Source organism: Paenibacillus sp. GL_099_B, from assembly GCF_057835695.1.
Genome location: NZ_CM174430.1, coordinates 230,687 through 288,357, shown reverse-complemented (window position 1 = coordinate 288,357; position 57,671 = coordinate 230,687). Strand labels below are relative to the sequence as shown.

The following is a 57,671-nucleotide window of genomic DNA, read 5'->3' as shown; positions in this document are numbered from 1 at the left end:
CAGGCCATCGCGGACGCATAACCCATCTGGAAGAACGAGAACCCTTTTTTGTACAGGTATAAAGAGTACATTAATGTTGAATTGACTGGCCCCCCGCTGCCGTTACTGATGACAAAAGCCTGAGTAAATGACTGGAAGGAGGTAATCAGCTGCATCACGAGATTGAAAAAGATAACCGGCGACAGAATCGGCAGTGTGATATAAAAGAATCTCCGGAGTGGGCCTGCTCCATCAACGGCGGAAGCTTCGTCATACTCAGGTGGAATCTGTTTCAAGCCTGCCAGGAAAATAATCATCGACGATCCGAACTGCCATACGGACAGCAGTACGATCGAATACAGGGCATATTTCGGGTTGGCTACCCAATCGGGTGCCTTAATGCCGATCATGGCAAGCACCCCATTGAGCAGTCCGTCACCGCCCAGCATTTTGCGCCACAGCATCGCAATCGCCACACTTCCCCCAAGCAGGGTTGGGATGTAATACACCGTTCTGTAAATGCCAAGCCCACGAATGCCTTTGTTCAACAGCATCGCCACCAGCAGGGCAAAAATCAGCTTGATCGGTACGGAGACAGCGACATACGTAAATGTGACTTTGAGCGATTGGATAAACAGTTTATCCGATGTAAACATCGTGGTGTAGTTATCCAGACCGACCCAGGAAGGGGCGGCCAGGATACTGTAGTCTGTGAACGAAATGTATAAAGAAACGAGCATCGGCCCAAGTGTCAGAAATAATAAACCAACCAGCCATGGGGCCAGGAAAAGAAGCGCTGCTCCATTATGGGCATATCTCCGTTTCACCCGCCGGGCTGTCACACGCTCGGTTCGTGCTTGACTGACCTGTGTTGTACTCATCTTCGCAACCTCCCCGCGGAATATGAAGTCTGGAACCGTTCAAGTGTTATTGACTTGATGCAAGTGTCGCCTTGGCCCCTTCAATGAACTGGGCAATCACATCCGGTGTGTTGTCTTGACCAAAGGCAATCTGCTCGCTTGCACTCTTGAAGCTGGTATCCACTTCGGAAAATCCTTGCGGGTATGGCGGATCAATTTCACTGGAGTTTTTCGATACCACATCGATAAATTGGAAGATAGCTTGCTCCGCTTCTGGCAGTGTAGGCTGCATCTTCTCACGGATACTGGCATTGACGGGTACTCCGCGTTCCGAGCCGAGAATGGCGGTAGCTTCGGGATCATTTACCATGAAGTCGATAAACATTGCCACTTCCTTCGGATGTTTCGTTTTGGCATAACCGGACAGGAACTGGCCTGCTTTCAGGTATTCACCGATTTGCTTTTCACCCACACCGTGCGGAAGTACTTGTATTCCAAGCTTATGATCCTGGTTTTTGTTAACCTGCTGGAACGTCAGCAATTGGTTAGACCAGGCAAAGTCCATGGCAGCTGTACCAAGCGAGATCGGGCGTGTCTCCAGTGCATTCGTAGTGGAAGCCGTCACTTCTGCAGAGGTAGCACCCCCGTTCTCACGAAGCGCCCCCCACATGTCAAACCATTGCTGAAGCTCCTCGCTGGTCGCTGTCAATGTCCCGCCATCAAATAGTCCCTTGCCTGTTTGCCGGATAAATACCTCAAACATGTTGGTGGTTCCCGATACATCCGCCGAACCGTAGAAACCGTCACCCTTCTCTGCTGCAATCTTGGCAGCTACGTCACTAAAATCCTTCCACGTCCAGCTTTCCTGCGGCTCCTCGATCCCGAGCTCCTTGAATACGGTGGCATCATAGATGACACCTGGCGCATTTACACCCAATGTAATGGCGTATAATTTATCGTCAATCGATCCGGCTTTGAGCATACTCTTGTCATGGTCCTCTGTGCGCAGCTCTTTGCTCTCTGCGTATGGGGTCAGGTCAAGCAATGCACCACGTCGGGCAAAGTCGGTTAGAAAAGCGTAATCCATCTGTATGATATCCGGTGCATTTGAACCGGCTACCTGTGTGGTCAGCTTGTCAAAGTATCCGTCCCAACCGGAATATTCCGGCTTGATGGTAATGCCAGGGTGCTTCTCTTCAAATAGCTTAATCACTTTGGTCGTAAGATCGTGTCTAGTCTGTGATCCCCACCAGGTCATACGAAGTTCAATATTTCCAGAAGCGCCCTCTTCTTCCCCTTCATTGGTTGAAGCAGACGGTGCTGATGACCCTCCGGAACAGGCTGTAGCGAACATTAACAGGGATAGGCAGAACAGAGTTACCCACTTTTTGGTATTCAACATGAATGAATTTCCTCCCCTTTTGCTTTTATGGAATCGCTTACAAAAGCTATTGTAACGGCCTATGGCTGCTCATGACATAAACAAAAGTAAGCTTTCCTGTCAAAAAAGTAAGGGGTTGGGACAAATGTCCATTCATTTAAGATCGATATTCGTAGTGATTAAATAACCACCTGGAATGATGCTCCCGGTGGTTATTCATATATACAGCATTCTTTGTGCAGCGCACCATGCTTCGCTCCATCTCAACGTTGGTCACCCACATGTGATTAATGAAACGTTCAAGTAGATATGGATTGCGTCACAGCAGTTGATGACACCTTAGGCTGGGCCAGATGTTTCTTCATCTTCGCCACTTCAGTTCCTGCCAGCATCATAATGCCAATACCGTGATTGTCATTCGTTACCGTGAGCAGATCCTTATTATAATATTCTGCGGTAAAGGCATATCTCGAGCCACTGCATACACCCTGTACATTGCCCTGACGGTCAATCGCTTTACGAGTTAATCCGTTCCATGCCCGCTCAGCCGCTTCAATGTAACGGGCAGGTTGATATAACCAACCAAAACGTACTCCCCGTGCAAAACCATAAGCAAACATCGCTGTACAGGAGGCTTCCTGGTATGTTTCCGAATCATTCAATACCTGATGCCACAATCCGCCCTCTCCTTGCAGAGCTGCATATCCTTCACACAATTCATTGAAGAAGGCAATTAAAGCCGGGCGCTCCGGGTGCTCTGTCGGCAAAGCTTCCAATACCTCAGACAGCGAAAAGAGCGTCCATCCATTACCCCGTCCCCACGGAATCTGTGTCGCCTGTCCATATTTGAAATCGTATACGTGGGACATGATCTTGAATTCAGGCATATACAGATACTTCCGATACAATAAAAATTGTCTGGCGGCTTCGTCCAGTGCTGAATTATTCCCCGTCAGTCGGGAATACCGTACAAGAAACGGTGTGCTCATATAAAGGTCGTCTGCCCACATCGTATTCTCGGCAAATTCACCGATACACTCACGGTAAAATGCACCGTCCTCCTGTCGTTCCAACCGAGTCAGCATAAAATCTGCAATCCGTTCGGCAATCGGCAAGAACGTCGGCTCCTGACATTCGGAATAGGCCTCCAGCATCGCGGAGCCAAAGGAGCCGCAGTTATCCAGCATTTTCATCATAACCAGCTGCTGGTTAACCGCTGGGAAACCATACTGCTCCCGATCCCATAATGAGTACTCATCCATACGGGTACACGCCTGCACATGTTCTGACGCATAGCGCGTAATATCAGGCCGCTGCAAATAACGTCCAGTCTGCAACAGACCATACACGGTGACACCTAATGGATAATCCCAGCGACCATAGTTGGTCACACTGCCTACTGTCCATTTGTTACTGAGCATTGCATTTTCATAATAAGGACGTATCCACGCATCTGGTCTGTCCAGTCGCCAATATATGCGTTCCTTACGTGCCTGTTGGCTTCTCGTTTCCTCTGGGTTATCGTTCAATACATTTCCTTTAAACACCCGATCAGTGCGCATTAGATCCTGCAAATCAGGTTCTACGTCCTCCGATTCAAAAGGTCCTAGAAATAACCATGATCCTCCAGAAGCTCCGTGCACACGCTGGGGAAGCTCCAGTTCCAGTTGCTCTCCATTCACCGTTGCATTTATTACAAAATTCCATGGCTCAGCCGTATCGCTACATTCACTGCGAATCAACAGGTCATTCCGTCCAAAAGATGCGGGTATGTTCACCACGAACGGACCCGCTTCCTTCAATTGCACTGCCGATACACCGTTCAGCCATATATTCAGTGGTCCGGAAGATTGACCAGACAAACGGATCGGGCAATCAATTGAATCCCTGTTGATTAACCGTGTCCACGCATAGACTTGCTGACCAGGAAGATGTCCGTATATTCTCTCCAGGGATGGTTGCGTCTGTTTCTCCTCTGACCATTGTGCATCAGGCAACCAATCCAGTCTGTGATCCTCTTCTGACCCAAGCAGATTCCATTCCGGATGATTCTCCTCCGAACTTATCGGTTTGGAATACACCCATCCGGCCTGTCCCTGTCTCTCCTGGAAAGGAGCGAGCACATTCAGAATACGCACTTTCCCCTCGTCCGAGCCAAACTGGCATCCAAAGCCTGCAGGTGTATACTTCATCTCCAGCAACAACGTATTCCATCCCGGCTTAATGTCGATTCCCAGTTTCACAGTCGCGTCCAGGTTGACCTCATCCATGACCGTGGAGCGATATACCAATTGCTCGTTAAAATAGAAACGAACCGGTCCATAACAGCGGACCAGCACATCCAGATTTCGATCCTCATCCCCCCAGACCAGCGCTGCGGCATAGGAAATCTGACCTTTATGTGAATCAGGAAAACGTTTACTCAAATTCAGATCATACAGACCCTTCTCATTTTGCAAAATACCAGACTTCTGAAATACCCGATATACAAAATCACCCTGCGCGTTGGCGCCGATATACCTCTCTGCCAGCACCTTCAACACCATATCCTGATCTTCTCCGAATCGATAATACATGCTCTGCGGTTCACTGAAATATGTTGTCATTGAATGCCCACATTCCTCTCCCGATGGAATACATAGGTATAGCGCTTAACCTTTGTGAGAAAATCCCTTCTTACCGAAAGGTGATGATCTCGTTTATCTCTGGAACAGCCGAATAATAAACCAAGTATAACTGACCCGCTTCCCGGTGGCTACAGATTTTTGTTTACGCTTACAAATAAATAATTGTATTTTCAGTCTGACGATAAGACAAAACAACGAACTACATAGTTGTAGTCCGTCCCATGTATATTAAAATTATCCGAAGATGTCAAATTTAACGAATAGCTTCTCTGTTTCTTCATATACAGATTTGGCTAATCCTTCGCCGTCAGCATCTACGCGAATGATTAAATCATATTGACCTCTTGTCTCATTCATCTTATTTCCCAATTGCAAAATAATAGGTGTGCCGGGTTCTACATTTACTTTAAGCTTAAGCGTATGACCATCATTACTGATCTGACTGCTATCTATTGTATAATTCTCACCATCAATTTGGTAAAAATCATCTAATCTAAACTGGAACGCATCGGTCCAATACTCGATGGTGCCATCCACAAATTCTTCCCCTACATCGTAGTTTAGAGAAAATGGATTATTTCCATATTGAACTTGAAGATACTTTGTTTTAGAGTTGCTTGAGTCGAAGCCAAACTTACTGGAACCTATAGTCGGCACGTCTACTGGCATTTCTCCGTTTACAAGCGTAAAAGTAAATACATGCGCCGCATCTTTAGGAGACTCATTACCTGCTGAATCCTTGGCGGTAACCACAAATTTGTAGTCTCCCGGAATCAAATTTAGCAACTTTGTAAGTGCAAGAGAACCGTCAGCTTTACTTCTGGCAAGGGAAATCTCTCCACCCAGCTCTCCTTCATCCACGACTCCATTCGTATTCGCATCGGTCCATCTATAGAAAGTTACAACAGCTCCTTCTTCACTGACTGCTCCAGGATCCCCCTGAACTTGATCCCAGGTTCCGCTGTAATTATCAATAATACTAAATTTACTTATATCCACCGTTGGTGCTGTTGTATCCGCAGGCACAGATGGACTCGTACTTCCGCCACCACTTCCATTCGATGAGGACCCGCCATTATTCGAACTGGTAGATGGAGTCGGAGTAGGCACGGGCGTTGGTGTTACCTCTGGTGTTGGCGTCGGCACTGGTTCAGGTTGCGGATCTGGTTGCGGATCTGGTGTTTCCTTTATCGTTTGCAGCAATCGGGAAGCCGTCAGTGCCGCAGCTTGACGATCGGCTTGCAACACGGGTTTAAACATGTTGTTTTGATCACCGATAATGTATCCAGCTTCGAGCGCCGCTCCAACCGCATCTTTTGCATATTCCCAGATGGTTGCACTATCCTTGAACGTTAACGAAGCAGCTTTGCCCGTTACGTCTGTTCCCTTCGCTCTCATCAGGGTTACGACCATATCCTGTCTGGATAATGTCTGACCGCTCCCAAATTTCCCGCTTCCCATGCCTTTAAATATACCTGCTTGATATACCGCTTCAACAGAAGCATACGCATAGCTGGTCACAGGTATATCTATAAATGTCGGATTGGATGGGACGTTATTGGTTACATCCAGCTTTAACGTCTTGGCAATCAGGATGGCAAAATCCTGTCTGGTGATCATACCGGACGGATTAAATCGACCATCACTGAATCCGGCAATAATTCCTTCGTTTTGCAACTCTACAATGGCATTCTTGGCGTAAGATTTATCGATATCGGTAAATGATACTGCGGCGTTAGCCTGTGTCGTCCAAAAAGGTGTTGTCAACAAGGATGCCGCGAGAATCGAGCTGATGAAATGGTTTTTTTTCAAAAGAATGCTCCTCCAGTATGAAGTATATTCGTGTCATTCCAACGCAAAATCCAATGGAGGATCTTCCTTAAATAATATGGACATGTACGATATTCCCATTATATAGAGAGGCTCTGAACCGATTCTGAACAAATCGCCTTATCTCGACAAATTGTTGAGCAAAGGTTTAAAAATAAAAAACCTCCGACTGCACTTTCCTTATAAGGAAGTGAGCGGAGGCTTTCGTTTCATTTTGATAAAAATCGTGAACTAGGTTGACCTAATGTTAAATTTCCACAGCTACGCCGTAATGGTCAGAGACCACAGGGCCGTTCTTACCGTTGAGAACTACCGTCGAAGACTTCGCCTGTAACGGACGATTCGAGAAAATATAATCAATACGCAGATCGCGTTTGTTATCCGCCCAGCCGGCAATGGCTTTGACCACGGTTGCACCGTCATCCTTTTGCACAGCTGTCGTGTACAGGTCATTCCAGCCCTTGCTCATCATATAATCGTAGCCTTCCCCACGTACTTCTGCGACATTATTGAAATCCCCCATAATATACAGCGGCTGGTCCATATATGGAGCAAGCTTGCTCTCGGTCAGTTCCCACTGCCCCTTGAAAGGCTCTTGTTCATCATCCCACCAATTATAGTGTCCATTCACAAACCAGGTTGCTTCACCTTGTACTTCAGTCTGAACACCTACAATTTTGCGTGTCCGGTAGTTGTCGTAATCCCGCATGTGGGATACATATTCACCAAAAGCCTTAATGATCGGCGTCCGGCTCAGGATTGCCAGACCTTCATCGTATTTGCTGAAACCAACATGGGCCGGAATCCATGTCCAGTAATAGGTCTCGGTCAGTTGTGTAAGCAGAACGTAGGCGTAGTTATCTTTTTTGATCACAGCATCCGATTCCGTAGCAAAGTAATGTTTCAGTTCCTCCGCTGACAGCGCAGCTTCTTGCATCGATTGATTAACCTCTTGCATGGAGATCACATCAAATTGGTGTGTATTGATAAAATCAGCCAGCTGACTGATCTTGTTCAGTTGGTCTTCTTCTGCCCAAGCGTGCGTATTTAACGTAAGTATTTTCATATGCTCTCTCCTGTTGTTTGAAATTAAGCCGAATCCCGGCCTGCATCGTTCCTGAAAGGAATACATACGATAAGCATACACAAGACGAGCCTATTATGCATGGTTTATGGTAAAAAATAGAGATCGATACTCTTGGGTTTCACCTATCAAAAAGTCCCATCCAAGTTCTCAGAACCGATGCACGGAGCACACGATAACTGATATGATAGATACATGAAATGTACACCATTACGTCAAGACATGGTGATTACTGAACCTATGATTTCCCCAGGAGATGGAATGATGAACATACCTATTGACATGAACATGGATGATGCGCAGTGGCAACAGCTGATCAGGCAGGTCGCTGAACATTTTAACAACCTGACGATTATGCGCGGATTCCAATATTATAAACAGAAACGCGTCGGACCATTAACCTACACCGAACAAAACGGAATTTTGGCTGAAGTACAAGGCTCCGATGATTATAAGGTAACCCTGAGCTTGCAATCGTTGAACACCAGTCACTGCACCTGTCCGGTAGGATCTCATTGCAAACATATGATAGCCGTTCTAATGAGTTATGCGGAGCAACTGGGGCGACCCGTACATGGCATCGTCAATGCTCACTCCAGTACTGCACTGAAACAGGCTCCAAAACCTGCTGCTATGGCGACTTCAGGACGTTCGGATTACGCAGCGCACGAAGAGGATCTCACCATCCCTGATAACCAGTATAGCCAGATCAAGGAACGTGCAACGGAGCTTGTAGAACTTGAAATCACGGAATGGCATGAGCTGTTTCGGGCATGCCTGAAACGACTGGGGACAGGGACGCCAAGTACATCGTATGTGCAGGCCGCAGCGGACGAACTCTATTCCATCAAACCTAAGCTGTCCGCTGGCATGGACCAGTTATTTGAGCTGCATGTTCAGTTATACCTGATTCGCTTCTGTGTGCCTGGCCGCAATTCAATCACACATACACCTGTGTATCTGAGCTATCCTGCTCAACTTGCCGTGGATGCGCTCCAGAAAGGGTTGGAACAGATCCTTAGCCATCCGTTGGATCTCTCTGGTCTGAAGAGCGCGAAGCTTGAACAACTTTGGAAAAGGCTTGAAGAGACCTCGGCATATCTGCGTACGCAGATGATATCCGAGACAGCCAGCATGATGTTCTTCACCCCGATTTATCGACAGCTTTGGTTAAACTGGATCGTGCCCCATCTTCAGGAAAACCGAAAAACGCTGGAGTCAGAGCTGGCGTTTCTACAGGAAATGGAGAACGGACTGACTGCTGCTTCCAAACCCGTCAAACCTGGTGAGAGCGTGCTGAGCGTAGCGAATCTGACGGAAAACGGGAGCGGTGCGCCGATTAAGTCTGTCACTCTGCCCTTGCCGCTGGTATTGGCGCAGAGCTGGATGTATTTCCATTTGGGACAAGATGAACAGGCTTGGCAGCGATTGATTAGCGGAGGCTCGGCATATGGCATCCCGCCGGAGCATCTGCTGCATTTTCTTCACGTACTTGCAGATTCTTCGGATTGGAAACGGCTGGGCGAGTGGTTAGTACAGCTCGGACCTCTACTCGCGAACCGACGGAACTCCCCTCTGAATGATTACATGCAGTTGTGGGACACAGCCATTCATCATCTGCCTGATGTAGAGCACCGCATGTGGGATACACTGGTCAGCATGCTGCCTCATTCCCGTCCAGCTTATGAAGAAGCAATGCATTCCCGTGGACAGTGGCGGCGGTGGATTGATTTTCAACTGAGCACAGAGACGGAGCCGCTTGAATTCCGGGTAGCGGTGCTACAACCGATTGAAAAGGATGCACCTGAGTTGCTATTGCCTTTCTACCATCAGGCTGTGGATCGTTATATCGGACACAAAAACAGGGACGGATACAAAGCAGCAGTGAAACTGTTGAAGCGTCTGTCCAAAATTTATAAAAAATTGAAGCAGGAAGAGCACTGGGAGCAGTTTATCACCACATTGGCTGTTCGCAACAGCCGACTGCGCGCCCTGCAGGAAGAGCTTCGGAAAGGTAAGTTAATCTCATGAGCCTAATACACCCTTACACCGAAACGATTGAGGTCCATGTTGCATTGACAGGATACGGGGATGCCTTGTTTTATGGAGCGTTGAACACCCATCACTTTGTATCGGGACAATCACTCAAGCAGCGATTATTTGCTTGGCATTCCCCTTCTTTCTACGGAACAGAACTGGAAACAAGACAGATCGAAGAGATTGAACTGGTCGTCCTGCCTGCCGAAGAAGTTATTCCTTTCTTCAGCGAAATGAACACCCTTCTACACATTGAATGGAAATGGGACGAGCAGGCAGAGCATTTGATCCGGCTGGCTCCGGTACTCGCAGCATCGATTGAAAATCGTAAATACATCCCTAGCTTCACCGCATTTCGTACCGGACAACTGCAATGGACCTGGGACCCGGACAGCTTGAAAAAGCAGGATCGCACCGCTCTTGGCAAAGCTCTGGAACAAACGGATGAGAGCTACGCCGAAGGACTGAGTGCTGCCTATTCGGCTTCTGTGTTCCAACGATGGTACAGCACGGAAGAAGCGGCCACTGATCTGCGGCGAGAATTCCCGCAGTTGTTTCCACAAAGCGGAACAGCTCCGCAAACGGCCGGAATGGATGCCCATTCCTGGCTCATGTCCATCGGCTGGAAAGCAGACGCAGCCCCATTCCGTCCGCTCCTGCAATTGCTGGAACCGGAAGATGATGAACCGGCATGGCTGCTACGGCTGGTATTGCAGAACAAACTGGATGCGGCTGTTCTGGTTCCCGTGCGCCTAGATTCACGTGGCCGATTGGAAGGTGAATGGCCGGACGTATGGACGCCGTTCATCCTTGATCGTTCGGCAGGATGGTTGGAGCAACTGCGTGCACATCTGCCCCGAATTCGCCGCGCTATCAGCGGCACTCGGGATGTGCTCAGTGATCCATTGGGAGATCAGGATGCTTGGCTGTTCCTGACGCAAGACAGCGGACGACTGCTCGAAGCTGGCTGGCAAGTGCTGCTTCCGGGTTGGTGGGAAGCTGCACGCAAGAAGAAACCCAAGCTGCGTGCCAAGGTGAAACCGGAGGAAGGCAGTGAACGGGGACAGTCGTTCTTTGGACTGGACTCGATCATTCATTTTGACTGGCGTATTGCGATTGGGGATACGGATCTCAGCGAGGAAGAATTCGCTGATCTCGTGGCCCGTAATGAGCGGCTGGTCCGCTTCCGTGGAGAATGGGTTCCCCTTGATCCGGCCTTGCTTGAGCAGATTCGCCGGGCCATGGGCGGTGTGGATCAGGAACAGGGGCTGTCCTTTCAGGATATTCTGCACCTGCATCTGCTGCATAATGAGCAGCGAGAATATCGCAACCAGAAACGCAAGGAAGGACAGGAAGAGGAAGAAGAACCACAATCCAACGAGAACATTCGACTTGAGGTGGAACTGAACGAGCACCTGAACCGGGTAATTGCACAGCTTGGCGGTGGGCAAGGCGGCGCTCCTTCCCTGCCTATTCCGGAAGGATTGCATGCTGAGCTGCGTCCTTATCAAAAGGAAGGTTTCGCATGGCTTGGATTCCTGCGTAGATTCGGTCTGGGGGCTTGTCTTGCGGATGACATGGGACTTGGGAAAACGATTCAGTTCATCACGTATTTACTACATCTCAAAGAGCATGAGCAGCGCTTGCCTGGACAGGCCCCTGCCCTTCTCATCTGCCCCACTTCGGTATTGGGAAACTGGCAAAAGGAAATCAGCCGCTTCGCGCCTTCAATCAACGTCAGTTTGCATTACGGAGCAAGAAGACTGAGCGGAGAAGAGTTCCGGGAACAAGCTGAACAGGTGGATATCATCATTACATCCTATGCAACAGCTACTCTCGATCAGGAAATGCTGCAATCATATACCTGGGCATCGATCTGTCTGGATGAGGCGCAAAATATTAAGAATGCCCAAACAAAGCAGTCCATGGCGGTACGCAGTTTCCCGGCAAAACACCGTATTGCACTGACCGGTACGCCGATTGAAAATCGGTTATCTGAGCTGTGGTCGATCTATGATTTTATTAATCCCGGCTATCTGGGCAGCGCACGGGCATTCCAGACTCGCTTTATCAGTGCGATCGAGAAGGATAAGGACGAGCAACGCATGCAGGATTTGCAGCAGCTGGTGAAGCCATTCATGCTGCGCCGCAAGAAAAAAGATCCGAATATTCAACTCGATCTACCGGACAAAAATGAGATGAAAACCTACATTCACCTTACGGGTGAACAAAGTGCACTATATGACCAGTCCGTTCAGGAACTGATGGACAAAATGAAAGAGCTGGAAGGCATCAAGCGCAAAGGTGCGATTCTGTCTGCCTTAACCCAGCTCAAGCAGTTGTGTGATCATCCCCTGCTGCTGACCAAAGAAGCCTTGCCGGAAACGATCTCCTCGGAAGGCTCTGTAACAGAGTATGACCTGTACAGTCCGCAGGATATGGCCATGCTGATCAGTCGCTCCGCGAAGCTGGAACGACTGATGGAACTGGTCCGCGAACTACGGGATGAGGGCGAACGGTGCCTGATTTTCACACAATACATCGGCATGGGACAGATGCTGCAACAAGTATTGAGACAGGAGTTGCAGGAACCTGTGCTATATCTGCATGGGGGTACGTCCAAGACAGGAAGGGATCGCATGATTGATGAGTTCCAGTCCCGGACGTTGCCTGCGGCAGAGCAGCCGTCGGTCTTTATTCTGTCCATCAAAGCAGGCGGCGTGGGCTTGAACCTGACCGCAGCGAATCATGTATTCCACTTTGACCGCTGGTGGAACCCTGCCGTGGAAAATCAGGCTACAGACCGCGCCTATCGGATGGGACAGACGAAGGATGTTCAGGTACACAAGTTCATCTCGCTGGGCACACTCGAAGAACGCATTGACGAGATGCTGGAGAGTAAACAGCAGCTTAGCGACAATATTATTACTAGCTCTGAAAACTGGATTACCGAGCTGTCAACGGATGAGCTGAAGGATCTGTTCACCCGGCGCCGCGACTGGTCGGGTTAACTCCAGACTGGATTGATGCAACATACGTAACCTTGTAAACAGCAGAATACAAAAAGAGCGAAGTGTCGGAAATGCATTCCGTCTTCGCTCTTTTTTTTACATTCCTAGCGCATGTTTCCGATGATAGACGATCTTGAATCCTGCATTTTCTTGATGAAGTTGGTCATCACATCAAAGGCTTCATTGCGTTTGTTGGTCATAGATTGCAAACGCAGCATATCCATCTGTTGTGAATTACCTAACGCATCAATTTGGCCTTTCAGTTTTTGAGCTTGGGCAGTATCCCCGTTCTGATTAGCTACCTGCAATTGTGCGTTCAGCTCTGCAATCGCTTGATTGCGATTTTGAACTTCTTGAATTTGTGCCTGCAATTGGCTATCCAGCAATTTCGTGCGTTCTGACTGAACCATCATCAAAGCTGTTTCGATATCCGTGCTGCTCAGATCAATACTTGAGATAGAAGACGCGACCGGATTTACCACAGATGCACTTGCTGCAGAAGCAGAAGTTACAACGGATACAGCTGCGATGGCAGCAATAACTGTGGAAGAAATGACTTTGCTTGATTTTTTCATAACGTACACCTCCTTTTATATATGTAGATACCCCCCAGTAACTGGCATCTTTCGACATCATATATCGAAGGTCCTAGATCCTACAACCTATAATTGCGAAGTTGAGACTAAATTGATACAGATGGATGGTTAGTTCTACAGAAAAATGTGGTAATTCCCTAAGATGAAAAAAGTGAGTTGCTGTGCTACAATAGAGGAATTGTGCATTCACAGACAGACATGTGGGTAAAGATCTTGAATCTAGCCTGATTCATCCATATTTATCCATAACCATGCTGCCATTCTAGGGAGGTTTATGGAACAATCATGCTCATTATTGGTATCGCCGGAGGAACCGGCTCCGGTAAAACGACGGTAGCTCGCTCCGTCATAGACCGTCTTGGATCGGGCAAAGTGACTTTCATATCCCAGGACAACTATTACAAAGACCAGTCGCAGCTCACCCCTGAGCAACGTCGACTCACCAATTACGATCATCCGTTTGCATTCGATAATGATCTGTTAATTGAGCATCTTACTCTGTTAAAACAAGGACAAACGGCATATGCTCCTGTATATGACTTCACCATAGATAACCGTGCCGCCGATGAAACGGTTGAACTGGCACCGAACCATATCGTTATTGTGGAAGGGCTGCATGTCCTAATCGATGAACATCTGCGCACCCTTCTGGATATCAAGGTATTTGTTGATACGGATTCCGATGTACGTATTCTGCGCAGAGTACTGCGGGATATGGAAGAACGCGGCCGTACGATTCAATCCGTGTACAAACAATATCTCGAAACTGTCAAACCGATGCATGATGCTTTTATCGAGCCTTCCAAAAAGTATGCAGACATCATCATTCCCGAAGGTGGACATAATGAAGTCGGCATTCAGATGTTATCCATTCTGACTGAGAAATATCTGACCGGAGAAAAGTGGAATGGCGCATAATTTAACATGATGTTGCTGTATCAGGCGTTCTGCTCTGCTCACGTCTGAGTGAGACAAAAACGGGCATCGCTCATACAATATCACCACTAAAATCCAGGTTGCGATTAGCGCAATCTGGATTTTTTGGTTATTTCTATTTTATAATGAACTCCATAGCTGAAAGGAGACATCACAACATGGCTACTTTTGAAGAGTTTATACAGCATGACATCCGCGTTGGTACAGTGGTGGAAGCCGAACCTTTTCCAAAGGCACGCATCCCTGCCATTAAAATGACCATCGATTTCGGCCCACTTGGCCTTAAACGTTCGAGCGCCCAAATTACGAAACGTTATACCCCCGACATGATGATAGGCAAGCAGGTTATTGCTGTAGTCAATTTCCCACCGCGCCGAATTGCCGGTTTTGTATCAGAAGTACTGGTGCTTGGCGGCGTGCCTGGCGAAGGTGACGTTGTATTGTTAACTCCGGACCAGACATTACCGAACGGAACGCCGATTGCCTGATTTTTTATCATATCGCTATTCCTGTCTTTTCAAATGTTTGGAAATCGGTTATTCTTGAAGTACATTATTGAACTGAATAGGACTGACACCTTAAAGTATAAGGCTATGAATCTTCGGATTCGTGGCCTTTTTTTGCATTTTTCGAGGTTAAATGGGTCCTGAGGAGGATATCTGCACACCTGGAGTGGATGGAATTCATTGAAAAATAATGCCAAAAGCCTAGTTTTACATGGTAGAATATTGATGATTATGACAAATTTAGTATCTAGCAGTGTGAAGCAGTGGCGTACATACACAAAACAGGTAAACGAGAATCGAGAGGAGCAGTATTCATGAAAAAGATGATGATTTCCGGGGTAACCGCATTGGCATTGTTGACAGGGGGGATTGTAGGTTTGGGAGGAATCGGAAGTTCGGTAGAAGCCGCTCAGGCCACACTGAAATTCAAAGATGTCCCATCTACACACTGGGCCGCTGCGGCGATCAATTCGGCAGTCGAGCAAGGATATTTTAAAGGATATGCAGATGGAACATTCAAACCAAGCTCGCCTGTCACCAAGGCAGAAATGGCAAGTATTCTGGGGCGCCTTGCAGATCAGCCTGATGCCACCATTCAAGAACAAAACAACTTCACAGACGTACCGGACTGGGCAAAAAACGGCGTTTCCATCGCGATCCAAAAAGGATTCATAAGCCCTTCCAAATACAATGGGAAACTGGATGCGCAAGCGGCACTCCAACGTGGAGAAATGGCCTCATGGTTAACGCAAGGACTGACCGCAGTTGATCCTGAGTACAAACAAGCACTATCTGATGTAACTAACACGGTTGTGCCTGTGAAAGAGTACTTTACAGGTAAGCTGGCAAGCTCGCAAAAAAACGCGGTTGCCGTTGCCCTGGGTACGGGATTGATGAGCGTCGCAAACGATAAAACCTTCGGTACGGATCGCACGACAACACGAGCTGAGGTAGCTGTTCTCATTGCTCGTTATGCATCCGTTGCTAAAACTAAACCTGCTGATTTTCAAGGTTTGAATGAGTTGCGTGAAGTGGGGCTGACAGGAACGAATTTGGGTGTTATTGCGCCGAAATATAAGAAGGCTGGACAAGATAAGTTCTCTGAATCATATGACTATAGCAAGGTGACTGGTGACTTCGCAAAAGTTCGTAACCAAGAATTAGTTACGAAAACCAATTATGCCGATATCAAAGTGAAAAACTGGATTATTGTTAACCCTTATGTAGAAGGAGACGCAAGAAGTATTTACTATGGAGCCTTTGTTGATGAAAAAAACAAACCGTTAAGAGGAGCGTATTATTCTTTTGCTGAATTTGAGATGAATATCAAAAATTCGATGAATCAGTTACAGGGAGGAAGCCTCATTCAGGTAGTAGCTATGAATCCTGTTATACCACCTAGCAGTAAGGCTGTTTCAGATTATAGTGTACCTCATATTAATGATTTGCTCGGTGCAAAGGGAGTATTTAATGTGAAAAACCCAGTCTACTGGGGAAAAGGTTTGTTGCATTTCGACAAAGAATTAAATCCTGAAGTTTTCCTTACCTTGAAGGATGGAACTATTTACAGAGTAAGACCTATTTAATAACTAATGATAAGGGTGATACACCGTGCGTTTGTTTAAAGTATTGAAGAAACTACTTCTCTCGGCTCTCGCAATAAGCCTGATCTTTAATTCACCTCCTGCAGTTTTCGCAGGAGGTGGTCCCGGGCAAAAACCAGTTTTGCAAGCCGCTCGTATGGAACCTTCTACTGCCGCTAAATCTCAGAAAAAAGTTATTCCCCTGGAGGGTAAGGGAAATACGAATATCGGTATATATGTTTATCAACTAGATAATATGAGGTGGAGAGTAGATGGAGAATGTAATGGTCAAACCTTGAGTAATAACCCAACTACAAATAAGCCAAATTCTTCAACAGTATGTATTGATTTATCCTTAGAAGCTCCCAGCTATCAGCCCACAGTATATTTAGATAAACTTGGTGAAACACATCCTATAAGTGAAGTCACATCCACTTCAATCTCTCCAGAGTATATGGATAATACAGCATACTACGAGCCTGGCGAGCCTATCTTGCTCAGCGTAGAGTCTTTCACAGAAAAAAGAACCAAATTCACAATGCAAATCGGTGGAGCCATCGAGCCTAAAGCTTACAGACCCTATAATCCTCCTAAATACTCTGCGGACTACATATTTTTCACTGACTTATATTGGTATGCGAATGCAGAAATAACCAAAGAAATCAATCTCACCGATGGCGGTCGACTTAGCCTCAACCAATCGAAGCAATTAAATGCTACAGTAAAGACGAAAAATGGAGATGGGAACTTCGGAGCTGAAACCAATGTAAACACCGGCAGTGGTGGTACAACGACATGGAGGTCCTCCAATCCAGGTGTGGCTACCATCAGTAATTCCGGTTTGGTTCAAGCCGTCAGCAGGGGAACCACGACCATCACCGTATTATGGGAGAAAGATGGGTTCACCTTAACGACCACAACAACTATAGGTGTCGAAGAAGACCCTGGTCCTGGTGGAGGCAACGGTAGCGGTGGAGGCGCTTGTTCACCAACAATTGGACCACCTTCTGCGGGAACAACCATGAACCTGAGTGATCTGGATCCAAATGCCAACGGTGTGATAAACGCAGATAACAGAGGATCTGAGATATTCAATGTACTTAAGGGTATTCCGACTTCTGAATCTTTGTACACCAATGCATTTGCTGACAATTATCTTTTCAAACAAGCGTGGGCACGGATGACGGGTAAAGTCACGTATGATTGTAATGTAACCATATCCTATGCCAGAGAATGGACTGTACCTGGACCAGACATATGTACCGAGCAAGGTTGCACTTCCGGTCCACCTGTGCCAGCAAATGATACGGTAACCAAACCGTACAACTTTCAGATTACAAGAGACTACTCTTACTGGAAAATCAACAATCTTGAAGTGTACAAGATCGCTAAAGCAACGATGAAAAATTACGCTTTACCTGGTGAAACGGTCACGATGACGCCTTCAGGATACATACCACCAACGTTAGAGTCCAAAAATGATGAAGCTGTAGAAAGACATGTAAAGCCGGGCCAAACGAGTGCAATCTCATATACGCCACCCAAATTAACAGGTGGTTTGAATTCACCCCCGGATGTGCCTGATGATACTTCTCGATTAAAAGGAATGGCCGAGTCAAACACACCTCAGAGTAAAGTGAATAATGACTTGGTTAAATTCAATAACACCAAGATTATGGATGATGCAGAAACAACCAAAGATGGCCCAACCCCAACGAATATTCCTAATCCAACGACCATCGGACAGGATGTTCTGTATAAGTCCAATAACATGATCAGCAATACACTCATGAATAAAGAAAATACGACCAGTTCTGGTGAGATCCATTACGATTTAATAACGGGTAACGTAAACGGTGGTTCAAACAAAGTGTTACCGATTAATGGCATCAACACCGTTACGGTTCATACCCCTGTCGTCAACTATGCCTTAGTCTCGGATGATCAACCACACAATCAGAAGACGATTCCAGATACCACTCGTTCAGCACTGATTCTGGAACGACCATTTATCGTGCGTATTCCCACATCAGGACAGCATTTGGACGTTGCAAGTTACCCGGGTTATGGCAATCGGGACTATGCCAAATATTTTCGTATCAAGCAGGTTCGCTTCCCGTTTGATGTCTATAACGCAGACCGGAGCCAGTTTATCCCCACCAATACTTGGGTGGATATTCCGGTGAATCAGTTGGATACCACCTTTTATCTACCGGTTTGGGTGGATGAGGGAAACTACCAAGTTGAATTCCGCAATATTGCGGAGAATGCACCAGCGACATTCACTGAGCAACCGGATGCCAACACCAATCTGGCGCACCATGTCGCCTCAGATACGGTCCCTGTGGAAGTCATCGGACGCTTGTATGATTTTCACGTCACCGATATATCGAACTATAACTGGGAAAATGTATTCCGCAAGCAGCTTGGCAGCCAGGAGCCGACAGGTGTTAGCTACTGGACAGGATTAAACAGTATTGATGGTGACCCACGAGGTAACCTTGTACCGTTCGTATTGCCTATACGTCCAGGCAGCCATCCGGTACAAGGGTTCCGCAATGTGGCTGTGAAAACCGGATACCATATCAAGTTTGACCTGAAAACCAAAGGCAACATGTTTGGTAAACAGGATGGTGTTCGGATCACACCCACCTTCTATTTTGTGAGTAAAGATGGCTCCTCGCGACAAGAAGTGGATCTGTACTACCATCGGGGTCAGGAACGGCTGATCCGTATCGGATCCGCCGAGGATTTGGAGAAGCGGTTTGTCGTCCTTAATTCGCGTCTGCGGAATGTACCCGGCACAGAGCTCGGCGATACCGCGCGTTACCAGTATACCTATGAACTGACAGCCGAGGAACAGAGTCAAACTACACTGGCTGATTATATGGTCCAACTGGTGGATCAGACTTCTCACCAGAAAACGTGGGTTGGACGCTATGACTGGATGATCCTGTCGGCTCCGATCCGCACATTAATTGGACCAAAGACAAACATCCCTACCGGAGTCAATGTAGACCGAGCCAATGCTGCCATTCAGCGCTGGTATGGGGAATACAGTCTTTCCGCAGATGTCTACGCCGTGCCGAAGGGAACCAATCTTGAACCGCTTGCCAGACAAAATCAGTTGGATGAAAAGGCCGCTGTATTTCTAAAGAACGGTTATATCGTGGTTAATTTCAATCTGGAGACGGTAAGGAATGGTAATACGGATGCGCCGCATCTGCAATACATTCATGCACCACTAATGAATCAGTGGCAAATGGAGGGCTTCAGTAACATTCCTGTAGACAGCCAAGGCAAAACCTGGCCTGTAAAGGATGGCGATGTGGTCTTTTACCATGCAGATCAGTCCAGCCGGATCGATTTCCAATCCCAAGTGCCGCATTAATCATCAACAAAAGGGTTGCTTCATAAGTCATGTTCATGACTTTGCAGCAACCCTTTTGAATTTAAACTCTCGAACTTCATCAAGACATCTCATCTCGTGGTCTCTCCCACATATACGTGCCAAACAGCATAATGACCGCTATTCTCCCTGTTCCATACTTCTCGACCCTTTCGGAGACACACCCGTAACTCGCTTGAACATCTTTGAAAACAGTAATGGATCTGTGTACCCCACCGAGTGGGCCACTTCACTAACCGATAGGGCCGAATGCTGCAGCAGTTCAGCTGCACGATTCATCCGGTATTCGAGAAAAAAAGCCTGTAATGACTTGCCATATCTCTCCTTGAAAAGCCCTGACAGATATGTGCGATCCAAACCTACGGCTCGGGCAATATCTAGAATTGAAGTTCTCTGACTATACCTGTTCTCCATAAATTGAACGGCCTGCCTGATGTATTCCTCTTTAGTGGACAGAGGCCGTTGCAGCTGCTCTTCTGCGGGAGAAGATGCAATCAATTCGGCGATCAGCCGGTACAACAAGCTCTGGTTGAACACATCTCCCCCGGTACGCGTGGATGCTTGAACCATCTCGGTATAGAGACGGTCGAATGTGTCCGAGTCTCTGGCATCAAATACAGGATGTTCCGGACTGATGTGAGCCCGCTGCATGAATGCCTTGGCATGAACACCCTTGAACCCGAACCACGAATAAGTCCATGGCTGCTTCGCATCCGCTTCATAATGAATAAGCGTATCCGGAAGAATGACAAAGCCCTGACCCTGTGTAAGCTCGTATTGCTGATCCGCCATAAACACAGTGCCCTGTCCTTCATGAATGTAATGAACAATATAGGCATCCCGAACACCAGGCCCCCAATAGTGCGATGGATCACATGCCTGCCAACCGAAAAATAACAGTACCAATTCCATCTGTGTCAAATCCATAGGAACCACGTTCGTTTCAATTAGTTTCAACAATTCACACTCCCTCTGTTCACCACAACCGCAATCTCCCCACTAAAATTATAACAGGTAAATAGATGAATTATTAGCTGTAAGCGAATCCAAAAATGGGATTATGCCATGTTTCAGAGAGGTTGAGCCATAGTTATATAAGCCCGATCCACCTATATTGGAGGTACACCATTTATTCAGGGAGGCTGAACTTGAGATGAACAAAATTACGTTCCTCGGTGCGGGAAGCACCGTTTTTGTCAAAAATGTATTGGGTGACGTTATGATGACCGAAGCACTTCAGGATTTTGAGCTGGCGTTGTTCGATATTGATGCTGAACGCCTAAGCGACTCAGAGCGATTGCTTACCAGTATGGCCCGTTCGCTCGGAAGCCAATGTGCCATTAAAGCTTATACCGACCGCAAGGAAGCACTGCGCGGGGCCAAATATGTGATCAATGCCATTCAGGTGGGCGGATATGATCCGTGTACCATTACGGATTTTGAGATTCCGAAGAAATATGGATTGCGTCAGACGATTGCCGATACGCTCGGGATTGGCGGGATTTTCCGTAATTTGCGGACGATTCCGGTGATGCTCGATTTTGCACGGGATATGCAGGAAGTGTGTCCTGATGCGTGGTTCCTGAACTACACCAACCCAATGGCGGTACTGACAAATGTCATGAACGTGCATGGCGGAATCAAAACCGTAGGTCTGTGTCACAGTGTACAAGTGTGTGTGCCGCATCTGTTTGATGCACTGGGGATTGATCAGACGGGTGTGGTCGCGAAAGTTGCGGGTATCAACCATATGGCCTGGCTGCTGGAAGTAACACGGGATGGTCAGGATCTGTATCCGGAGATTAAACGTCTGGCGAAGGAAAAGCAGAAAGAGCAGCATGGCGACATGGTGCGTTATGAGCTGATGCAGCGCTTTGGATACTATGTAACCGAGTCCTCCGAGCATAATGCCGAATACCATCCTTATTTTATCAAACGAAACTACCCGGAGCTGATCGAACGCTTCAATATTCCGCTGGATGAGTATCCGCGCCGCTGCGTGAACCAGATTGAAGGCTGGAAAGAAATGCGTGAGAAGCTGTTATCCAGCGAAAATATTGAACATACGCGCAGCCGGGAATACGCTTCGCATATTATGGAGGCCATGGAGACGGACCGCCCTTACAAAATCGGCGGTAATGTCATGAATAACGGACTGATCACCAATCTGCCTCGTGAAGCCTGTGTTGAGGTGCCTTGTCTTGTTGATGGTTCAGGCATCAGCCCGACGTATATCGGGGACCTGCCTCCGCAACTTGCGGCATTGAACCGCACGAATATTAACACTCAGCTGTTGACCATCGAAGCGGCGATTACGGGCAAAAGAGAGCACATCTATCATGCCGCGATGCTCGACCCGCATACAGCTGCCGAGCTGTCCATCGATGATATCGTTGCGATGTGTGATGAACTGATCGAAGCTCATGGCGACTGGTTGCCGAAGTACACGTCATAAGAAGTTCATTGTTTGCAATTCAAAAGCACTAGTCTCCTCTCAACAGGGAGAGGCTGGTGCTTTTTTGAGCTTTCATCTTGTTTCCCAGCCTAATCCTGAAGCAGAAAACGATATCCGATTCCCGGCTCGGTCTGAATAAAACGTGGACGCGTGGGATCTTCCTGCAATTTTTTGCGCAGATGTCCGACATATACCCGCAAGTAATGGCTGTCCGACTCATGATGATGCCCTCCCCACACTTGTTGCAGCAGCTGGCGTTGGGTAATAATTTTGCCTGCATGGGTTGCGAGTACTTTCAGCATCTCATACTCGGTTGGTGTTAATTTTACGGGTGACCCGTCCAAATCGACCTGTCTCTGGGCCAAATCAATCGTAAGCGGACCAAAACGCAATACCGGCTCATCCGTAGTTTTGGCCACATGGCGAAGGGCAACTCGAATACGGGCAACGAGCTCTCCCATGCCAAACGGTTTGGTGACATAATCATCTGCCCCGCCATCAAGTGCAGCAATTTTATCCTCTTCGCGTTCTTTTGCCGTCAGCACAATGACTGGTACCTGCGACCATTCCCGGATTCGCTGAAGTACATCCATTCCGGACATACCGGGCAATCCCAGATCAAGCACGATCAGATCAGGGTGCACAATGCTCGCCTGAATAACCGCTTCTTCACCGTCGGCGCATTCATGAATCTCAAATTGGTGCGCCTGAAGCGTAACCTTCAGCAGTTTACGGATCTGTGGTTCATCATCCACAATTAATATGCGCGCGCCTTGCGGTGCCGTCATGTCATTCTTCCTCTCCTTGTCCCATATACGGGAATGATGCTTCGGGTTCCTCTGTGGGCAAACAGATGCATACCCGCGTCCCACCTCCCGGATTCGGTTCTGCGGTGATCGTACCTCCGTGTACTTCGACGATTCCTCTACAGATGGCAAGCCCAAGTCCCGTACCTGTCACATGCCGTGACGATTCGGATCGATAAAACTTCTCAAACACCCGCTCGCGGTCTGCTTCCGGAATCCCGACACCCGAATCAGCCACCACAATGGTCATTCGTCCATGCGGCTCATCCACCTTCACCGTAATGACGATTTCACTGTCTTCTGGTGAATATTTGATGGCATTGCTGATCACGTTAACCAGAACCTGCTCCAGCAAAACCTCATCCCCGGATACAAACGGCGGTTGATCCGGCAATTCCACCCGAATGCGACGGTGCTGGATGAATTGTTGAACCTGGGTTAGCACAATGCCGATCATGTCACCCACGTCGCACCATTTTCTGCGCAACTGCAACATGCCACTCTCCAGCTTCACCATGCCTAGCAAATTGGTTACCAGCCGATTCATGCGCAGGGCCCCATCCCGAATATTGCCTGTCAGTTCTTTTCGATCCTCCGGGGTAAAAAGAGAATCATTCTCCAGCAAACCTGTCGCTGAACCAATGATGGCCGTAAGAGGTGTGCGCAGCTCATGGGACACCGAATCGAGCAAAGCAGTGCGAATTCGTTCCGATTCAGCCGTCACCTGCGCAAGTCTCGCTTCTTCGGCCAGCTTAACACGGGCAATGGCGCTTGCTGCCAGCCCGCCACACGCTTCCAGCAAACGCAGCTCTTCCCGCTGCTCCTGAAGATCGCTGGATTCCAGATTCACAGCGAGCACCCCATGTATCTGGTCTTCTGTAAGCAGCGGCACATACAGACTAGACGATTCCCGCAGGCTGGAGGACCCGCGTCCGGCAATTTCGCCATGTTTATACACCCATTTGGCAATAGCGACTTCAGCTTCTCCTTCACCCCAGGCTATTGAATCCGAATCCTCCGAAGAAGAGGTAACCTGAAGTTCGCCTTGAGCATTTGGGAGATATATTGCCGCCGGAGCCCCAAGTGTGAGTGACACTTGTCTCACAATGTTTCCCAAGAGGGTATGCAAATCTGTAACAGCCGTCATCTGACGGCTTAAAGCATATAGCGAATTCGTCGTAATCTCGCGTTGTTTCACCACCTCAAGCTGCTGCCGCAGGCGCCCCGCCAGACTCGCCGTTAATACCGCCACTGCCAAATACACAACAAAGGAAAACATATATCGCAAATCTTCAACCGTAAAACTGAGAAACGGGGGAACAAAAAAGAAGTCAAAGGCAACGACGCTAAGACTTGCTGCATATATGGCCGGACCCATTCCCCAGTACACAGCGCTGACCAATACCGGAAAAAGATAAATTAGCCCCACGTTAACCAGGTCATCACTAATCCCTATCGCATGAAGCAGAATGGTGAGCAATGTGATTCCAAGAGTTACCCATATATATTTGGGAACACGGTTCAACTTCAGCCAAACGTCTTCCCCTTTATTTCGTTCAGACACAGCACATCTCACATCCCGCTCAGATCATAATCGTAGTCCGCAACGATCAATACGTCCATATGTCTGGATAACCTCACCAGCCTGCTGACCACCGTTCCCTTTCCACGATAGCCGTTCAGCCACCAGACCCGTTTCGCTTGACCAACCACCAACTGCGTTGCTTTTTCCTCAGAAGCTTTACCCGCCAAAATACCTGGCACGTCTCTTAGCCTCTGGCTATGATGAATATGAAATTTGCCGCCCAGTCGAACGGTCAGCTGTTCCAGCTCCTCCAACTGGCATTTCACTTCGTCATTCATGACTTGACCTACATGAACATGGTGCACATGCCAGACCGCCTTTAACCGGTAGGCTGTGCGAAATCCGCGGCGAATCAACCGTTCCGCATGCTCATCACTGCTTACGCAGACAAAGACCGCCTCCTGTCTGCGCCAGGGACCCCGAAGTGCACTTTTGCGCTCCTGTGATTCGAGGCGTTCATCCACATCATCGGCCAATTCCCGCAGGGCAAGTTCCCGTAAGGCAATCAGATTGCCAATGCGAAAAAAATGACCAAGCGTTTGTTCCACCTTGGCTGCTGCATAGATTTTACCCCCCCTCATGCGTTGCCGCAAGGCTTGGGGGGCAACATCGATAAGTTGGACCTCATCTGCCATTTGCAAAATCTGATCCGGCACGGTCTCTCTGACCCGAATTCCCGTAATATGCTCCACCGCATCGTTCAAACTTTCCAGATGCTGTACATTCACGGTAGTGATGACGGAGATGCCCGCATCCAATAGAATCTGTACATCTTCGTAACGCTTTTGCCGCGTGCTTCCCGGGACATTCGTATGCGCAAGCTCATCCACCAATACCACTTCAGGACATAGACGAAGAATCGCATCAGTGTCCATTTCCTCGAGCTGCACCCCTTGGTACACCCGCTGCTCTCGTGGAATGATGGATAATTGGCCGATCTGTTCCACCGTCTCCGCCCGATTATGTGTCTCCAGCAGACCAATCCGTACATCGATGCCTTTGCGGAGCAGATCATTGCCTTCCCGGAGCATCATATAGGTTTTTCCCACACCTGGCGCAGCACCGATGTATACCTTGAACTTACCACGCCGAATCTGACCAATCTGTGCCTTCATCTCCTGCTCACTTAACCTGCGATATGTTGGAGTCTCTGTATCCATCAATCGGGTCGGAAGCACCCGCTCGCCCTCATGCTGTGCCCGATCGGCAAGCAGAAACAGATCGACACCCCGCACCCTGCGCAGCAAGGAATTAACAAATGATCCCCGCCACAGCTCCTGCCAGCGACTGTGCCGTGAGTGTCCCATAACAATACGGGTAATCTGATGCTGGACTGCGTAGCGTGCAAGCGTAGATGGAATGTTACGGCGGTGTAACACAGGCAATTCCTCAAACTGTCCCTCGAATTTCTCCACCAGTTTGATCATATTGCGACGAAAAACAGTAGCTTCCTTGGTTAGCGGCTGCTTCATATTGCGAAAGGTCACGGCATGCAGATCTCCGTTTAATCTCTTCGCAATCTGCTGTCCCCGCCGAATATAGATGGACCCGTTCCAGTGATATTGGGTGGATACCAAAATGCGCTCCATGATACCTGTCGTAACCTTAATTCCCATCTCTTCCCGGTGCTCACGCAGTGATTCGTTGACCCCTTCCGCGACAAGTCGGAGAGCCAGTTCACGCAAAATGCCTAAATTGCCATGCCGGAACACCGCTTCACCTTCATGTCCCCGAAGATGTCCCTCCGCAAGGCGGCTTAATACGGTTTCAGGAGTTACATCGATCAGCTTCACTTCATCGGCCAGTTCAAGGGTATCGGCAGGCACGGTATGCTCTGCTGCAATTCCCGTTAGCTGGCGTGCAAGCTCCGTATATCCCTCCAGCTCATATACATTCACCGTTGTAATGACACTGATGTTGTGTCGCAGCAAATACCGAATGTCTTCCAGTCGAGTTGCATGACGTGCTCCTTTTCGGTTTCTATGAGCAAGCCCATCAACGAGCACAACCTCCGGATTACGTGCCAGCAGGGCATCCAGATTCAGATCTTTCATCTCCATGCCATCCTTCCAGCGAGACCAGTGAATGCTTGGAATCCGCTCCAACTCGCCGAGCTGCTCCACGGTCTCCGGTCTTTGCATGGTCGACACAGCGCAGATGACCACATCGATCCCCTGGTGGCGCAATGTGTTTCCTTCCCTAAGCATATGATACGTTTTGCCCGAACCGCTGACCGGACCGATATAAATCTTCAAAGTGCCCTGCTGCAGCTTCGTGATCATCTTCAAGATGTCTTCCGGGGACTTCCGCTTGAAGCTATCTTCCATCCTGTTCACTCCCCCAACATAACCTTTACTTAAAATGGAGAAAGCCCCTTCCGAAGCTCGGAAGAAGGCCTGATACGAACAACCAAGGGAAGTTGCATTCCCCGTGGATCTACCCAACACGATGCCTGTTATTTCAGCTCAGCCGTCAACGCTTGATTCAGAGCGGTCACATTCACACGCGGCTCACCGAATATGCCCAGCTGCCGCCCTTGTGTATGTTCCTCGACGATCTTGGCAAGCTCTTGCTCACCAAGGCCCGTTGCCTGGCTAATCCGGGGAATCTGTGCTTTTGCCGCTTCCGGTGACAGATCGGGGTCAAGACCGGAACCGGAACCTGTCACGAGATCTGCAGGAATTTGCTGCAAGCCCGGATTCGCTTGCTTGAGCTCCGCCACCTTTTCCTTCATTTCAACAATATACGCCTCCGAGGCAACGGCGCGATTGGAACCTGCCGATGCGGTTCCATCATAATTGGCGTTCGATGCCCGGGGCTGGAACAGCCCCGGCGATTTCACTTCCTGCGCCAGCAGCGACGAACCGATGGTTTTCCCGTTTTGTGTGATCAGACTGCCGTTGGCCTGATTCGAGAAGAGCAGCTGTGCCACTCCAGTTGTAACCAGCGGGTAGATAATACCGCAAATCAGCATAAGCACGACAGACAACCGAATGGCGGGCAGTACCTGTTTCATATGAATCACATCCTGATTTCGTTATTGTAAAAACTCAACCTATACGTGTTACACTGGTTCACTCCGATTGCAGCACCATCTTACGATCGCTGTTATCCCCAGATTTTTTTGAATTCCTTCCTATAGGTGAAAATACTAGGGATAAAGGCGAACACTTCGTTTCTTCAGATTGGTTCTGCACTCTCCGTTGTCGTGTAAATCAAGGCTTCTTTTTAAATGTTTAGTTAAATAAGCCCCGACAGCACCAGGTCAATCAGCTTAATTCCGATAAACGGAACGATTACACCGCCCACACCATAGATGAACACATTCCGTCCAAGCAGCCGCTCCGCGGACATGGCCCGATACTTCACACCCCGCATGGCGATTGGGATTAGCAGCGGGATAATGATGGCGTTGAAGATCAGCGCTGACAGAATCGCAGACTGTGGAGAAGCGAGATTCATAATATTCAGTGCCTGAAGCTGCGGCATCGCTAAAATAAACATGGCCGGAATGATGGCGAAATACTTGGCAATATCATTGGATATCGAAAAGGTCGTCAGTGCGCCGCGGGTAATGAGCAGCTGCTTGCCAATGGAGACCACCGACAACAGCTTGGTCGGGTCCGAATCCAGATCAATCATGTTGGCCGCTTCCTTGGCCGCCATGGTGCCCGAATTCATCGCCAGGCCCACATCGGCCTGCGCCAGAGCAGGAGCATCGTTGGTGCCGTCGCCAGTCATGGCGACGAGCTTACCCTCCTGCTGCTCTTTTTTGATCGCGGTAATCTTGTCTTCCGGCTTGGCCTCGGCAATAAAATCATCCACGCCCGCTTCCAGCGCAATGGTCGCCGCTGTCAGGGGATTATCCCCTGTACACATGATCGTCTTGATTCCCATGGCTCGCATCTCCGCAAACTTCTCTTTCAGCCCTGGTTTCACTGTATCTTTCAGATAGATCACACCATAAATCTGGTCATCAATCGCAACAGCAAGCGGTGTACCCCCAGCCTTTGCAATTCGGTTGGCTATATCGTCCAAATCGCCGGGTATCCGCCCTCCACGGGAGGAAATATGGCGTTTGATCGCATCCACCGCACCTTTGCGAATTTGCTTCCCACCGCTTAGATTCAGACCCGACATGCGAGTCTCTGCAGTGAAGTTCACATGTTCTGCATCTGCATATTCTGTCTCCGCCCAGTTCTCGCCCTGCTTGCCAGCCAATTCAACAACCGAGCGCCCCTCCGGTGTCTCGTCGACTACGGAAGCTTGCAGCGCAGCCCGAGTCATCTCTTGTGCAGATACGCCCTGAACAGGAATAAACTCCGAGGCCATGCGGTTGCCGTACGTAATAGTTCCGGTTTTATCCAGAATCAGCGTATCAATATCCCCTGCCGCTTCCACCGCTTTACCCGACATGGCGAGTACGTTGAACTGCGTGACACGGTCCATGCCCGCAATACCGATCGCGGATAACAGCCCGCCAATCGTAGTCGGAATCAGACAGACAAGCAACGCGATAAGGGTAGCCAGATCGAGCCGGATGCCCAAATAGTTCGCCATGGGCACCATGGTCATGATGACAATCAGGAATATCAGGGTCAACACGGCGAGCAGTGTTGTCAGCGCAATTTCATTCGGCGTTTTCTGTCGCTGTGCGCCTTCAACGAGTGAGATCATCCGGTCGAGGAATGACTCCCCCGGATCGGTCTGCACACGCATCACGATATAGTCGGAAGTAACCCGCGTGCCTCCCGTAACGGAGGAGAAGTCACCGCCCGCCTCCTTGATTACGGGAGCTGATTCCCCGGTAATGGCGGACTCGTCGATAGAGGCCAGCCCTTCAATAATCTCACCGTCCGTGGGAATCAGTTCGCCTGCTTCTACACGGACGATATCTCCTTTTTTCAACTGGGTCGAAGACACTTGCTTAATGGTTCCATCTTTCTGTACCAGCTTCGCAGTGGTGTCCGATTTCGTCTTGCGCAGCGTATCTGCCTGAGCTTTGCCCCGTCCCTCTGCCAGTGCTTCAGCAAAGTTGGCAAACAGCAACGTGAACACCAGGATGAGAAACACCGCGATGTTGTACCCTCGCCCTGCCTCGGATGCAACAAATAGATCTGGATCGATACATAACAGCAATGTGATGAGTGTGCCGACTTCGACGATAAACATCACCGGATTTTTGATCATGACGACCGGGTTCAGCTTCTTGAAGGCATCCAGAGATGCCTGGAGCAGAATGTCCCGACTTAATGTTTTGCTTCTTTTGGGCGTACCGGGATCGGTACCCGTACCTCTCGTTCCTTTACCCTGGGTTCTGATCGTGCCTCTGTCTAATCCTTCCACTGTCTGCTCCTTCTTTCGTTCTACAACATTCATTGTGATAATCCACCTCCGCACTTTACGTCCTTGCTCCTATTCCCATATCCGATCACCATACCGTTCATCATCGGATCATCGCCAAATGTTCTGCAATCGGTCCAAGTGCCAGTGATGGGAAGAACGCCAACGCCCCAACTACCACAATCATCATCACCAGAATACCTGCAAAAAGAGGTGTATGCGTACGCAGTGTACCGGTTGTTACGGGAACCACTCGTTTAGTGGCCAGTGATCCGGCAATGGCGAGCATCGCGATCATGGAAATGTATCTTCCAAGCAGCATCACCACACCAATGGCGATGTTGTAAAAGTCTGTGTTGGCATTCAGCCCGGCAAACGCCGATCCATTATTGGCAGCTCCGGATGCAAAGGCATATAACACCTCGGTCAGACCATGCATGCCTGAATTCGAAATTGAAGCGACAGACTCAGGACGCATAAGCGCCAGCGCGGTCGGAGCCAGAATAATCAAAGGATGAACAAGCAGCGCGATAGACGCGAGCTTCACTTCCTTACCCTCAATTTTTTTACCAAGAAATTCAGGGGTCCGCCCAACCATCAGCCCACAGATAAACACAGCCAGAATCACATAGAGCAATCCGTTGAGCAAACCTACCCCTTTACCGCCGAATACGTTGTTGAGCATCATCTCAGCCAGTGCGACCATGCCACCAAGCGGGGTGAGCGACTCATGCATATTGTTCACCGACCCCGTTGTGGCTGCTGTGGTCACCGCTGTGAAAAGCGCCGATTCCGATACCCCAAACCTGACTTCCTTGCCTTCCATATTGCCTTGGATTCCCACTGCATCCAGCGCTGGCACACCGCGATATTCCGAAACAAATACCGTGGTCAGCATCACGAGGAAAAGTAAACTCATTGCCGCAAACAGCGTCCAGCCCTGCTTCCGGTTGTTCACCATGATGCCGAAGGCGTAAACCAGCGCAGTAGGAAGCAGCATCATGCAGACGATATGCACCAGGTTCGACAACGCCGTGGGGTTCTCAAATGGATGTGCTGCATTGGTTCCGAACCAGCCTCCACCATTGGTACCCAAGTGTTTGATCGACTCCAACGAAGCGACCAGCCCGCGGCTAATCGTCTGCTGCGCCCCATCCAGCGTGGTAGCGTTCACCGCTCCCGCCAGTGTCTGCGGCACACCCTGAAATACGAGGAACAACGCCACAATGAAGCTCAGCGGCAAAAAGATTCTCGTAATCGACCGTACCACGTCGACGTAAAAGTTCCCCAGTTCATCCCGTCGGCCCACCAGGCCGCGAATAAATGCAATAGCGACCGCGAAGCCTGTCGCAGCTGAGGTGAACATCGGAAACGTCACTGCCAACATCTGGGACAGATACGACAGGGCGTTCTCGCCCGTGTAAGACTGCCAGTTCGTGTTGGTCATGAACGATGCAGCTGTATTAAAGGCCTGTGCCGCAGGCATATTGCCAATGCCATCCGGGTTGAGCGGCAAATACTTTTGCAGCCGTAGCACCAGAAACATTAATAACAGCATGACGAAGTTTGAGATGAGCACGGCTGACAGGTACTTTTTCCAACCCATCGACTCGTTCTCCTTCACCCCCATCAATCGATACAGCAATCGCTCAGGCCCGCCAAATATCCGATCCAGTCCTGTTCGTTTGCCGTCAAACACCTTCACCAGATAACTCCCCACTGGCTTCACCAGTAGTATGATGATCAGCAGCGTCACCGCCACTTGTAATAAACCGCTACTCATATCCGCATTTCCTCCCTAAAATCGACGATCCGAGTGCTTCTGGTTTCGTACCCCAAGCGACCATCAGAATTTCTCCGGCCTCACTAGCACGTAACCAAGATAGACTACCAGTGCGAGCACAATCATGCCGATGACGATCATACGGCTTCTCCCCTTTCATGCCCTATGCATTCATGCTTTCTCACAAAATTTCACAAAACCCCAGAACACCACAAACAACAGCACAACCAGCCCAATTATCGTGGCATCATTCACCATGTGCTCCCCTCCCTCTCTCTACCGTTCTTGCAACCTTCTACATATGAAATCGTAATACGAAACGCTGTAAAAAGGGGGTAAAGAAATCCCTCCAGGGTGTAAAAAAAGCGTAAAAAAGACCCGTTCCCCTCAGCGATCAGCTGATGGAAACGGGTCTATGATATTGGGTGCCCTTCATCCAAACGGATTCTGAGCCCATTGCAGCAGTCTCTTCCGAGTAATTTTCCCGTGTGACGTATGTTGAATAACTTGGCCGCCGTCCAGCAGCAGGACTTGAGGCGATTCATGGTGAACCTCGGTATCTTCCGCAATGCGGCGGGAAAGCGAGCGGCTTTCGATAACTTTGACGATCCGGTACTCCATTTTCTGTGCGGGATCTGATGCATTTGAGCCCACAAAGGCCATAAACTCCCTGTATGCTCTCGCACTGATTGGACAAGTTGTACTGTGTTTCAGCAGCAGCACCGGATGATCCTGCGACCGCTCAAGCACCTCTTCCCATTCCTCCTGCTTATACAATTCCTTGACATGTTCACTCAGCATATCATCCAGCCCCGAGCCTGCACGTTTGCTAACGACAGATCCAACCACGACGCCCAATGCCACACCAAAGGCAACCCCCAGGGCAATCTGGTTTGTTGCCACGCCAATACTTGTTCCAATGGCAATACCCACCCCAAGCCAAAGAGTTTGAGGATTCACTTTTTTGTCCATGGAGATCATCCTCCCTAAAGATATTTATAAAATAATATTAACTTTTATGTAGGAGCAGTCACTCATTTGCCTGTATAAAATGGCTATGGTAACATAAGAATAGACAACATGGAGAGGTGAAACCCTCTCACGGCGCGCGTCTGTTCAGATGCAGAGCAAATCCCACCGCAGGCGGTTAACCTGTTTAACGGTGGGTTTTTGTTTATGACTTCATTATGGTAATTCCACCCGTTGTCTACCGAAAATTATACCATAGGCGCCTACGCAGGTGCTTTTATATTCCTCATCGAAGAGTCCACTTTTGTGATACACTGAGTGTAATTTGGCAACGATGAACATGAAGATATGATTGGAAAGGCGGAAATTCGTTATGGCATATGCTTTTATGATCGAACCGCAGTATTATACCGCTTTGGAGAACGAAGACGAGTTGATTGAGAAGTGCCAGGAATGGGGCCTGCTTTCGGAGAAAGCTACAAAGGTCAAAACCTTCTATTATAAAGGCAATGGTTTGAATGTACCTTGCACCATCATTGGCTTTGTCGATCATATGGCCGCAGTCATTCAACTGGATAACGATCAAAAACACTGCATCCATCCTTCTTATCTGAAAGAAATGCAGGCGTCTGGCTATAATGTAAAAGGTCCAGTTGGAGCAGGTACGGCAAAGGATAAATCTAATGGACCAGTCGCTACAACCAACTTAGAGGAGCTCCCTAGCTCTAATGCTGCACAAGATCCTGTTACTACTTCCTATTCGGATAAGATTCCATCCGTTATGAGTGACTTTGATTCCGAATTGGATGTGGACACGGATGACGATGACTCCTCCTCCGAACTGAAAGGCGACCCTGAAGGCTTAGTGGAAGAGTACATTGGCCCCGCAAACGGGGCAACCAGCGCAGCCAAACCGAAAGCAAAAACCTCAGGTAGGCCTAAATCGGTCAAGATTGAACTGCCTGAGGGAAAAGTTAAAATGTCCGCAGTTGTGAAGGAATTTACGACCGTGCCCAACCACTTTTCCGACAATGACGATGAAGTCATTATCTATGAAGCTCTTACGATCACCGAGCCCGAAGTTATTGACGTTGGCGAAGCCTGGTCCAGCCACAGTGCCACGATCAAGAAGCAGGAGCTTGAGGTTGGCGATGTGCTTACTTTTGAAGCAAAGATTATCAAGAAAAAACTAACCAAGAACCCGGTTCCTTATAAAATCAACAACCCTTCCAAGATTCAGAAAGAATAAAAGCCGCAAAAAAACCTCCAGACATGTTATCCCTGTCCTGGAGGTTTTTTTGCGGCTAATTATCGCCTATACGGTAGAGATCGTTAAGTCTTACTAATGGTTGCCTACAACACAGCTGATCTGGAACTGAACGCCAAATTTATCGATAACCATTCCGTAGGCTGGACTCCAAAACGTTTCCTGTATCGGCATTTTCACTTCGCCACCGTCTTGCAACTGGTTGAAAATTGCTTTGGCTTCATCGGCAGTATCTGTGTTCACCGTAACATTAACATGATTACCTACAATATGCGGCATGCCAGGAAAGGTATCTGATAGCATTAGTACAGAGCTACCAATCTGCAAAGAAGCATGCATGATGCGGTCTTTCGCTTCTGGTGGTACGGGGTGATCCGGGTTGGAAGGACCATCGCCAAACGTCTGGAGAGCCAACACTTCCGCTCCAAATGCCTTTTTATAAAATTCCACTGCTTCACGTCCATTGCCATCCGTTACAAGATACACATTCAAGCTGATTGCCATTCGTGCTTCATCTCCTTGAAATCATGTAATTAAACCATTCCTGCCGCTTGCGACATGAGTATAAACGAACAGGCTGTCCGTTGACAAGAAGGTATTTCTACAAGCCTCTCTATGAACCATTTTTTCTCCAAATGGAGCTCTGACCACGTTCGAATCATCTTGTAGCGGTACTGGGTGAGGATCATCATCGTTCATTGGTAGGATTGTCCTGTAATCCTTATTTTATCCCCGGTTTGTGCGAGCGAAATGAAAGATTGTTAGGATAATACCCGGTACCAGCGCAGCAAAACTGGTAGAGATAAGACACCATTTCAGCAGAGTAAAAATCGGGGTCAATTCAGCTACAACGGGAGTATGTACAGGATAACGATACATCGTCAAGGAGGCACCTGCATTTTCAAGCATATCCAAAGCCCATCCACCGACTGGCAGTAAATTAAGCCCTCGCCAGCGATTCTCTGGCGGAATCACTCGATACAAAATAGACAACAAAACCACCAACAGGAACAGATAAACGATCGGCCAGACGAGATCAAACGTAAAACGTGCCTGGATATAATCGCTCCGCCCTGCTTCGCCATATTGTTCAGCCATCTGGTAGAGATCATTTGCCGAATACAGGAAGGATGTATCCGGTGATTCTCCAATTCCTGTTATTTCTTCCGACTTCGCCGCCTGCCAGGGAAGAATGAATGCAATAAAGCATGCAAAAATCACAACCGAAGCCACCACCCATTTCCAGTTCACCCAATGGTATAGCCCTCTCGAGAGTTTGCTCAGCATGGTCTGTTCCTCCTTTCTCCAAAAAAAAACCACTCTCCCGAATCCTGTCGGTAAAATGGCTGCGGTCGATCCTATGAGGTTAGCGCGTTTTTACGATGCTATCTATTTCACTTTTCAACAAGAGGTATCGGTGAACACTTCTCATGATCGGGACCTTAGTTAGTTTATTCTTGTCTACATAAAGTTTCATCTGATCTTTGGTCAGACCGAGCAAACTCCCTGCTTCAGATACCGTCAATACAACCTCGGGATTCGTAGCATTAAACGTTTTTTTCACTTTCTGGTTCCAGTCCTCGAATACCTGCATAGATCAGTGACCTCTCCTATCCATAGCCAGTCATTTTCCAGGCTGAATAGATCTATTATATCATACTTGTGATGATCGTAACTTAATCCTTATAGAGAACCAATTAATGTTAGTGATTTAGGCTTCGCGGCCAAACACCTCGAACTGACTTAATGCCGGGAATGGAGAGGGATCTGACGACTTGATCAGTTCGCTTAACGTTACCCATTCCACGTCCTTCGACTGAATTGCGATCGTTTGTGGTTTATGAGTTTGGATCAAACTAGCCTGCTCGGAGCTGCCATCGGAAAAGGTAAGAGTAACTCGCTCCCAGAAGTTATCGTGGGGAAAATCTGCACGCAAGGTCAGGACTACTTTGTCGATAGACACCCTGCGTCCAAAGTTGACTGTGATAGCAGCATCATCCCGCTGGTTGATCCCCCAAGATTCGTAAGGCCACTCGCCATGTGAATCATTGGCGCTGTTGCCATTGATGGCGTTACGTGCTGCAAATACAGACTCTCCACGGGTCTCCACGTTGGCGGAAGCATGGGGAAAACAGCTTTCGTTTCCATGCTGATCATACGGATTTAGCGCTACATTTTTATATGCCTCAATCTCTTCCCGTGTAGCCAACCGAGCACTTAGAACATGCTTGTCACCCGTAAATGACTTTGGTGAATAGGACACTCGTTTCTCGTCAAAAGGAATGGCATAACGATACTCCTCACCTGTAAAATAAACGAAAGCCGGGTTCATGGAATCCTCCAGCTGGATGATCAGATATACGTTTACATCAGAGCTTCTTAGAACGATGCTGTCTCCTGCTCCAAAGGCCTGTCTGTACACAAGATTTACTTGTTCACTGTCCGTACGCGTTTCGAGCACCACACCGTCCGCATTTTGAATTTCGAGTGATAAGTTCGTCATCTACATTCTCCATTTCTATTGATATTATTTATAATTTTCTTGATCGGAAAATATGAAAGCGCTTCGCTTTATTATACTTTATCATAATCACGGGACTGGGCACCCCTGAATAATGACTTATTTAACACGAAGACGAGTATATTTCTCAATATAAGAAATGCAAAAAGAGCCACTTCCTTAAAGTGGCCCCACGATGTAAAACTAAATGATTGCCTTAAGCCTCTTCCCAGAAGCGGCGCAGGTTGCTCATGGCGATTTTGGAAGCAGATTTGCATTCCTCCATGCCCTCAAACTCAATCGTAATGTTACCATCATAACCGGAGTCTTTAATCAGCCTCACAATTTTGCGAATTGGAATATCCCCTTGCCCAACAATGGCACCGCGCAGGAAGTTGCCGTAAGCGGTTGTGAACCATTCCCCTTCACCCGGATGCTCATCATAAGGGCGGAAATAAAAGTCTTTGAAGTGGACCAGAGAAGCGTACGGCAGATTTTTCATGACCCCGATAATCGGATTCTCATCCACACACATGAAGTTGCCGATATCGAGTGTCGTTTTGAAGTTGGGACGATCTACGGCATGAAGCACACGCTGCACACGGTCACTGGCCTGCACACTGAAGCCGTGATTCTCAATGGTTGTTGTAATGCCAAACTGTGCAGCATAATCAGCAATGATCTGGCTTCCTTTCACCATCAGCGGCAAATTTTCCTCAAACCAGGCAATGGTCATTTTCTCCTTAGGCAAAGTAAACGCCGTTACGTCATGGCGCATATGCTTTACACCCATTCGGTGTACAACATCGACATGCCTTTTAACCCGAGCTATCTCTTCTTCAAAAGCTTCTTCCGTCTCCTGCACGAAATTCGCAGGCATCGAATAGTTGGACAGCTCAATACCCGTAGAAGCAGCTCTCTCCCGAATGGCGTCGGCGAGATCAGGATTGTCCTCCACGGTGTAGCCATACGGAACCATCTCCATATGCTCTCCACCATTTGCAGCAATCCAGTCGATGATATCCAGAACCGTCATTTCACCAGAATTCAGATCGTTCAACAAGCTATACGTACTCAGGCCCACTTTCATCTGCTCAGCTCCCTATCGGTATTGTTGGATAAATTTAACCGCTTTGCGAATGTCCTGCTCCGGCTGGTCGCCTACCTCGCGCTCAATCGTCAGATAACCTTTGTAGCCGATATCCCGAAGAGCTGCAAAGTATCCATCAAAATCCACACTGCCCTCTCCCAGCGGCACCTCACGGAAGAACGTTCCGGAAGAGACCATTTCGGCAATTTTCTCATGATCCATAGGCGCGTATCCCACTGCACCGTATACGTCCCTCGGGTCTACTTCCTTCAAGCGTACACCATCTTTCACATGGGTATGCACAATATAATCCTTGAGCAGATGAACACCTCTTGCAGGGTCATCTCCGGTAACCATCACCATATTGGCCGGGTCAAAATTAACCGAAACCCCGTTGGTGGACAGGGTATCCAGAAATCCTTTCAGGTCTGCTGCCGTCTCCGGTCCCGTCTCAATCGCGAAGTAGGCTCCTGCGCTTTTGGCGTATTGGCCTAGTTCCTCACATGCGGCATGCAGTGTGGCATACACTTCGGAGGAAGGATCGTGCGGAACAATACCGATATGTGTTGTGACGATATTCGTCCCCAGATCAAGAGCAAGATCCACAATGCGCTTGGACTTCTCTACTTTCCACGGATTATCTTCCTTGACCTGAAACCCGTGACCGCCCAAATCGCCAACCAGGGCAGAAATTTCAAGACCGAGAGAATCGATATAACTTCTTAACTCCTTGCGGGCCGCCGGAGAGAGGTTTTCGGGGTCCATCTCTCCATGGACTGCATAGATCTGTACGCCTTCTGCACCTACATCCTTCGCTTTGCTTAACCCTTCACGTACGCCTACACCGAAGCTATCCACGATAACGCCAATCTTGTTTGTTAATTTCATGCCATACCCTCCCGTTAAATCGGTATTTGATTTTCCATTCCTGGTGAGCCTTCATGATGGATGGAATGCTCTATTAACTTTTCGACCCCTACCCGGTCACTCCTTTTTCTCGGATCATTTCTTATCCGGTTCCCTGATTCTAATCTGCTGAGACCAGCTTCACAGTTTGAATCTCATACGGCTTGAACGTCAGCTCAAACTTCCCTTCATGACATGCCAATGGCTTGATTTCATCCTCCAGCAGATTGACCACAGACGTCTGTATACGCGCATCAGCCCACTGAACCTGGACCGTTTCTCTTCCACCAGATGACTCATAGAAACGCAGTACCGTTCCCGTGCCGTCTTCGGAAGCCTTGATCGTATCCAGAATGACATGTTCACTATGGAAATGAACCCAGCTATGTTCTGCCGGCAATATGCCAGAGTGTCGTTTACCCGCAACAACATTGACCGGATGATTCAGTTCCATAGCCCGGCGTACCACACCCGCTTCCCTCCAATCTCCCTGATGCGGCAGCAGGGAATACGTGAATTCATGCTCACCCTGGTCAGCATGTTCATCCGGCCATTTGGGAGCACGGAGCAGGGAAAGACGGATCGTATTATCTTTGATGTCATATCCATACTTGCAATCGTTCAACAGGCTTACTCCACTGTTGCCCTCGGAGATATCCGCCCAGCGGTGACCACACACTTCAAACTGGGCCTGCTCCCAGCTGGTGTTGTTATGGGTTGGCCGCTCCAGCGCACCAAACGGAATCTCATAGACAGCTTTGGCTGATACCAGATCAACGGGAAAAGCCACTTTGAGCAACTTATGGCTCTCCGCCCAGTTCACCTTTGTCCTGAAATCAACACGTCGTTGATGACGATACAGGATAATATCCTGGTGAATCTCAGACTCGTTTAATTTCCAATGAAACCGAAAGATATCCTGCGTTACTCCACGCTGTACTACTTCTCTGGAGATCAGCTCTGCCACTCCTGCACGTTGCGATTCAAACCGCGGATCAATATCCCAAGCATCCCAATACGTTGGCCTGTCATGGAAAAACTGTAACTCATTCGCTTTATCGCCCGGCTTCAGCCACTCCCGTTGGTTGGATTTGTCATACCATCTGCTGATCTCTCCTACATCGTTAAATTCAAGCGTGTAAAAGTCCGTTTCCCAGACAGAAGGGAAGGATTCATCCTGCTTCAAAGTAAGAAGATTGACATCCGGTACATGGCGTAGCCATAACGTTGTATATCCAAAGGCCGGAATGGATGGGACATAGGCTGACAAGGTCAGCACGTCTCCATTTGCCTCAAGGTCACTCGCCAGACGATTACCCTGATGGTCGAACGCTGCCAAACTGCCAAGTTTCTCGTCACCTGTAATCGTGACGACTTCTCCCCGCTCCCAGCCTAGGCTATTAAATACAATATAGGGCAGACCCTCGAAGTTATCTGTCGCAATGCGGTCCTCAATACTGCCTAGGGTTCCTTCCATAGCCGATGTTCCCAGAGCGAATACTTTCGTATACTCCTCCATAGATGTTACGTATACTTCGGGAATCGACGTCCCCGGGATAATATCATGGAATTGATTAAGCATGATCAGCTTCCAGCCCTCATCCAGATCACTTTTCGCATGCGCTGCTTCAACTCCGGCAAACTGCCCCCAGATTTCCGCTTCCCGATACAACACCTCCGCTTTGCGATTGCTCCGTTTGTTGCGCGCATGAGTTGTATAGGTTCCACGGTGCAGTTCCAAATATAAGTCGCCATGCCATTTCGGCAGCTTAGGATTGTTGTTCGAAATCTCTTCGAAAAACGCGCCTGCTGTACTGAAATTGCTAATGGGCTGCCCAACCATGAAATGGGATCGCTCTGCGAACGCAACCATCTCGTTCGTCACCCCGCCTCCACCATCGCCATGCCCATAAAGCAGCATTTGCTCGGGGAGTACATCCTTCTGTTTGTAGGATTGCCAGTGCTCATCGACATCTTTGGGCCTTGTATGCTCATTCACTCCATGATTGAGATACGCAAGCACCGGGGTGCCGTCAATGCCAACCCAGTGGAATAGATCATACGGGAAAACGTTGGTATCATTCCAATTGAGCTTGGTCGTCATAAAATAAGGAATGTCAGCCAGCTTGAGCAGTTGTGGCAGCGAAGCACAGTAGCCAAACGTATCAGGAAGCCACTCGATGTTTGAACGCTTGCCGAACTCCTCCTGATAAAAGTTCTGCCCGTACAAGATCTGCCGCACTAGCGATTCGCCACTCGGAATGTTCAGATCCGGCTCTACCCACATGCCACCAACCAGTTCCCAGCGGCCTTCGGCAATTCGGGCTTTGATTCGTTCGTATAGCTCAGGATAGTGATCTTTTACAAATGCATAAAGCTGTGGTTGACTCTGCGAATACACGAACTCCGGATACTCATCCATTAAAGTACACATCGTGGAGAAGGTGCGGCTGGACTTGCGCACAGTCTCACGCACAGGCCACAGCCAGGCAATATCTATATGGGACTGCCCAACCAGATGCATGAATCCGTCCCGGTACTCTTCCGGGTCTTCCTCCTGTACCGACTGTGCGAGCCATTCTTCCCAATGCTGTACCCACCTCGTTTCACTCCAGCGCTCCGGCTCGCTGTACATCTTATCCATCACCTGATGAATATTCCTAATAAGACGGGTGCGCTTTAAGTCTTTCTCCGGCAATGCTCGGAGTGATTCTGCAAGTACCGTAATGCTATACATCAGACTCTGTAAAGACGAATTAACACGAACCAAAGCGGCTCGGATGCCCTGAATTGGCGGCTGGATGACCGCCTGTCGATTCAAGGGGTCATGTGGTTCCGGTATGGGATCATATAGCTCAATCTCCAGCAAAGGCGTAGTTCCCACACGGCTCTTCGGCAACGGTACATACCAATGATTGCGGTCCAGTCCGTGATAAGGCATGCCATTTACCTTCAGCAGCCCTTCACCCCCGGTCTCGAAAACCAATCCGACCGCACCTTCCTCCCAATTGGCCGGAATCGCTACGGTTTTGCTCAGAAAATAAGTCGTTCCATGGTTGCTATGGAGCGGATTCAAGCTTTGAACAGCCGCATTCCCCTGATCATACTCGTATTCCCCCGGCCGAATATACTTGGCTTTCTGCATCTGCCATTCCGGAAGTTCAATGGTATCCATCCATTGCTGCTGAGTCAGATCCTGAATGAATCTCTGAATTCGAATCATACCTCCACCCCCACCTTCTGGATGTGTAAACTACAAGCAGTCCAGTCTCTGGAGCTGCTGCCAACCATCAGTCTGAATTCACCCGGCTCCACAACAGGCTGAAGACGGGAGTCGATCAGCTCCAGATGTTCTTTTTGCACAGGGAACTTCACCGTCTGGGTCTGTCCCGGCTCCAAATGAATTTTACGGAATCCCTTCAGTAAAATTTCGGATCGGGTGACCGAAGCTGATACATCCGTAATATAAAGCTGCACAACCTCATTTCCCGCAACCGCTCCCGTATTTGTGATCTCTACCTGTACCTCTGCTTCATCGTCCGGTCTGATCACTTCCGGTACAACCCTAACATTCTCGTACTTGAATTCCGTATAACTCAGCCCAAAGCCGAAAGGATATTGTGGTGCCAAATCTGTCTCCAGATATCGCTTACCCCGAGTGCGTTTGGCATTGTAGCTGACCGGAAGCTGACCTACATGCTTGGGAATAGAGACGGTAAGACGACCAGATGGATTCACATCACCGAACAGAATATCTGCAATGGCGTTGCCTCCCTCCTGCCCCGGGTACCATGCTTCCACAATGGCATGGGCATGCTCATCAATCCAGGGTTCGGCAATCGGCCGTCCGTTAATATATACGACAATAACTGGTTTCCCCAGCTTATGTACTTCCTGCACCAGTTCCAGTTGAACACCCATCAGATTCAGAGACGATCGGTCTATACCCTCGCCGCACTCCATATCGTTCCATGGATCATCCGTAACAACGGATGCCCCCGTCCGCAGATCAATGGTCCCTTCGCCAAAATCACGGCTACTCGACCCTCCCATCACCATAACGATGGTATCTGCTTCTTCAGCACAGGCTAGCGCTTGCGCAAAGCCCTCCCTGGAATCGCCTTTGATCCGGCAGCCCGGTGCGTACAGCACCTTTCCGGTGTCTGCACCAAGCTTGCGGGTAATCCCATCCAGCACCGTAACGATCTGCCCTCTCGGCTGTGGCGAGGTGTAGTCACCAAGCTGGTTGTAGACATGGTTCGCATTCGGGCCTATGACCGCCAGTTTTGTACCTGTTTTGCTAAGCGGAAGGGTGTTTTCTTCATTTTTGAGTAAAATGATTCCCTCTTGCGCGACTTTTCTCGCCAGCTGAATATGTTCTTCACATCCGATGACCTGCTCAGCAAAGTCAGGATCAACGAAAGGTTGTTCGAATAAACCTAGTCTGAACTTCATCTCCAGCACCCGCCTTACCGCTGTATCCAGATCCTGCTCTCCGATTATTCCTTGCTCCAGCGCCTGCCCGAGATGCTTCCGGTACATGTACCCGGACATTTCCATGTCCACCCCTGCCTTAAGTGACTGAGCGACGGCCTGCTCCCCGTTCTCCGCAGTGTTATGCCCACTGACCAGCATCTGAATCGCACCAAAGTCAGTAATGACAAATCCATCAAAGCCCCATTGCTCGCGCAGGAGATCATTCAGCAGATACGAACTCGACGTACAAGGCACACCATCAATTTCGTTATACGCTGTCATGACAGAACAGGCCCCGGCTTCCACAGCTTTCTTGAACGGCAGCAGATCCACCTCGTGGAGCTCACGCAGTCCTATATGGACAGGGGCCGCATTGCGCCCACCCTCCGAACTGCCATAGGCTGCGAAATGTTTGAGTGTCGCCACAATCGTCCGGTCGGAATCGAGCCGGTCACCCTGTAAACCTTTCATCGCTTCAACCGCCAATTCACCGATCAGGTATGGATCTTCGGCAAAACATTCCTCCGTCCGTCCCCATCTCGGGTCCCGCACTACATCAAGCACAGGCGAATATGTTGCCGCTCCTCCCTGGCTCCGAGTCTCCACAGCAATCGCTTCACACATTCCACGGTACAATTCCGTGTTCCAAGCACTTCCTACTGCTAACGGCACCGGGAATACGGTTGCCCCAATGGCCATATGCCCGTGAGAACACTCTTCCCCGAACAAAATGGGAATCCCCAGCCGGGAGTTCTCTATGGCATATCGCTGAATTTCATTGGTGGCAACAGCTCCCTGCCTAGGGGTCAAGCCAGTCTCCAGCGTCACTTCCGTCCAGGGGTCAGCACGAAGTGCTCCATACAACGACCCAATCCCGCCCTGTGTGATGTCCTTTTTAAACTCATCCGTAACCTGAACCGTACCATCTGCTTCCTTAACATAAGTCTTCCACCCCATTGGCTGGATCAGCTGCCCTATTTTCTCCTCCGTGGTCATCCGCCCGAGCAGATCTTGGGTCCGTACCTGAACGGGAAGCGAAGCATCTTTATAGTCCATATGCACATTCTCCTTATGAGTTCGGCTTAGTCTGGTGCATGGGCTCACATGGCTTTTCGGTAGTCGCTAGGCGCTACGCCCACCACATTCTTGAACGCCCGATTGAAGGAATTGTAATTCGTATATCCAACTTCCTCACTGATCTCCTGAATGGCCTTATCAGTCTCCAGCATGAGCTGCTTCGCCTTCTCAATACGGTGACTAATCAGAAGATCCACGAACTTCTCACCAATTTCGTCCTTAAATAGCTTGCTTAAATATTTCGGATTGATATCAAATAGATCACTTAGATAATTCAGCGACAGCTCGGGGTTGTTGTAGTTCTGTTCAATATACTTGCGAATTTCAAGAATATGAGATCTATGTTTTCTGGAGCAATGCAGCGTCTGTATCTGTTCAGCCAACTCACGGAAGCCTTCCCAGCACAGCGCGCGCAAATCATCCAACGTCTCCCAACCTTCCAACCTAGGAAGAAGTGGTGTAAATACTGATGCCCATCGCTCCTGATATTCTCGTGGAAGTTCTGCGAACTCCCGGTTATAGTGCTGGAACAGCAATTGAACCGTATTCATAATCTCCTGGCGGGAGAGCACGGATTCATGGATCTGTTCGAACAAGCGGTCAAAATGCTTCTCCCACACAGCGTCCGACAGTCGCATCGCCTGCACCAGCAAAGAGATCGTCTTCAGGAATTCATACACATCATTCGTTGAGTTCGGTACCTCCCCACATGGAATGATCCGATTCATGCCGAGCACAGCCTTGTATTCCAAGGCATGCACCGCCTCCTTCAGCGAAGCTCTCAGACCACGGACATCCACTGCCACTCTCCCAATACCGATGGTTACGGTGAAGTTCAAATACTGCCCAACCCTGTCAAGATAACCGGAGAGCAGTCTCTGCTCGGTTTCCTCACCTTTCTCCATTTCGGGAATCCAGAGTATGGCATACAGACGCTGATCCGATATCCACTCTGCCCACACTTCGGTGCCCTCGTGCCTTGCACTCTCCTGCAGAATGCTGGATAACACAAATTTCAGGAGGGATTGATCCTGATTGTGGTACTCCTCCAAGAACCGGGAATACTGATCAATCTCCACCACAATTACAGCCCATCGATCCCCTAACTGCGGGAGCTTGAACCTGCTCATCTCCGCTGTCAGTTCATTTCCAGTAAAGTCCCGCGTGCCCTCCAGTAGCTCCTGAAAGAAATATTTTTTCTGCAAAATCAGGTTCTCTTCATGTTCCTCCTGATATTGCTTGGTTTGATCAATCATTCGCTCCAGCGTGGTCTGGATAAAACGGAACTCGTTATCCTTCGTATAGCTCATCCCCGCTTGTTTCTGGGAAGCCACCGTCTCAATCAACGTGACAATCTGCTGGATGGGCTTGTAATTTCTCCGTGTCACATAGATCACCCAGACCACACCAATAAGGACAACGGCAACGGCAAAAACAAACCAGATATTATAAAATTTCAGGGCGAATTTGACGATTTTGCCATTGTTCAGTCCCGTCTGTACCTTCCAGCCACTGTAGCTGGATGTAAACTCGGAGAACACTTCACCTGAGTCTGTTTTGGGAGAAACTGCTGTAATTCCATCCTGCATTCCTCCGTCCCACAGATTGCCGCCCGAACGATTGAAGATATTCACGAAGGTGAATTCAGGGTCATACATCTGCATGATGGATTTCTGCAAGGTCGGCAGATCGACGTTAACAACCACGAGACCCGTACCGTTTCCCACACCGCGAATGAGTGTAATGACCTGTTTTCCTTCCTCTGTCGGGAATGCCTTAAAGGATCTCGCCCCCACCCACTTTTGCGTTGCCGCAGCACGACTGTCTTTAATAAACGCTGCATCCGGGAATTCCTCAATCGGCACTGCCTTGCCGTTGCTGAATACCGTATCGTCGTTGTATCTCACCAGATATATGGAATCAATCAGCGGATACTCTATTTTTAATTCATCAATAACCTGGACTGCTTGGATTCCGGCATACACATCCTCGCTTCCGGTTACCGAATAATAATTTTTCAGGTTGGGATTGGTCAAAATATCACGCAGCACCTTGAAGTCGATGGAGCGCAGTGAATTGTCCAAATATTGCGTTACCTGTGACGCCAGAAATTCATTGGCCTTGAGTGCTTCTCTCCGGTTCTGTTCATTGAATACCTGAAAGAAAATGATAAACAGGATTGTGGTCACGATAAAAAAAACAGGCAAATACGATAGCAGCAAACGTCTAAACCAACTGTTGTTCATCTCCGAGGCCCCCCACTGTTTATACGCATGACGACAACCACGCCAATCTGGTCGCTAATTTTCCATAAATATTCAGTAAATTATATCGGATGAAGTGGGGTTGTCAAAAGGAGAAGACCATCCCGATTCCTGTGTTGACATCGGGACAGCCTCATTCATGAATCCATCAACCTTTATTGATTCTTCTCAATCGCACGCTGGTAAATCTCAAGGTAATTGCTGAGTCCCAGACCATCAAAACCTTTTACGTACGCGTCCCATTCCTTATCGATGCTCTTGCTGCCGATAATGAATTGAGCCATATTGGTCATCACGTAATCCTTGACGGCCGTCGTGAGCTGCGCAGCGGTTTCTGTATCTTCAGGACGGATAAATACGTTCGCAGGATAGACTTCTTTTGGCGCATAAGGTTCATATACATTGGTTGCTTGCGCCAGACGTGTACCATAACCCTCCGCTTCAAGTGGATTCTGACCTTCTGCAAACAGATTGCGGAACGTATTGGACAAGTCATGTGCTCCGATCTGTGACCAACTCTCGTTGACTACAACATTCGGGTCACGCTCAGGCAGGTTATAGTAGCTGTATTTGGCAGGCTCGCCATTAATGTTTTTCTCATCGGCATCCGCCTTCTTCCAGCCTTTACCTTCGGTCGGTCCGTACTCTGCATACAGGGCACCTTCTTCACTGAACATGTAATCTACAATTTTGATGGCGGCAATCTGTTGTGCTTCGGTCGCTTTATTGGTGATAGCAAACTCAAACTCACCTACGCTTTGCGTAGCGCCTGTCGTCTGAACGCCATCCGGTCCTTTCAGCGGAGGCACGATATCCCAGTGCTGGTGGCGGGTGATATCTTTGTCATACGTGTTCACGAGGTAGCTGACCAGCGCTGTCGTTATAGAGCCGACCACCTCATCACCTTCCTTGTTACCCAACTGCCCGATTGCCTGATCGTTCTGTGTGAAGGAAGCCGGATCAATCAGGCCTTCTGCATACAGCTTGTGCATGTACTCCAGCCCTTTTTTCCACTCTTCCTTATTCGCTGCAAAATCAACCTTGCCATCATTCACGATTAGATATTTATCGTTGTCATTATAGATAAAGCTGTTCATCAAATAGGCATCGATGTTGCCGTTCCACACATACTTGTTGGGTGCACCTGTGAGTGGAATCTCATCAGCTTTACCGTTGCCATTCGGGTCTTGTTCCTTGAACGCCTTCAGAACCGTGTAGAGTTCATCGGTCGTGGTAGGCATTTTGAGACCCAGATTGTCCAGCCACTCGGTGTTAATCCAGTATTTCTGAGCATACGTACAGTGGTAACATTCATTGAAAATCGGCAGTGCGTAGATGTTGCCATCCGGCGCAGTCACCGCTTCTTTGAAGTACGGCTTCTCCTCCATCATCTTGGACAGATTCGGACCGTACTGCTTGATCAGATCCTGCAACGGCAGGAACACGCCCTGTTTTCCATACGTCTGAAGGTCTGAGGTGGTGAACTTGCCATGGAGGAACACTTCAGGATAATCCCCACTCGCCAGCAGCAACTGTCTGCGGTCTTGAAGGGCGTCCGTCGGGGCCAGATCCCATTTCAGGGCAACATCGAACTTGTCTTCGATAAATTTGGTGAACTCATTTTCTTCCATGGACGCTTTACCTTGTGGGGCAAAGAAGGTCATCGTTACCGGGCCACCGCTCTCCCCGCTACCTGTACCCGCATCCTCGGATGAACCACATGCGGACAACAAAGCCATCGAAGCAAAGACCAGAAACAACATCGAAATCCAAGATTTTTTCAATCTGACTCCTCCTTTTTGTTGAAAACGGCATAACATTCTGGTTACGTACTCGTGTTAAACCTTATCCCGGAAGCCGGAGTGTTCCCCCACCTCCTTTCAAGTGGCGTAACGGGCGCATATTACAAAGATCATCCTTTGAGCGAGCCAACCATAACCCCTTTAACAAAATGCTTCTGCACAAACGGGTACATGATGAGAATAGGAATGCTGGCAACTACGATCAGTGCGTATTTCAGGACCTGCTCGAACCCCTGATCTCTTAGCTGCTGGCTCGTATTGGCCAACATTGCTGGGTCTGCGGCGTTTAGAATTAGCAGATTGCGCAGCACATATTGGAGTGGGAACAACTTCTCGGAACGAAGATAGATCAGGGCATCAAAGTACGCATTCCAGTGCCCCACCGCATACATCAGGGTCATGACCGCCAGAATCGGCTTCGATAATGGAAGAACCACACTGATCAAATACCGGATATCCCGACATCCGTCCATTTCCGCCGCCTCCCCCAGCTCTTCCGGGATGGAAGACTGGAAGAAGGTTCTCGCTACAATAACATGGAACACTGCGAGCGCCCCTGGCAGCCACATCGCCCAGCGTGTATCCAGTAGATGAAGGTCTTTCATCAAGAGATAGGTTGGAATCAGACCGCCATCAAAGAACATCGTGATCATCATGAAAATAATGATGGCTCCCCGTCCGTAGAACGACTTGCGCGATAACGGATACGCGAGCATAACCGTAAGCGCCACATTGATAAATGTGCCTACAACGGTATAGATGATCGTGTTGTAGAAACCGAGCATGAGCTGCTGGCTTTTGAAAATGGAGATATAGGCCTTGATGTTAAAGTCTACCGGGAACAGCCACACCTGACCGGATGTAACGGCACGCGAGGAGCTGAACGAAGAACTGATGATATACAAAAGCGGGTAAAACACCGTTAGAAGTATGGCGAACAGAAAGATATAGTTGAATGTCATGAAGATACGGTCACCGAGCGGGTCCTTGATCCGGTTACGATTAATCAGGTTGAACATGGATGAGCTCCTCCTTTACCACAAGCTGTTCTGGGATACTTTGCGGGAAATGCCGTTGACGATAACCAGCAGGATCAGGTTGATAACGGAGTTGAACAATCCTACCGCCGAGGAGAAGCTGAAGTTGGCCCCGATCAGACCCACCTTGTACACATACGTGGAGATGACTTCCGAAGCGCTCGTGTTAAGCGGATTCTGCATTAGATATATTTTTTCAAAGCCCACGCCCATAATGCTGCCCAAGCTCAGAATCAGCATGATGACGGTAACCGGCACGAGCGTTGGCAGATCGATATGCCAAATTTTCCGAAGCCTTGAAGCGCCGTCCATCTTCGCTGCCTCATAGAGGGATGGATCAACGCCAGCGAGAGCCGCGATATAAATGATTGATGAATAGCCCATGCCCTGCCATACACCCGACCACACATAGATGGATTTGAAGTATTCGGGAATGCCCATAAAGTTGGTCATCGGGAAACCCAAGAAGGTAAATAGCTTGTCTACAACACCCACATGCGGTGACAGCATCAGAATGATAATGGATACCATGACGACTGTGGAGATAAAATGCGGAGCATACGTGACCATTTGGACGGTCTTTTTAAAGTAACCTGTTCGGATTTCATTCAGCGCGAGCGCCAGCAGGATCGGTATGGGGAATCCGGCGAGTAACGAGTAGAAACTGATACCAATCGTATTTTTGATCAGCAGCCAGAAGTTCGGGGATTCGAAAAAGGCTTCAAAGTGTTTCAGTCCAACCCATGGGCTGCCCCAGATTCCTTTGACGACACTGAAGTCTTTGAAGGCAATCTGTACACCTACCATTGGAATGTACTTGAAGATCAACAGATACAATACGGGAGGAAGCACCAGCAGATAGAGCTCCCAATGCTTCTTGAGGCTTCTGATAAATGGATGCTGTCGCTTGGGTTCTGTGTAATTCCTTCCTTGCTGGAGCTCCACCGGTGCAGGTATGCTTTCCGTAGCTCGACTCATTCGCGTCACTCCTTCTACACCTCAAGTGTAATAATACATTACATTTACATCCCTTAAACATCCTTTTCTTTGACTCGTTTTTCTATATTAGCGTCATATGTGTAAAGAATAGTGTCAGGTAACGCTTTCTTAAATCGATAGTACCTTGAGCGGTGTTCTTTTATCAATTTTCAATTTTCTCCCACCTCTCCTTATTCCCAAAACCCTTGCCGGACAAGGGAAAATCGTCCTTGAGCACAGGTATATCGCATAAATGACCAACCCAAAAAATCCCGTAGGACTGTAAAAGTCCCCCGGGATTTGAAGTGTAGCTTTATTGGTTTGTGAACAATCTGAACGTCAGCGTGATAGGTGCTACTTCCGTAACTGCCTCTTGCGGCAACTCTACAACAAGTCCATCTTCCGTCCGTTGGAATGACAGCACATCATCTGTGCCGACGAGTTCAATTCTCTCCACATTTTCCACATATGGAATGACTACCTGTGATTCTACTGCCTCGTTCTCGTTTTTGTACAGACGGAAGGCATACGATACATTGAGATCTTCCTTACGTGTAAAAGCCCACTCTCCTGTGAAGTATGGTCCGCAAATCCGTGTGCCATAGATGCCCTCCCCGTGAGTACCGATCCATTCTCCGAGGGCTTTAATGCTTCGGACTGCCCCTTTTGGAAGACGCCCGTCCGGTTGTGGTCCCACATTCAGTGCCAAATTACCACCCTTGGACACTACCTCAAGCAGAATATGCGCCAGTTGTCTTGCTGACTTATACTGATCATCATATCCAAACGCAAAAGAATTGCCCACCGTGATACAGCTCTCCCAAGGAATATTCATTGGATGCTCAGGGATGGTTTGTTCCGGAGTTACGATATTCTCATACGGTCCGCCTACTGTGCGATCTGCTGCGAGGAGCCACGGCTGAGTTGTCTGACGTGCCCGCTCCACCACTTCGCCCAATCGGATATCCTGACCGTGACGGCCTTCACGTACCCAGCCTGCATCCAGCCACAGACATTCGATTCGTCCATAGTTGGTCAGCAGTTCCATAATTTGCTCATGCGTGAACTCCACGAATTTCTCCCACAGCCATGGATACGCTTTCGGATCATAGGATGGTCCACGCCACATATGGCTTCCCCGCTCCATGCCAGGTGTCCAGTAATATGGCGTATGCCAGTCCGCTTTGGAGAAGTAAGCCGAGATGCCGAGCCCCTTGGCACGAAAAGCGTCAAAAAGCGCCCGGCAAATGTCCGCATACTTATGGGTATGAAAAGGAGTATCCTTGCCCGTGATGCGATAATCGGTTGTATGTGTATCCCACATGCAGAAACCATCATGATGTTTGGTGGTGAACAGGAAATATTTGAACCCGTTATCAGCGGCCAGCTGTGCCCACTCTTCAGGCTGAAAGCGAATCGGATTGAAGGTTTTGTTGAGATCAAAGTATTCTTGCTTGAAATGCTCCATGTCGTCAGTCCAGTCGATATCATTGCGCGACCAATCGCCATCTTCGTCACTTAGCGCCCAGGACTCCACGAGTCCAAGTTGGGAATAGGGCCCCCAATGCATCATCAGCCCCAGCTTCTGATCCCTGAACCACTCCAGGCGTTCATTCAGCAAAGGATCTTCAGGCTTCACCCATTCCTCTTCTTTGCTAAAGTTATGCACCCCGGCTTCGACAACCTGCTCTTCCTGTTCCAGCACCGTATCTTTGGTTTCGCTCATCCCGTTCATCTCCTTTGGATCAAATGTCACACGTTGAAAAGGTAGCTTTACACAGGTCACTGCGCGGTCAAAACAATCTTCCGATCGCTGTTATCCCCGGATTTTCTTTAATTTCACTTTATAATGGTGGTAATCCGGGGATAAAGGCGAGCGCTCCGCTTCTCCAGATTTGTTTTGCCCTCTCCGTTATCGTGTAAATGTTTCGTTCAACTAAGAAAGACATATTAAGCCCAGTCATTTCGATTGCAGTGCGTTCTTCAGATTGGTTCTAACTCCGTTTTGGCGAAATGTTTGGTTCAACAAGTATAGACTTGTTAGACCTCACTACTTCGAGTGGCGTTGCCATTTTCGGATCGCAACACTATATCTACAGTGAAATTTCGCGTCCTTCTCGTGCGGACTCGTAGATGGCACAAAGGATTTTCATAATTTCAACGCCATCCTCAACGGGGCTTAGCGTCTCTTTGCGTCCTTGGGTACTGTCGATAAAATGATTGACTTCATTACGGAAAGAACCTGCGAAATCAAGGGATTTGAAATCCACCTGTGGCGTCATGTTCAAAATGGTATCGAATTTCTCACCAATCAGTGAAATTTCCGGTTCCAGTTCTGCTCCACCTTTATCGCCATAGAGTCTGACCGAAGTTTCATCCTGCTTCGCGTGCAGTGTGAAACTTACATCCACCAGCAGGCTTGCCCCGTTCTCGAAACGAATCAACGCGTTGGCCATATCCTCCACGGTGTTTTTGTTCGCATCATAGTCCGCGGCCTGGTAGAACGACAGATTACGGATATTGGCACGGTTACCCAATCGATTGGAGACATTCGCGGAGACGGTTTTCACCTTCGGTTTGCCCATCAGGTACCAGGAAATATCAATAATGTGCACGCCGATATCGATCAATGGACCTCCACCAGAGCGCTCCACATCTGCAAACCATCCGCCCGGATTGCCCAAACGCCGCAGACAGGATGCCTTGGCATAATAGATCTCTCCGAGCTCGCCTTCATCAATGAACTTCTTCAGGATCTGCGCATTGTCGCTATAACGGCGTACAAAGCCAACTTGAAGCAGCTTTCCACTGCGGTGAACAGCCTTCTCCACTTCCAACGCATCTTCTACCGTCTGACAGAGCGGCTTCTCGCAAAGTACGTTTTTACCCGCATCCAGAGCAGCAATGCTGATCTCGGCATGTGTATCATTCCAGGTACAGATGCTGACCGAATGGATTTCAGGTAGTGCCAGGAGCTCCTTATAATCGGTGAATACATGAGTAGCATTATATTTTTTTGCCGCTTCCTGGGCTCGAGCTTCGTTCAGGTCGCATATGGCGTATATTTCAACTTCGGGATTACTGTCATACGCTTGTAAATGAAAATCGGAAATTGATCCTGCACCGATAACTGCAATTTTAAGTTTGCACATGGAATTTCCCCTCCATAATCTGTTGAATGATGGTCATATCAGATGATTCAAAACATATGATAATCGGCTTAACGTAACTACGGTGAATGTTTGGACTTTCGGCCGCTGTTGTCTACAGATTTCTTGTATCAACTGCTCTTAGCAGTTGAAATCCGCAGACAAAGGCGGGCGCTACCGCTCCTACAGTTCCAAACTTCACCTCTGTTACTTCAGCCTTACATATAAAAATTGATTCCACTTATATAGTAGTGCAGTAGCTGCTTATGCTTCCTCCCAGAAGCGGCGGACGTTATCCATCGCGATTCGGGATGCTGTTTTGCAATTTTCCATACCTTCAAACTCTACAGAGATATATCCGTCGTAACCGGACTGCTTCAACACACGGAATACTTCCGGCATGTCGATATCCCCGTGACCCACAATCGCTCCGCGCAGGTAATTGCCGTGTGCGCTCTGGAACCAGCCCTCTCCAGGATTGCGATAGGAAGGTCTCCGATAGAAATCTTTGGCGTGCACCATGGATGCATAAGGAATATTGTTTTTCACAGCGCTAACCGGGTCTTCATCCACACAAAGGAAATTGCCGATATCCAGCGTTGTCCTGAAGTTTTCACGTGCCGTCTCATGCACCAACCGCCGGACACGCTCACTGGACTGCACATAGTAACCATGATTCTCCACACTTGTGGTAATGCCGTGACTCGCTGCGTAATCGGCAATTCGCTGACAGGCCTTCACCAGAACAGGCAGGTCCGCCTCAAACTGGGCCACAGTACCTTCCTGTGCAGGACGAAACGCAACATCATGGCGCATTCTCGTAACGCCAAGTGCGGCAGCGACATCCACATGCTTCATGACAGTAGCAATCTCATTTTCAAGTGCATCCGGACCTTCTTCTGAAACGAAGTTGGCACCTATTGCGTAATTGGAAATATCAATTCCCACGTCTTGCGCAGCCTCTCGAATCTGATCAATTAATTCCGGTTGGTCGATCAGGCTGTACCCGATCGGAACAATCTCCACATGTTCTCCGCCCTGCTCGGCGATGTAACGGATGGCGTCGGGTACAGTCAGTTCCTTGGCATCCAGTGCCTGTTGCAGACTGTATGTGCTGAGTCCTACTTTCATATCCTCTCATCCTCTCCTGCTGGTGTGTAGCTCTACCTTACGTATACCTTTTTCCATAAGATCATACAATTACCAATAATCGTTTGCTACTCTATTTTCCATGGGATGAATCCAAAATCGGCTTATCTACAAATGTTACGGCTCAATCGCCAGCTTCATGCACATCTTGTTTGCTCAGATATACACCCAACCAGGACAACGTTGGATACCATCTGGATTCATGAATGGTCAGACGAATGGTTTTGGCGGTAAAAGGTTCGAAACTACAGATTCGTTTGTGACCAACAATCGTGCCGCGATACAGCTCATGCCAATCCCCACTCTCTCCCTTTGCCTCCAGCGTAAAGCGTTCAATTCGTTGACCTGAACGGATATGCTCCATGAGAACGACTCGGTCGAACCGCTTTTCCTCCGGCAGCTCCACCTCCAGCCAAGCCAGTTCAGTTCTTTCAGATGGGCACCAGAACGTATCCGATTCCTCAAGCAATACCTGGGTAGCCACATGTTCATCACCCATGGTATCCGATGCGTGAATTCTCGCCCCAAAAGCCAGACTTTGCCGATAAGTACTGCGCAAAAAGTCCCCGAGCTGCTGCAGCCGCTCAACATCCTGTTCGTGAATAAGGCCGCGTCGATCTGGTGGAAGGTTCAGTAGATAATTGGCGTTGCCCCCAACCGCTCCATCATAGATGCCAAGCAGTTCCTCCAGCGATTTGACTTGATCGTCCTCGCTTGCATGATAGAACCAACCCGGACGGATGGATGTGTTCACTTCTGCGGGATACCAGATGAGCTTGCCTTCATGCTGCCGGATTAACTCCCGACTCCCCAAATCTGCATCCTGCGTATTAATTCTACTGGCAAACTCGCCATCATCCACCTGCTGCGATTGCTCCTGGATCTTCTCATTATCTTGCAAGTAGGCAGGTACGACGCTCCATTCCGAAGTCCGGGTATGACCTGCCTCATTGCCGCACCAGCGAACATCCGGTCCACATACCGAGATTACAGCCTCTGGCTGCAACTCCCGGATCAGCGCATAATAGGAATCCCAATCGTAGACCTGCCTTTTCCCATTCGGCCCCTCTCCGCATGCTCCGTCGAACCACACGCAGAAAAGTTCACCATATTGGGTTAACAGCTCACGCAGCTGATTTTTGAAAAATTCGTTGTATCGCTCTGAATCTCCGTAGGATGCTTCATGACGGTCCCAAGGAGACAGATAGATACCGAACTTCAACCCGCCTTCACGGCAGGCATCGGCGACCTCTTTCACCAGATCACCCGTACCATTTCGCCAAGGGCTGGCGGCTACCGTATGTTTCGTGTACTGGCTTGGCCACAAACAAAACCCGTCGTGATGCTTGCATGTGAGAATTAATCCGGTCATACCGGCAGATTTGCACGCCTGAACCCATTGCCGGGCACTCAGATGAGAAGGGTTAAAGATATCGGGATCTTCATTCCCCGTTCCCCACTCCTGATCTGTGAACGTATTCATGGTAAAATGAATAAATGCATAGAACTCCATCTCCTGCCATTTCAGCTGACGTTCTGATGGCACGACCTGTGCTGCTGCCTTCACCCAATCGGTTGTATTCACTGGATTCTTCTCCTCTCATGCCGGTTCTCTGTCCGCTTTCCGCCAAATGCCACAAAGGACCGACAGAGCACAGCATCTCCAGCGGTCCTTAATTATGTTCATCTGTCGTTGAAAGTCAGCTTCCTGAATGCAGTTCGATCCCTATTCCACAAATACTCTACCAATCTCAGCGGAGCGATCCACGACCCCTCCTGCCGTCCCCACATCCTGCTCACCACATCAATTGCCTTTTCATGCTTGCCTGCAAACCATGCCGCCATAACCTTCATGAATGGGTCTCCTTTCGGAAAATGATGGGTTAGTCATTGGAGTGGGTAAAATCGTTATTTTCGTTATCATAAAAATGTTATTGTTTTATTCATAAACAGTCTAAGACGTTATGAATAAAACGTCAATACACAAAAAAAAGACACCCCTAAGGGTGCCTCTCTCTTGATCGATATCGAATATTATATGTTCATTTTCGCTTTGCCTTTGTCATTCGATTAAACATTATCAGTGCAGCAATCAACATGGCAACAATTGCGATATTACTTGCTGCATCATGCGACATACCGAACAGAACGCCCAGATTGGTAACCAGGCCTCTGACAATCAGCGCAACCGCAATCAGCAGAATGGGGCTCCAAAAATTATACCTTCTCATCCTTCGCAACACTCCTGACCAGATTGTTCAGAAATTCCGGATCTCATAACACAATCATAACAGTCGTCATGTTCAGTTACAACAGATCAGACGATCCTGCGTTACGCTTGTTTGAATTCGATCCAGTCGATCTGCAGACCTGGTTTGGTGAAGTCCAGCTTCAATTCGTACAAGCCTGCTTCCAACTCCACTTTAACAAGTTTCTGTCTGATCCATTTACCTTCAGTACCATTGGTTTGAATGGTCGTCATCAATTGATCATTGAGAATCACATTACATGCACTTTGAGCCAGTTCCGGCTCAGGAGACATGATCTGTACAATAATCCGATATTGACCTGCTTCATCCACTTTCATGTAGACAGGTTCGCCCACAACGGGTTTGACCTGTGCATTATCAGCCAGCACTTGTGCCTGCTCTGAGGAAAGTGAAGCATTCGCTTGGAATGAAGCGACATTCTCTACAATCTCATGTTTTCTGGAGAAGACAGGTGCATTCATGATGAACTCACAAATATTCATGGCCGAACGCTGAAGCTCGCCACGTGTCAACGTCCCATTTTCCAGAGATTCGATCGTGTTGTCATCCCAGCCGTTGATTTCTGCACCATAGTTAGGTACAACCATGTACAGGTCGTTTTGAGCGCGAACCATCCAGTTGGTGTTTTTCCGATCTGCTGGTCCACCTTCAACGCCATCGTTCATAATAGCCCACCAGTCGGTCATCACGATACCTTGGAAGCCCCACTCTCCACGAAGAATGGTCGTGTTCAGATCGTAGTTCGAAGCCGCCCAATGTCCATTAATCGGATTGTAGGAGGTCATGATCGAGTTCGCACCGCCTTCTTTCACGGCAATCTCGAACCCTTTCAGATAGATCTCACGTAATGCACGTTCGGATACTACGGCATCCACTTTACTGCGATGTTTCTCCTGATTGTTGCAGGCGAAATGTTTCAGCGTAGC

42 protein-coding genes (2 of these 42 running past the window's edge) are annotated in these 57,671 nt (G+C 48.6%); 8 read left to right on the top strand and 34 right to left on the bottom strand.

Annotation, left to right across the window (positions count from 1 at the left end; all coding sequences use genetic code 11):
- The 5 genes from AC3ITG_RS01275 to AC3ITG_RS01255 form a co-directional block, all read right to left on the bottom strand.
- Nucleotides 1-860 carry the 5' portion of a carbohydrate ABC transporter permease gene (locus tag AC3ITG_RS01275; protein ID WP_090811449.1) on the bottom strand. It extends 91 nt beyond the left edge of the window, so the window shows 860 of its 951 coding nt (coding positions 1-860); it begins with the start codon at nucleotides 858-860; its stop codon lies off the left edge, out of view.
- Between the two features lie 46 nt (nucleotides 861-906).
- Complete coding sequence (locus AC3ITG_RS01270) at nucleotides 907-2,241, bottom strand: ABC transporter substrate-binding protein (protein WP_489252572.1); 1,335 nt, start codon at nucleotides 2,239-2,241, stop codon at nucleotides 907-909.
- Between the two features lie 278 nt (nucleotides 2,242-2,519).
- Nucleotides 2,520-4,826 carry a glycoside hydrolase family 88/105 protein gene (locus tag AC3ITG_RS01265; protein ID WP_489252571.1) on the bottom strand — a complete coding sequence of 769 codons (2,307 nt, stop codon included), beginning with the start codon at nucleotides 4,824-4,826 and terminating at the stop codon, nucleotides 2,520-2,522.
- 255 nt (nucleotides 4,827-5,081) lie between these two features.
- On the bottom strand, nucleotides 5,082-6,659 hold the full coding sequence (locus tag AC3ITG_RS01260; RefSeq protein WP_489252570.1) for an S-layer homology domain-containing protein: 1,578 nt from the start codon (nucleotides 6,657-6,659) through the stop codon (nucleotides 5,082-5,084).
- 265 nt (nucleotides 6,660-6,924) lie between these two features.
- Nucleotides 6,925-7,743 (bottom strand): endonuclease/exonuclease/phosphatase family protein, encoded by an 819-nt coding sequence (locus AC3ITG_RS01255; protein WP_489252569.1) that lies wholly within the window; start codon nucleotides 7,741-7,743, stop codon nucleotides 6,925-6,927.
- 279 nt (nucleotides 7,744-8,022) lie between these two features.
- Between AC3ITG_RS01255 and AC3ITG_RS01250 the strand changes: the two genes are divergently transcribed.
- Together AC3ITG_RS01250 and AC3ITG_RS01245 are read left to right on the top strand one after the other, a co-directional pair.
- On the top strand, nucleotides 8,023-9,792 hold the full coding sequence (locus tag AC3ITG_RS01250) for an SWIM zinc finger family protein (protein ID WP_489252568.1): 1,770 nt from the start codon (nucleotides 8,023-8,025) through the stop codon (nucleotides 9,790-9,792).
- On the top strand, nucleotides 9,789-12,809 hold the full coding sequence (locus tag AC3ITG_RS01245) for a DEAD/DEAH box helicase (protein WP_489252567.1): 3,021 nt from the start codon (nucleotides 9,789-9,791) through the stop codon (nucleotides 12,807-12,809). The genes AC3ITG_RS01250 and AC3ITG_RS01245 overlap by 4 nt, the downstream gene beginning before the upstream one ends.
- 104 nt (nucleotides 12,810-12,913) lie before the next feature.
- Here AC3ITG_RS01245 and AC3ITG_RS01240 read toward each other — a convergent pair whose 3' ends face one another.
- Nucleotides 12,914-13,384: a hypothetical protein gene (locus AC3ITG_RS01240; protein ID WP_413374507.1), complete on the bottom strand. Its 471-nt coding sequence runs from the start codon at nucleotides 13,382-13,384 to the stop codon at nucleotides 12,914-12,916.
- Nucleotides 13,385-13,690: 306 nt separating this feature from the next.
- Between AC3ITG_RS01240 and udk the strand changes: the two genes are divergently transcribed.
- The 4 genes from udk (at nucleotide 13,691) to AC3ITG_RS01220 (ending at nucleotide 19,821) form a co-directional block, all read left to right on the top strand.
- Nucleotides 13,691-14,323, top strand: a complete 633-nt coding sequence (gene udk / locus AC3ITG_RS01235) for a uridine kinase (RefSeq protein WP_489252566.1) — start codon at nucleotides 13,691-13,693, stop codon at nucleotides 14,321-14,323.
- A 176-nt stretch (nucleotides 14,324-14,499) separates the two neighbouring features.
- On the top strand, nucleotides 14,500-14,829 hold the full coding sequence (gene csaA / locus AC3ITG_RS01230) for a chaperone CsaA (protein ID WP_076291943.1): 330 nt from the start codon (nucleotides 14,500-14,502) through the stop codon (nucleotides 14,827-14,829).
- 332 nt (nucleotides 14,830-15,161) lie between these two features.
- On the top strand, nucleotides 15,162-16,433 hold the full coding sequence (locus tag AC3ITG_RS01225; RefSeq protein ID WP_489252565.1) for an S-layer homology domain-containing protein: 1,272 nt from the start codon (nucleotides 15,162-15,164) through the stop codon (nucleotides 16,431-16,433).
- A 451-nt stretch (nucleotides 16,434-16,884) separates the two neighbouring features.
- Nucleotides 16,885-19,821: a DUF5704 domain-containing protein gene (locus tag AC3ITG_RS01220; RefSeq protein WP_489252564.1), complete on the top strand. Its 2,937-nt coding sequence runs from the start codon at nucleotides 16,885-16,887 to the stop codon at nucleotides 19,819-19,821.
- A gap of 138 nt (nucleotides 19,822-19,959) precedes the next feature.
- Here the strand turns inward: AC3ITG_RS01220 and AC3ITG_RS01215 are convergent, their stop codons facing one another.
- On the bottom strand, nucleotides 19,960-20,796 hold the full coding sequence (locus AC3ITG_RS01215; protein WP_489252563.1) for an AraC family ligand binding domain-containing protein: 837 nt from the start codon (nucleotides 20,794-20,796) through the stop codon (nucleotides 19,960-19,962).
- Between the two features lie 196 nt (nucleotides 20,797-20,992).
- Here AC3ITG_RS01215 and AC3ITG_RS01210 point away from each other — a divergent pair, with 196 nt between their 5' ends.
- The gene (locus tag AC3ITG_RS01210; RefSeq protein ID WP_413374501.1) at nucleotides 20,993-22,294 is read left to right on the top strand and encodes an alpha-glucosidase/alpha-galactosidase; all 1,302 of its coding nucleotides are present in this window, start codon (nucleotides 20,993-20,995) and stop codon (nucleotides 22,292-22,294) included.
- Nucleotides 22,295-22,383: 89 nt separating this feature from the next.
- Here the strand turns inward: AC3ITG_RS01210 and AC3ITG_RS01205 are convergent, their stop codons facing one another.
- From AC3ITG_RS01205 to ytxJ, 8 genes are all read right to left on the bottom strand, one after another.
- Nucleotides 22,384-23,082, bottom strand: a complete 699-nt coding sequence (locus tag AC3ITG_RS01205) for a response regulator (RefSeq protein ID WP_413374500.1) — start codon at nucleotides 23,080-23,082, stop codon at nucleotides 22,384-22,386.
- A 1-nt stretch (nucleotide 23,083) separates the two neighbouring features.
- Complete coding sequence (locus tag AC3ITG_RS01200) at nucleotides 23,084-24,664, bottom strand: ATP-binding protein (protein ID WP_489252562.1); 1,581 nt, start codon at nucleotides 24,662-24,664, stop codon at nucleotides 23,084-23,086.
- 8 nt (nucleotides 24,665-24,672) lie between these two features.
- Nucleotides 24,673-27,012, bottom strand: a complete 2,340-nt coding sequence (locus tag AC3ITG_RS01195) for a histidine kinase (protein ID WP_489252561.1) — start codon at nucleotides 27,010-27,012, stop codon at nucleotides 24,673-24,675.
- 128 nt (nucleotides 27,013-27,140) lie between these two features.
- The gene (kdpC, locus tag AC3ITG_RS01190; RefSeq protein WP_413374497.1) at nucleotides 27,141-27,701 is read right to left on the bottom strand and encodes a potassium-transporting ATPase subunit KdpC; all 561 of its coding nucleotides are present in this window, start codon (nucleotides 27,699-27,701) and stop codon (nucleotides 27,141-27,143) included.
- 224 nt (nucleotides 27,702-27,925) lie between these two features.
- Entirely contained in the window at nucleotides 27,926-30,064 is a 2,139-nt protein-coding gene (gene kdpB / locus AC3ITG_RS01185) for a potassium-transporting ATPase subunit KdpB (protein WP_489252560.1), read from the bottom strand.
- A 67-nt stretch (nucleotides 30,065-30,131) separates the two neighbouring features.
- Nucleotides 30,132-31,811, bottom strand: a complete 1,680-nt coding sequence (gene kdpA, locus AC3ITG_RS01180) for a potassium-transporting ATPase subunit KdpA (protein WP_489252559.1) — start codon at nucleotides 31,809-31,811, stop codon at nucleotides 30,132-30,134.
- 63 nt (nucleotides 31,812-31,874) lie between these two features.
- The gene (locus AC3ITG_RS01175; protein ID WP_231952816.1) at nucleotides 31,875-31,937 is read right to left on the bottom strand and encodes a potassium-transporting ATPase subunit F; all 63 of its coding nucleotides are present in this window, start codon (nucleotides 31,935-31,937) and stop codon (nucleotides 31,875-31,877) included.
- Between the two features lie 306 nt (nucleotides 31,938-32,243).
- Nucleotides 32,244-32,783 carry a bacillithiol system redox-active protein YtxJ gene (gene ytxJ, locus AC3ITG_RS01170; RefSeq protein ID WP_413374495.1) on the bottom strand — a complete coding sequence of 180 codons (540 nt, stop codon included), beginning with the start codon at nucleotides 32,781-32,783 and terminating at the stop codon, nucleotides 32,244-32,246.
- 370 nt (nucleotides 32,784-33,153) lie between these two features.
- On the opposite strand from ytxJ, the gene AC3ITG_RS01165 reads away from it, so the two are divergent.
- Nucleotides 33,154-34,029, top strand: coding sequence for a hypothetical protein (locus AC3ITG_RS01165; protein ID WP_489252558.1), 876 nt, complete (start codon nucleotides 33,154-33,156; stop codon nucleotides 34,027-34,029).
- A 93-nt stretch (nucleotides 34,030-34,122) separates the two neighbouring features.
- Here AC3ITG_RS01165 and AC3ITG_RS01160 read toward each other — a convergent pair whose 3' ends face one another.
- The 19 genes from AC3ITG_RS01160 to AC3ITG_RS01070 form a co-directional block, all read right to left on the bottom strand.
- Complete coding sequence (locus AC3ITG_RS01160; protein WP_413374493.1) at nucleotides 34,123-34,551, bottom strand: VOC family protein; 429 nt, start codon at nucleotides 34,549-34,551, stop codon at nucleotides 34,123-34,125.
- Nucleotides 34,552-34,773: 222 nt separating this feature from the next.
- Nucleotides 34,774-35,334: a hypothetical protein gene (locus AC3ITG_RS01155; protein WP_489252557.1), complete on the bottom strand. Its 561-nt coding sequence runs from the start codon at nucleotides 35,332-35,334 to the stop codon at nucleotides 34,774-34,776.
- A gap of 79 nt (nucleotides 35,335-35,413) precedes the next feature.
- Complete coding sequence (locus AC3ITG_RS01150) at nucleotides 35,414-35,641, bottom strand: hypothetical protein (protein WP_053782996.1); 228 nt, start codon at nucleotides 35,639-35,641, stop codon at nucleotides 35,414-35,416.
- Nucleotides 35,642-35,758: 117 nt separating this feature from the next.
- Nucleotides 35,759-36,550, bottom strand: coding sequence for a carbohydrate-binding protein (locus AC3ITG_RS01145; RefSeq protein ID WP_489252556.1), 792 nt, complete (start codon nucleotides 36,548-36,550; stop codon nucleotides 35,759-35,761).
- Nucleotides 36,551-36,764: 214 nt separating this feature from the next.
- Nucleotides 36,765-37,637, bottom strand: coding sequence for a sugar phosphate isomerase/epimerase family protein (locus AC3ITG_RS01140; protein ID WP_489252555.1), 873 nt, complete (start codon nucleotides 37,635-37,637; stop codon nucleotides 36,765-36,767).
- A 12-nt stretch (nucleotides 37,638-37,649) separates the two neighbouring features.
- Complete coding sequence (locus tag AC3ITG_RS01135; protein ID WP_413374489.1) at nucleotides 37,650-38,525, bottom strand: sugar phosphate isomerase/epimerase family protein; 876 nt, start codon at nucleotides 38,523-38,525, stop codon at nucleotides 37,650-37,652.
- A gap of 139 nt (nucleotides 38,526-38,664) precedes the next feature.
- Entirely contained in the window at nucleotides 38,665-41,766 is a 3,102-nt protein-coding gene (locus AC3ITG_RS01130; protein WP_489252554.1) for an alpha-mannosidase, read from the bottom strand.
- Nucleotides 41,763-44,075, bottom strand: coding sequence for a glycoside hydrolase family 3 N-terminal domain-containing protein (locus tag AC3ITG_RS01125; RefSeq protein WP_489252553.1), 2,313 nt, complete (start codon nucleotides 44,073-44,075; stop codon nucleotides 41,763-41,765). The genes AC3ITG_RS01130 and AC3ITG_RS01125 overlap by 4 nt, the downstream gene beginning before the upstream one ends.
- A gap of 44 nt (nucleotides 44,076-44,119) precedes the next feature.
- Entirely contained in the window at nucleotides 44,120-46,342 is a 2,223-nt protein-coding gene (locus tag AC3ITG_RS01120) for a helix-turn-helix domain-containing protein (RefSeq protein WP_489252552.1), read from the bottom strand.
- Nucleotides 46,343-46,515: 173 nt separating this feature from the next.
- Entirely contained in the window at nucleotides 46,516-48,144 is a 1,629-nt protein-coding gene (locus AC3ITG_RS01115; RefSeq protein WP_489252551.1) for a type 2 periplasmic-binding domain-containing protein, read from the bottom strand.
- Nucleotides 48,145-48,272: 128 nt separating this feature from the next.
- A complete protein-coding gene (locus AC3ITG_RS01110; RefSeq protein WP_489252550.1) occupies nucleotides 48,273-49,181 on the bottom strand; it encodes a carbohydrate ABC transporter permease in 909 nt (302 codons plus the stop codon).
- Nucleotides 49,182-49,196: 15 nt separating this feature from the next.
- The gene (locus AC3ITG_RS01105; protein WP_489252549.1) at nucleotides 49,197-50,177 is read right to left on the bottom strand and encodes an ABC transporter permease; all 981 of its coding nucleotides are present in this window, start codon (nucleotides 50,175-50,177) and stop codon (nucleotides 49,197-49,199) included.
- A 313-nt stretch (nucleotides 50,178-50,490) separates the two neighbouring features.
- A complete protein-coding gene (locus tag AC3ITG_RS01100; protein ID WP_489252548.1) occupies nucleotides 50,491-51,903 on the bottom strand; it encodes an alpha-L-fucosidase in 1,413 nt (470 codons plus the stop codon).
- Nucleotides 51,904-52,270: 367 nt separating this feature from the next.
- Nucleotides 52,271-53,329 (bottom strand): Gfo/Idh/MocA family protein, encoded by a 1,059-nt coding sequence (locus AC3ITG_RS01095; RefSeq protein ID WP_489252547.1) that lies wholly within the window; start codon nucleotides 53,327-53,329, stop codon nucleotides 52,271-52,273.
- Between the two features lie 261 nt (nucleotides 53,330-53,590).
- Entirely contained in the window at nucleotides 53,591-54,457 is an 867-nt protein-coding gene (locus AC3ITG_RS01090; RefSeq protein WP_489252546.1) for a sugar phosphate isomerase/epimerase family protein, read from the bottom strand.
- A 142-nt stretch (nucleotides 54,458-54,599) separates the two neighbouring features.
- Nucleotides 54,600-55,988 (bottom strand): alpha-L-fucosidase, encoded by a 1,389-nt coding sequence (locus tag AC3ITG_RS01085; protein ID WP_489254390.1) that lies wholly within the window; start codon nucleotides 55,986-55,988, stop codon nucleotides 54,600-54,602.
- A 170-nt stretch (nucleotides 55,989-56,158) separates the two neighbouring features.
- Nucleotides 56,159-56,329: a hypothetical protein gene (locus AC3ITG_RS01080; protein WP_489252545.1), complete on the bottom strand. Its 171-nt coding sequence runs from the start codon at nucleotides 56,327-56,329 to the stop codon at nucleotides 56,159-56,161.
- A 188-nt stretch (nucleotides 56,330-56,517) separates the two neighbouring features.
- A complete protein-coding gene (locus AC3ITG_RS01075) occupies nucleotides 56,518-56,706 on the bottom strand; it encodes a hypothetical protein (RefSeq protein WP_024629467.1) in 189 nt (62 codons plus the stop codon).
- Between the two features lie 101 nt (nucleotides 56,707-56,807).
- Nucleotides 56,808-57,671 carry the 3' end of a glycoside hydrolase family 3 C-terminal domain-containing protein gene (locus tag AC3ITG_RS01070; protein WP_489252544.1) on the bottom strand. It continues 1,923 nt past the right edge of the window, so 864 of the gene's 2,787 nt are visible here — the last part of the coding sequence; its start codon lies beyond the right edge, outside the window; the stop codon is at nucleotides 56,808-56,810.

Excerpts from the sequence above, each read along its gene's own strand:
- AC3ITG_RS01150 (WP_053782996.1), bottom strand. The coding sequence starts at position 35,641 with ATGCAGGTATTCGAGGACTGGAACCAGAAAGTGAAAAAAACGTTTAAT.
- AC3ITG_RS01195 (WP_489252561.1), bottom strand. The coding sequence starts at position 27,012 with ATGGAAGATAGCTTCAAGCGGAAGTCCCCGGAAGACATCTTGAAGATG.
- kdpA (WP_489252559.1), bottom strand. The coding sequence starts at position 31,811 with ATGAGTAGCGGTTTATTACAAGTGGCGGTGACGCTGCTGATCATCATA.
- udk (WP_489252566.1), top strand. The coding sequence starts at position 13,691 with ATGCTCATTATTGGTATCGCCGGAGGAACCGGCTCCGGTAAAACGACG.
- AC3ITG_RS01270 (WP_489252572.1), bottom strand. The coding sequence starts at position 2,241 with ATGTTGAATACCAAAAAGTGGGTAACTCTGTTCTGCCTATCCCTGTTA.
- AC3ITG_RS01100 (WP_489252548.1), bottom strand. The coding sequence starts at position 51,903 with ATGAGCGAAACCAAAGATACGGTGCTGGAACAGGAAGAGCAGGTTGTC.
- AC3ITG_RS01165 (WP_489252558.1), top strand. The coding sequence starts at position 33,154 with ATGGCATATGCTTTTATGATCGAACCGCAGTATTATACCGCTTTGGAG.
- AC3ITG_RS01255 (WP_489252569.1), bottom strand. The coding sequence starts at position 7,743 with ATGAAAATACTTACGTTAAATACGCACGCTTGGGCAGAAGAAGACCAA.
- AC3ITG_RS01135 (WP_413374489.1), bottom strand. The coding sequence starts at position 38,525 with ATGAAATTAACAAACAAGATTGGCGTTATCGTGGATAGCTTCGGTGTA.
- AC3ITG_RS01225 (WP_489252565.1), top strand. The coding sequence starts at position 15,162 with ATGAAAAAGATGATGATTTCCGGGGTAACCGCATTGGCATTGTTGACA.
- AC3ITG_RS01240 (WP_413374507.1), bottom strand. The coding sequence starts at position 13,384 with ATGAAAAAATCAAGCAAAGTCATTTCTTCCACAGTTATTGCTGCCATC.
- AC3ITG_RS01160 (WP_413374493.1), bottom strand. The coding sequence starts at position 34,551 with ATGGCAATCAGCTTGAATGTGTATCTTGTAACGGATGGCAATGGACGT.
- AC3ITG_RS01250 (WP_489252568.1), top strand. The coding sequence starts at position 8,023 with ATGATGAACATACCTATTGACATGAACATGGATGATGCGCAGTGGCAA.
- kdpC (WP_413374497.1), bottom strand. The coding sequence starts at position 27,701 with ATGAAACAGGTACTGCCCGCCATTCGGTTGTCTGTCGTGCTTATGCTG.
- AC3ITG_RS01265 (WP_489252571.1), bottom strand. The coding sequence starts at position 4,826 with ATGACAACATATTTCAGTGAACCGCAGAGCATGTATTATCGATTCGGA.
- kdpB (WP_489252560.1), bottom strand. The coding sequence starts at position 30,064 with ATGAATGTTGTAGAACGAAAGAAGGAGCAGACAGTGGAAGGATTAGAC.
- AC3ITG_RS01140 (WP_489252555.1), bottom strand. The coding sequence starts at position 37,637 with ATGAAAGTGGGCCTGAGTACGTATAGCTTGTTGAACGATCTGAATTCT.
- AC3ITG_RS01205 (WP_413374500.1), bottom strand. The coding sequence starts at position 23,082 with ATGACGGCACCGCAAGGCGCGCGCATATTAATTGTGGATGATGAACCA.
- AC3ITG_RS01110 (WP_489252550.1), bottom strand. The coding sequence starts at position 49,181 with ATGTTCAACCTGATTAATCGTAACCGGATCAAGGACCCGCTCGGTGAC.
- AC3ITG_RS01085 (WP_489254390.1), bottom strand. The coding sequence starts at position 55,988 with ATGGAGTTCTATGCATTTATTCATTTTACCATGAATACGTTCACAGAT.
- AC3ITG_RS01105 (WP_489252549.1), bottom strand. The coding sequence starts at position 50,177 with ATGAGTCGAGCTACGGAAAGCATACCTGCACCGGTGGAGCTCCAGCAA.
- AC3ITG_RS01125 (WP_489252553.1), bottom strand. The coding sequence starts at position 44,075 with ATGGACTATAAAGATGCTTCGCTTCCCGTTCAGGTACGGACCCAAGAT.
- AC3ITG_RS01155 (WP_489252557.1), bottom strand. The coding sequence starts at position 35,334 with ATGCTGAGCAAACTCTCGAGAGGGCTATACCATTGGGTGAACTGGAAA.
- AC3ITG_RS01090 (WP_489252546.1), bottom strand. The coding sequence starts at position 54,457 with ATGAAAGTAGGACTCAGCACATACAGTCTGCAACAGGCACTGGATGCC.
- AC3ITG_RS01095 (WP_489252547.1), bottom strand. The coding sequence starts at position 53,329 with ATGTGCAAACTTAAAATTGCAGTTATCGGTGCAGGATCAATTTCCGAT.
- AC3ITG_RS01220 (WP_489252564.1), top strand. The coding sequence starts at position 16,885 with ATGGATAATACAGCATACTACGAGCCTGGCGAGCCTATCTTGCTCAGC.
- ytxJ (WP_413374495.1), bottom strand. The coding sequence starts at position 32,783 with ATGGACAAAAAAGTGAATCCTCAAACTCTTTGGCTTGGGGTGGGTATT.
- AC3ITG_RS01080 (WP_489252545.1), bottom strand. The coding sequence starts at position 56,329 with ATGAAGGTTATGGCGGCATGGTTTGCAGGCAAGCATGAAAAGGCAATT.
- AC3ITG_RS01245 (WP_489252567.1), top strand. The coding sequence starts at position 9,789 with ATGAGCCTAATACACCCTTACACCGAAACGATTGAGGTCCATGTTGCA.
- AC3ITG_RS01145 (WP_489252556.1), bottom strand. The coding sequence starts at position 36,550 with ATGACGAACTTATCACTCGAAATTCAAAATGCGGACGGTGTGGTGCTC.
- AC3ITG_RS01120 (WP_489252552.1), bottom strand. The coding sequence starts at position 46,342 with ATGAACAACAGTTGGTTTAGACGTTTGCTGCTATCGTATTTGCCTGTT.
- AC3ITG_RS01130 (WP_489252554.1), bottom strand. The coding sequence starts at position 41,766 with ATGATTCGAATTCAGAGATTCATTCAGGATCTGACTCAGCAGCAATGG.
- csaA (WP_076291943.1), top strand. The coding sequence starts at position 14,500 with ATGGCTACTTTTGAAGAGTTTATACAGCATGACATCCGCGTTGGTACA.
- AC3ITG_RS01210 (WP_413374501.1), top strand. The coding sequence starts at position 20,993 with ATGAACAAAATTACGTTCCTCGGTGCGGGAAGCACCGTTTTTGTCAAA.
- AC3ITG_RS01075 (WP_024629467.1), bottom strand. The coding sequence starts at position 56,706 with ATGAGAAGGTATAATTTTTGGAGCCCCATTCTGCTGATTGCGGTTGCG.